Here is a 56329-nt window from a genome sequence, read left to right as displayed (position 1 = left end):
TTGCCGGAGCCGGTCGGCTGGATGCGGGGCCAGGAGACCGAGAAGCGGTAGGCCGACAGGCCCAGGTCCGCCATGATCCCGACGTCTTCCCGGTACCGGTGGTAGTGGTCGATGGCCACGTCCGCGTTGTGGCCGTTGAGAATCCGGCCCGGCGTCCTGGTGAACGTGTCCCAGATGGAGACGCCGCGCCCGTCCTCGTCGACCGCGCCCTCGATCTGGTACGCCGAGGTCGCCGCGCCCCACGCGAAGCCCGCAGGGAAGCGCAGCCCGGCACGCGTCTGTTCCTCTTGTGTCGTCACGCCTTGACCGCACCTTCCATGAGACCGCCGACGATCTGGCGGCCGAATGCGACGAATACTGCGATGAGCGGAATGATGGACAACGCCGTTCCCGCGAAGATCAACGTGTAGTTCGTGGAGAACCTGGCGTTGAGCGAGGTGATCGCGATCTGCACGGTCGGGTTGTCCGGGGTCAGCACGATCAGCGGCCACATGAAGTCGTTCCACATGAGCATGAACGTGTTGATGCCGAGCACCGCCATGCCCGGACGCACGGCGGGCAGGACGACGTTCCACCAGATCCGCAGCGTGGCGGCGCCGTCGACCCGGGCGGCCTCGACCAGCTCCATCGGCACGGCCTGGCGAGTGTACTGCGTCATCAGGAACACGCCGAACCCGTTGAGCAGGTACGGGAGGATGACGGCCTTGAGCGTGCCGGTCCACTCCAGGCTCACCATGAGCCGGTAGAGGGGCACCACGCCCATCTGCTGCAACGGCACCGCCATCGTCAGCAGCACGAGCACCAGCAGCAGGTTCCTGCCCTTGAAGCTCAGGTTCGCGAACGCGAAGCCGGCCAGCGTGGAGATGATCACCACGGAGATGGTGACGATGCTCGACACGATGAACGAGTTCGTCAGGCCCAGCAGGAACTTGGCGTCCTCGTTGTTGAGCACCGCGACGATGTTGTCGCCCAGGTTCCCGCCCGGCAGGAACGGCGGCGGCACCGCCACCGCGTCGGCGTTCGTACGGGAGGCGATGACGAGCATCCAGTACAGCGGGAACGCCGACAGCAGGACGGCCAGGGCCAGCATGAGCCGGGTGGCGAGGGTCGGGGAGAAGTTGTTCATCTGGTGCCCCCGATCCTGCGCACGAACAGGAAGTTGATCGCCGCACCGATGAGAATGAGGAGGAACAGCAGCCAGGCGGCCGCCGCGGCGTAGCCGTAGTCGAACTCGCGGAATCCCTGCTTGACGATGAACATGGCCACCGTCTGGAACTGTCCCTGCGAGCCGCCGTCGACGTTGCCGTTGTAGAACGTGGTCGGCTCGGAGAACAGCGTCAGGCCGCCGATCGTGGAGTTGAGCACCACGAAGATCATCGTCGGGCGCAGCATCGGCAGCGTGATCTGCCAGAACTGCCTGCGCCGCGACGCGCCGTCGATCGCGGCGGCCTCGTACAGGTCGCGGGGGATCGTCTGCATGCCGGCCAGGAAGATGATCGCGTTGTAGCCGGTCCAGCGCCAGTCGACCATCGTGGCGATGGCGATCCACGACGGGATGCGCTCGGCCCGCCAGTTCGTGTTGTCCACGCCGAGCCCGCTCAGGACCCAGTTGACCAGGCCCCAGTCGCGGGCGTACAGCTGTGTGAACACCACCGCGACCGCGACCACCGACGTGACCAGCGGCAGCAGCACGCTCATGCGGATGGCCAGGCGGAGCCTCAGGCGCTTGTTCAGCGCGTTGGCCAGGAGCAGCGCGAGGATCATCTGGGGGACGGTGGCGAGGATGAACATGCCCACCGTGTTGACCACGGCGTTCCAGAAGTCCTCGTCGCCGAGCAGGGCGGTGTAGTTGCCCAGCCCGGTCCACTCCACGGTCCCGGCCAGGTCGTAGTCGTAGAGCGAGTAGTACAGGGTGAAGGCCAACGGGAACAGCCCGAAGGCGGCGAACAGCAGGAAATAAGGGGACACCAGGGCGTACGGCATCGCCTTGACGTCGAATTTCGAACGCCAGCGGCGGCCGGGCGGACGGGCGCGGCGATGGTTGTTCCGCGCCGCCCGCGGGAGGGTGTCGATGCTCATAGCAGACCTTTCGGCGGCAACAAGCCCGGCCCGCTGTTCGCGGGCCGGGCGGGGGGACTAGCCCGCGGCCTTCACCGCGTCGTCGACCAGCTGCTGCCAGGCCTTGTCGTACGGGACGGAGCCGTCGTCCATGCCCTGGATGACGGACTCGATGGCGTTCTTGACCTGGGCGTGCTTCACGCCGAGGAAGACCGGCTGCAGGCTCGACGCGGACTTGGCGAAGATCTCACCGATGGGGGCGTCGTTGAAGAACTCGTTCTTCGCGCCCTGCACGGCCGGGTCCTGCTGGGCCTTCGTGTTGCTCGGCATGTTGCCGAAGTCCGAGAAGATGCTCGCCTCGGTCTGCGCGTTGGTCAGGTAGTCGGCGACCATCGCGGCTTCCTTCGGGTGCTTCGACTGCTTGGGCACGGCCAGCCAGGAGCCGCCCCAGTTGCCGCCGCCGCCGGGCACGCTGGCCACGTCCCACTTGCCCTTGCCGCCGTCGCCGGCGTTGCCGCTGACCACGCCGAGCATCCAGGACGGGCAGCCGACCGTGGCGAACGCGCCCTTCTGGGTGCCCGCCGCCCACTCGTCGGTGAAGTTGCGCAGCTTGGCGGTCAGGCCCTGCTGGCTCATTTTCGTGGCGAAGTCGAAGCCCGCCTTCACCGCCGGATTCTTGTCGACGATGAGGTTGTTGTCCTTGTCGAAGTACGTCACGTTGCCGTTCTTGGCGGCCTCCTGGTAGAGGACGACCTGGTAGAGCGTGTTCGTGCCGTCGGCGAACTTGGTGCCCTTGACCTTCGACTGGAACGTCTTGGCGACGTTCATGAACTCGTCCCAGGTCGGCCAGAGCGCGCTGACCTTGTCACGCTCGGTCGGCAGCCCGGCCTTCTTGAACAGGTCCGTGCGGTAGCAGAGGCTCATGCCGCCGATGTCGGTGCCCAGGCCGAACAGCTTGCCGTCGGCCGTGACGCCGTTCTCCCACTTCCACGCCGGGAAGTCCGCCTTGCGGGACTCCAAGCCGTACTCCTTGAGGTCGGCCCACCATTCGGGGTGCGCCTTGGCCAGGCCCATGCCGCCCTCGTCGATGCCGACCACGTCGCCCGCGCCGTTGCCGGCCTGCAGCCACTGGATCATCTGCGGCCAGTACTGCTGCTCGAACTGGTCGGTCAGGTGCTCTTCCTTGATCTGGATGTCCTTGTGCTCGGCGTTCCACTTCGTGATGGCGTTCTTGTAGCCGAAGTTGGTGCCGCCGCCGAAGGTCTGAACGCGGATGGTGACCGGCTCGGCCGCCGCCGAGGAGGCGGGAGCGCTGCTGGACCCCGTACCGGTGCCGCCGCCGGAACTGCAGGACGCGACGGTCAGCGCCGCCACGGCCAGGGCAGAGGCCGCGGCGAGACCGCCGCGACGCTTGCTGATCATCATGGGTGGACCCCTTCTCGGGTGAATGTTGGGGGAGTGCACCGCGGCTCGCGCTCCGCCGCGGTGGGAGTCTTTGGGAGCGCTCCCACAAAGGGTGCACTTACGTGGTCTGCACGTCAATCCACCGAAACGCAACCGTTACCAATGAGGCGGTTTGTCACTATAGAACAGGATTTTTCGCCTTATACCTCGCAAAGGGCGGCTTGGGAGCGCTCCCACCACAAGAGGACTCTTTTGTGTCGCATCAGGGCATGTCACCCGCGCCCACCACGCTTTCTCCGGGTCACACCACGAGTGAAAACCCCAGTCGGAAGCCCGGTCGCCCGCACGTGGTTCGGGGCGCACGGCACGGCCTTCCGCAAGGGGGACACTGCGCGCGACGGAGCATCAGCAGGACCACCTGCCTGCCTCCTCGGCCTTGCCCTCGGCTTCGCCTCAGAACCGTCTGCCGCGTTCTGCCTCCAACGGTGCTCGACCATCGTCTGCGGGAGGAACGACTTCGGCTCCGGCATGAAGAACCCCACCCGGATCGCGAGCGATGACTGCCATGGATGTTGACTTTCTGTCACCGTATTATCGCGCAGTGGTACGGGCTCGGCCTCGGGCCCGAGGAACTCGTCTGAGCTGGCGCAAAAGGAGGAATACGTGAACGTGGAGACACAGATCCTCGAGTTGCTGCTGCATCTTCGCACGCTCAAAGCGGGTCAGTGCCGTAGCCGTAGCGATGACAGCACCGCGACCGGCAAGGACCAGGCAATGGCCGATGTTCCCGAGATCCCGACATCCGGACAGGGGTAAGGCGCGATCTTGCCGCTCCGGGCGACCGGGTGGCAGCCCTTCGACGGCATGTGACGAACGCTTCACCGCCGACCGACCACGGTGATCGGTCGACGGCCCATGATCGAGCGTTCGCCTGACCCCGTACGAGACTCGGCCTGAGTCCTCCGGTCCGCGGCCGGAAGCTCAGGCCAAGCCGTCGCCCTAGGGGCGGCAGGCTGTGGCTCGTTCCCGGAGGAGGGTGCGTTCGCGGGCGTTTCGGGTCATTTCCGCCGCCCTCTCGAACTCGGTGCGGGCCTCTTCCCGCCGGCCCAGCTTGAAGAGCAGGTCTCCGCGTACGCTCGGCAGCAGGTGGTAGTCCTTGAGGGACGGCTCGTCGGCGATCTGGTCGAGGAGTTGGAGGCCGACCGCGGCGCCGTAGGCCATGGAGAGGGCGACGGCCCGGTTGAGCTCGACGATGGGAGAGCGGGACAGCTTGGCCAGCGCCTCGTACAGGCTCGCGATGCGTACCCAGTCGGTGTCCTCCGGGTTGAGGGCTCGCGCGTGGCAGGCGGCGATGGCGGCCTGGAGGGTGTACGGGCCGGGCGCGCCATCTCCCAGCTTCTCGGCCTGGTCCAGGGCGGTGAGGCCGCGGCGGATGAGGAGCCGGTCCCAGCGGGCGCGGTTCTGGTCGAGCAGGAGGATTGGCTCGCCGGACGGGCTCACGCGGGCCGCCGATCTGGAGGCCTGGATCTCCATGAGGGCGACCAGGCCGTGCACCTCCGGCTCCTTGGGCATCAGGCCGGCCAGGACCCGGCCCAGCCGCAGCGCGTCCTCGCACAGGGCGGGACGCATCCAGTCGTCGCCGGCCGTCGCCGAATAACCCTCGTTGAAGATCAGGTAGATGACCTCCAGGACCGATTCCAGCCGGGCCGCCAGCTCGGTGGCTTGGGGGACCTCGAAGGGGATCTGCTTGTCGGCCAGGGTTCGCTTGGCCCGGACGATCCGCTGCGCCACCGTGGACTCCGAGACCAGGAACGCGCGGGCGATCTCGTCGGTGGTCAGGCCGCCGAGCACGCGGAGCGTGAGGGCCACCCGGGCCTCCACGGACAGCGCCGGGTGGCAGGCCGTGAACACCAGGCGCAGGAGATCGTCCTCGATCTCGTCCACCTCGGGCAGGTCCTCCCGGGCGTCGAGCCGGTGGCCGAGCTCGATCAGGTTCCGTTCGAGGCGTTCGTTTCGGCGGATCAGGTCGATGGCGCGGCGTTTCGACACCGTCATCAGCCAGGCGCCGGGGTTGCGGGGCACGCCGGAGTCCGGCCACTGCTCCATGGCGGCTACCAGCGCGTCCTGGGCCAGTTCCTCGGCCAGGTCGACGTCGCGCACCAGCCGGGCGAGCCCGGCGATGAGCCGGGCCGCCTCGATCCGCCACACCGCCTCGATGGCCCGATGGGTATCCGTCCTCCGATGGACGGGGGCCTGGGGGTCGGCTTGAGTCCCGATGGGGGGCTGGGGGCGGGGTTGGGCCTGGTCGTCGGCGTCGGAAGCCATCACCGGGCCATGAGAGCAGCACGAAGCCGCCGATGGCAACCTGCCGGGGTGGGCGCGTGATGGCGGGGTCAGGGGCCGGGGCGGGCGGGTGAGGGCGGGGTCAGGTGCCGGGGGTGTCGACGCCGAGGCGGTCGCGTAGGGCTTGCTCGCGTTCCCGCTCGTCCGCGGCCAGCGAGTCGTCCGGTACGTCGGAAGCGTCGAACACCCGCCACACGTCCAGCCCGATCCCGTCGTAGCCCGGCGGCACCGGCACGCGCATCGCCCATTCGATCGCCTCTTCGCGGGACTTCACCTGGATCAGCCAGAAGCCGGCGATGAGCTCCTTGGCCTCGGCGAAGGGACCGTCGATCACGGTCGCCTTGCCGCCGCTGTAGGCGATCTGGGCCCCCTGAGAGCTCGGGTAGAGCCCTTCGGCGGCCAGCAGCACGCCCGCCTTGGCCAGCGCCTCGTTGTAGGCGTGCATGTTGTCCACGAGCTCCTGGCTGGGCAGCGCCCCGGCCTCGGTCTCCGCGTTGGCCTTGCCGACGATCATGAATTTCATGGGCGGTGTCCCTCTTTCGTCCGGTTCGGGCTGTTGTTGAGCGCGTCGAACGGCGACAGGCGGGATCGACACGTCCCCGAAGATTCATTGCGCGGACAGCCGGGCCGCGATGCCGTCCAGAACGTAGTCGAGCCCGGTCTCGAACTGCCAGCCCGGCCGGTCCTTGTGCCTGCCCTCGTGGATGTACCGCCTGAAGCCGGGGTAGCGGCCGGTGCCGAGCAGGTACGTGAGCTGCGGGGCCATGCTGCTGTAGACCTGCTGCTCGCTGGACCAGCCCTGACCCGCCATGAGCCGGCGCATCGCGATCTCGGCGCCGGTGACTCCGTGCGTGTAGGAGCTGACGGTGTTGACGACGGCCATCCTGGTGTCGGCGTCCAGGCCCAGGCCGTCGACGGCGCGCAGCGAGCGTTCGGCCACCGCCAGGCGGTTGGGGGTGATGGCGAGCATCGCGCTCGGCGGGAGCTGGGCGAGCCAGAGGTGCTTCAGCATCAGCTCGCGCGTCCTGAGGGCGATCTCCCGCAGCGTCTCGCGCCATCCCGTCGTGTCGCCGGGAAGCTCCAGCTCGCCGTAGGCGTGGTCGGCCATCAGCTCCAGCAGCTCGTCCTTGCCCGACACATAGCGGTACGCGGCCATCGGGGCGACGCCCAGCTCGGTGGCCAGCCGCCGCATGGTGATGGCGTCGAGGCCCTCCGCGTCCGCGACGCTCACGGCGGTGGTGGCGATGCGGTGCGGGGACAGGGTCTGGCGAGGGGCCGGTGCCGGGCGATCGAGGCGGGCCCACAACGGGGGCCTGTCATGAGCCCCGTCCTTGGCAGCGCCGGGCTTGCGCGGGACGGCCACGGGTCACCCTCCTCTCGATGGTGTACAACGTATCAGAAGTAGACGGTGTACACGTTAATCTACAACGTAAAGGCGCCGAGCTGGTCCAGGAAAGCGCGGGCGGTCGGGGCGCAGTCATCCGCCGACGGGACGGCCAGGGCCAGCGAGCGGGTCATCTTCGGCTCCAGGGGCCGGGTGGCCGCGGTGCCCAGGTCGGCGGGGAGACCGAGGGTGGGGACGATGCTGACGCCCAGCCCCGCGGCCACCATCTCGAGGATGGCGGTCGGCCCGCTGGCCTCGAAGGCGACGTCGAGCCGTACCTGGGCCGTCAGCGCCGCGCCCATGATGAGGGGACGGCAGCCGGCGGTGGTCAGGATGAACGGCCTGCCCTCCAGGTCGGCGAGAGTGACGGCCGGGCGGCGGTCAGGGGGTGGTCGGCGGGCAGGACGGCGACCATGTCGTGGGTGCTCAGGTGGACGGTGTGCAGGCCGGGCGCGGGGAGGGTGACGACGCCGACCTCGGCGGCGCCGCGGTGCAGCCATTCGCGGATGTCGTCGTCCAAGCCCTCGAAGAGGCGTACGCGGACCTGCGGGTAGCGGTCGGTGAACGCGCGCAGCAGCTTGGCGACGAGCGTGCCGGTGGCGCTGGGGAGGCTGGCCAGGCGGAGTTCGCCGGTGATCTGGCCGCTGGCGGCGGCCACGTCGGCGCGGATGAGGTCGAAGTGGCGCAGGGTCTCGCGGGCGCGGGCGTGGGCTCGCCGGCCGGCCTCGGTGAGGGCGATGCCGTCGCGGTGGCGGACGAACAGGGCGGCGCCGAGCTCGCGTTCGAGGGCGGCGATGGCGCGGCTGACGGCGGGCTGGGACATGCCGGTGTGCTCGGCGGCGGCGGTGAAGCCGCCGTGTTCGGCGACCGCGATCAGGGCTCTGAGCTGCGCCAATGTCATACCGGCATACCTTAATTGGTATTTGACCGGGACACTCCCAGAACCCGATGGTTATGTCCATGTTCGAGCGAATGACGGTCGAAGTCGACGGCCGCATGGCCAGCTATCTGACGGCGGGCGAGCGGGGCCCGGTGGTGTTGCTGCTGCACGGCACGTACTGGAGCCGGGTCTGGGCGCCGGTGATCGACGGGCTGGCGGCGGCGGGGCTGCGTCCTGTGGCGGTGGATCTGCCGGGGCTCGGCCGTTCCGGCGGGGAGCTGGCGGCGGAGTCGGCGGCGGTTCCGGCGCTGGCGGCGTGGGTGGCCCGGTTCGCGGCCGTGGTCGGCGCGGGGGAGCGGCTCTCGGTGGCGGGGCACGACATCGGCGGTGCGGTCGCCCAGCACCTCCTGGTGGAGGGGGAGCCAGAGGTGCGGCGGCTGGCGCTGGTCAACTCGGTCACGTACGACTCCTGGCCGGTGCCCGGCGTGGCCCGTTACCGGGATCCGGCCGTGGTGGCGGCCACGACCGTGGAGGAGCTGCTGGCCGCCCGCCGCAAGGCGGTCACCACCGCGCTCGCCCGGCCGGCCGCCGAGGCGGAACTGGCCGAGTACCTGGATCCGTGGAACGACCCTCGGGTGGGCCGGTCGTGGATGGCGCTGGCGGGCGCGGCCGACAGCCGTTACACGCTGGACCTGGTGCCCGCGCTCAAGGCCGATGAGACGCCGAAGCTGCTGGTGTGGGGGGAGGAGGACACGTTCCAGGAGGTCCGGTACGCCGAGCGCTTCGCCGCCGAGGTGCCGAACACGACGCTGGTGCGCGTTCCCGGGGCGGGGCACATCCCGATGGAGAACGATCCGGCCGGGGTCACCCGGGCGCTGGCGGAGTTCTTTCTCGGCTCAGACCGCTGCGGGCGATGAGCGCGACGGCGGTGAGCAGGGTCAGGGCGGCTGTCAGGGCGGGGGCGGGGCCGGTGGTGAGGTGGAGGGCGGCGCCGGCCAGGGCGCCGAGGAACATCGCGGCCACGGAGGCGGACCGGCGCAGGGCGGCGCGGCCGGGGGTGTCGGCGGCCAGGCCCGTGAGGGTCGTGGTGAGGACGTTGGTGACCAGGTCGGGTACGCCGAGCGCGCGTACGGAGGCGTTCTGCAATCCCATGCCGCAGGCGAGCAGCACGATGAGGGTCGCGTGGGGCCAGGTCGCGCGATGTCCGGCCGTGAGGGCGACGGCGAGGGCGGCGGCGACGAGGAGCGCGTGTACGGCGGTGGCGGCGGCGAACGCCCGTCGCGGGTTCGGAACCCGCCTGATCGCCCGGCCGGCGCTCCAGGCGCCGGCTGCGAAGGCGGCGAGGGCCGCCGGTGAGGCCCATTTGGACATTTGCGCGTCCCCGGCCAGGGCGAAGCCGAGGAAGACGATGTTGCCGGTCATGTTGGCGACGAAGACGCGGCCCAGGCCGAGGAAGCTGACGGCGTCCACGAGGCCGGTGACGAGGGCCAGGAGGATCAGCAGGGCGGGCAGGACGCCGTGCGGGTTGGCGCCGCCCGGGAAGAGCCCGTCGGCGACCCACCGCAGCCCGCTGCGCACCAGCCTTCCGGGGCGTCTGCGCGCGGCTGGCATGGCGGGCGGCTCCTTGGCGAGGTGGCGGGCGGCTCGTCTGGGGTCTTCCCCGGTGGCGGGCTGCTCGTCTGGGGTCTTCCCCGGTGGCGGGCGGCTCGTCTGGGGTCTTCCCCGGTGGCGGGCGGCTCGTCTGGGGTCTTCCCCGGTGGCGGGCGGCTCGCCTCGGGTCCTCCCCGGTGGCGGGCCGCCGCACTCGCGCGGGTGAACGCGACGAGCGCGCGTCCCGTTGCGGGACGCGCGCTCGTTGGGCGGCGCGGGGGATGGAGCGCCTGGGGGAAGTCAGGTCAGGAACGGTACTGGGGGTAGCCGTAGCCGACGACCTGGGACTTGGGACGAATGCGCTCCTCGACCTTGCCGTTGCCGGTGTTGCCCTCGATGGTCGAGATGGTGCCGTCGCCGTTGTCCTTCTCGACGAACCCGACGTGGTTGATGTCGTTGAGGTTCTTGCTGCCGCTCCACGAGAAGTACACGACGGCGCCGGGCTTGGCCTCGGTGCCGAAGCGGTGGTTGGCCGCGAACCACTTGGCGTGGGCGACGGTCCAGGCGTCCCAGCCGATCTGCGAGCGGGCGCCGGTCTGCTCGCCCACCCAGGAGACGAACATCGCGCACCAGGCGGCGTTCAGGTAGTGGGCGCGGCTGCCGCCGTCACGGGCGATGGTCTCCGCGGCGCGCTGCGAGTTGGCGTACCACCGCTGGAACTTGGTGCCGCCGCCGGCCGCGTTCTCGGAGATGCCGACCTGGGCCTTGGCGAGCGCCAGGACCTGGTCGGCGGTGACGCTGACCTTGGTCTCGCGCGAGCGATCGGCGTGGTCGGCGATGGTGGCCGTGTCGATCGGCTGCTTCTCCGCTGCGGTGGCGCTGGTCATGTGGGCGCCGAACGCGGATCCGAGGACGGTGGCGCCGAGAAGGGCGCGGGCGATGTTGGTCTTCGCAGCAGAGGTAAAGCGGAAGTTGGCCATCGAGGGGGTTTGCTCCTTGCTTCCATACCGCTTACCGGGTTAGCTGACGGGTTCGGGCGTGGAAGCTGCCCTACGGCACCGAAGTGCCGATTCACCCCAAAGGACGTGGGTCCCCGGTTCCGCCCGAGGGCGGATTCAGCGGTCACAGGACGGTCCTGTGATGTGTCGTGCGATGGTCAGACAAGTCCGGACAAACCGGACGTATGTCTCAAGAATGCCTCAAACGTAATGCATAAGGCAAGAGGGTTACAAATCGATAAAGGCCCAGCTAGGCGACCTGCCTGCGAGCCTCGGCCAGAAGCCCCATCATGGCAAGGGATTCGTCAAGCGGCATGATCGAACTTTCGGTCCTGCCTTCGGCCGTCGCGGCACGGACCTCGCGGAGCTCTCCGGCGTACCCGTTGTCAGCCGGATCGAGCACATGCTCCTCCGGCTCCATGGAGGGCCCGGAGAGCAGAATCCGCGGCGTCGCCCAGAACGGCGCCTGGAGGTCCGCCCGCATCTGAGTCCCTACAACGCAGGCATGGTTCGGGTAATTCCCGAGCAACGAAGTCTCCACGAGAGCCTTCCTCCCGCCGGCGTAGAGCAGGACGCCGCCGGCCTCCGCGTCGACGCCGTTGGGCGCCAGAGTGCCGGTGATCCGCAGCTCGGAGGGCATGCCGAAGAACAGCTGTGCCAGGCCGAACGGGTAGATCCCGAGGTCCAGGAGCGCCCCGCCGCCGAGCTCCGGCGCCCACAGCCGGTGCTGCGGGTCGTAGGCCTTGGCGAAGCCGAAGGAGGCGTGCACCGAGCGGAGGTCGCCGAAGCGCTCCTCGGCCGCGATCTTCTGGATGAGCGGGTTGAACCGCATCCACATCGCTTCCATCAGGAACACGCCCGCCTCGCGGGCCAGGCGTACCATCTTCTCCGCGTCGTCCACGGTGGCGGCCAGCGGCTTCTCGCACAGCACGGCCTTGCCCGCGGCGATGGCGACCTCGGCCACCTCCAGGTGCTGGGCGTGCGGCGTCGCCACGTAGATCGCGTCCACGGCCGGGTCGGCGCAGAGCCGCTCATAGGAGTCGTACGCGGACTCCGCCCCCAGCGTCGCGGCCAGCGCCTGCGCCCGCCCCAAGTTCCTCGACCCGACGGCGGCCACCCGCATGCCCGGTTCGGCCGCGATGGCCGCCCCGACCGTCCGCGCGATATTCCCTGTCGCTGCTATACCCCACGCAAAATCCCGCACGCGGGAGATCGTAGACGAGTCAGGTCATGTTGAACGTGTCGGGGTCGGGTCCGATCCGCTGGCCCCTGTTCATCGCGCCGATGGCGGCCATGTCCTCGGCGTCGAGGATGAAGTCGAAGACGCCGATGTTCTCGGCGATGCGCGCCGGGGTGACCGACTTGGGGATCGCGACGTGGCCGAGCTGCAGGTGCCAGCGCAGCACGATCTGCGCGGGCGTCTTGCCGCACTTGTCCGACAGCTTGGCCAGCGCCGGGTCGTTCAGCAGGCCCTGGCCCTGGCCGAGCGGGCTCCACGCCTCGGTGAGGATGCCGTTGGCCTCATGGAAGGCGCGCATCTCGCGCTGCTGGAGGTACGGGTGCAGCTCGATCTGGTTGATCGAGGGCACGATGTCGGTCTCGTTCATGAGGCGGGTGAGGTGGGCGATGCCGAAGTTGGAGGTGCCGATGGCCTTGACGCGCCCGTCACGGTAGATCTTCTCGAGCGCCTTCCACGCCTGCACGTACTTGTCCTGCTGCGGCACCGGCCAGTGGATGAGGAAGAGATCGATGTAGTCGAGGCCGAGCCGGGCCAGGGACTCGTCGAAGGCCGCCTCCGCGCGGCCGTGGTCGGCATTCCACAGCTTGGTGGTCACGAACAGCTTCCGGCGCGGCAGCTCAGCTTCGCGCACGGCCTGCCCCACGCCCTCTTCGTTGCCGTACGCGGAGGCGGTGTCCACGTGCCGGTAACCGGCTTTGAGCGCGGTGGCGACGGCCTGTGCGGCCTCGTCGGCGGGGACCTGCCAGACGCCGTAGCCGAGCTGCGGGATCTGCACGCCGTCGGTGTTGAGCATGAGCGAGTTCATACCCTCCATTGTTCACGTCGCGTTTCTGGTGGCTTAAGGCGGCGGGGCTAGCTTGAAGCGGTCGTGAACGGGCCATCACCCGGCTGGGAGGACAGGAGTGGTCGAACAGGCGTCGGCCTGGGTGGAGTCACCGCTCCAGATGCTGTGCGCCGTCGAGGCCCATTACGCGGGCGTGCTCGGCCCCGAGACGGTGGTCGTGCCGCGCGCAGGCCTGCGACCGTTGAAGGCCACGCGCCGGGAGCTGAGGTCTCTCGGGCTGCCCGACGGCCTTGAGCTGGCAGAGCCGCGTGAGCGCATGCCCAGGCGCGTGCAGGCCGTCGGCGACGCCTTCTCCGGCAGGGTGCAGCTGCGCTGGCTCACCTCGCGTCCCGGCCGCATCGTGATCGTGGACGACGGGCTGGCCACGCTCCGGCTGCTGGAACTGCTGGCCGCGGGGCCGTACCGGCCGCTGCTGCGGGCCAGGGCCCGGTCGACCCGGCTCCGCTCGGCGCTGGGCCTGGCGGCCGCGCTGCGGCTGCGCCTGAGCGACGTGTCGGTCTTCACCGCCCTGCCCGTGGACGAGGCCCTGGAGGACGGGGTACGGCGGGCCGGGATCGACGTGGTACGCCACCAGTTCGCCTGGCTGCGCGCCCAGCCGCCCAGCGCGGAGGGGCCCGCCGAGCGCACGGTCGTCCTCGGCACCTCGCTCGTCCGGAACGGGCTCGTGCACCGCGACCACTACCTGCGCTGGCTGACGGACCTGGCGGCCCAGGAGCCGCTCGCGTACTACCCGCACCGCCGAGAGGACCCCGTGGACGTGGCCCTGATCCGGGAGCGCCCCGGCATCACCGTGCACGACGTGGGCGCGCCGGCCGAGCTGACGCTGCGCGGCCTGGACCCGGGCCAGCGGGTGCTCAGCCTGCCCTCGACCGCGATCACCTCGCTGCGGGTGCTGCTCAGCCCGCGCGGTGTCGCCGTGGAGCCCGTGGACGTTCCTGACGACTGGTGGACCAGCAGGGCGGCCCCCGCCCTTCGCTCGCATCTGACAGGAGTGTCCGGTTGAAAGTGTTGGCGGTCGCCGACTCCGACTCGTATCTGAAGTGGGCGGCCTGCCTACTCGGCGACCTTCCCCCCGGCGGAACGGCGGAGCTGGTGGTGGTGCGCACGCCGATCGCGCCCTCGCCGGAGCAGATCGCCGCCGCCGTGGGCGGCCTGGAGCCGCCGCCGGTGGTGTCGGCGCGGTCCGTGCGGCGGCTGGCCGAGCGCACGCGCCCGGACGTGGTGCTCGTGGCCTGCACGGGCCCGGTGGTGGACGTGCTGGTGGCCGACGTGCTCGGCGACCTGCGGCCGCGACCGGTGTTCGTGAGCGGGCTGCCGGGCATCTCGGTGCCGGCGACGGAGAAGGCGTGGCTGTTCCGCAGCGGGTGCGACCTGTTCGTGGTGCACAGCGAGCGTGAGGTGGCCGAGTTCTCCGAGATCGCCGGCCGGCTCGGCGGGGGCGGGGCGGTGGGGCTGGCCAGGCTGCCGTTCCTGCGCTCCGGCGTGGTCGCCGGGGGCGGGAACCGGGTCGTGTTCGCCACCCAGGCCAAGGTGCCGCGGGAGCGCCCGGACCGCGAGCGGATCCTGCTGGCCCTGGCGGAGCTGGCCCGGCTGCGGCCCGAGCTGGACGTGGTGGTCAAGCTGCGGGCTCTCGAGGACGAGCGGCAGACGCACAACGAGCGTCACCACTACCAGCGGCTGTGGCGGGAGATGGGGGAACCGGGGCGGCTGGAGTTCGCGGCGGGGTCGATGCACGACCAGCTCGAGCGGTCGGCCGGGTTCGTCACGGTGAGCTCGACGGCGGCGCTGGAGGCGATCGCGCTGGGCGTGCCGTCGCTGGTGCTGGAGGACTTCGGCGTCAGCGCCGAGATGATCAACCTGGTGTTCGAGGGCAGCGGGCTGCTGGGCACGCTCGACGACCTGGCGAAGGGCGGCTTCCGGACGGCCTCTCCCGAGTGGTGCGAGGCCAACTACTTCCACCCGCCGGCCCGCAACGACTGGGCCGGGCGGCTGGCCGGGCTGGTGGCGGCCGGGTCGCGCGTACCGGCCCGATCGCTGCTTGACGGGCCGGAGCACGCGGCGGCGCGGCGGCGGGCCCGGCTGCGGGTGGAGGTGCATCCCTCGATGCTGCGGGCCGGCTACCGGGCCAAGCGCCGCATGCGCCGCTACCTCAAGGCCCTCGGCTGACCGCCGCCCCACCTGAGCCGCTGAGGGCACGCTCGCCCTCGCCCACGTTCCTGGAGCCCCCTTTCCCTTGGTAAGGGCGCGGGGGCGCGGCGCGATGGCGGGGGTGCCGTGGCGGGCGTTGGGTGGGGTGGCACCGCCGGCACCCCGCGCCGAATGGCCGCAACCCCGGATTCGGGGTTGCGGCCGTCAGGGGGAGCGGGTGTCAGATCGCCGAGCGGATCTTCCGGCGCAGCCGGGTGAGCGCCGTGGGGCGGGCGACCAGGCCGAGGGTCTCCAGGCGCTTGCGCTTGAAGTAGCGGGCGTCGAACTCGATGCTCGCCGGCCGCAGCTCCGGATACGTCTCGGCCTGCATGCAGTAGCCCACGGCCCGGACGAGCCCGCGCAGGTCCACCGCCACCGGGTGCTCGATGCCGCCGTCCGGCGACAGCCGGGGCAGCAGCGCGTCCACGATCGTGACCGGGATCCGGTTGCTGTTCTCGTACGGCGCCAGCCGGTCGAGCACCAGCTCCGTGCCGTACGAGGCCACCTGGAGCCCGAAGTAGCGCTGCGCGGTCAGCAGCCCGGTCGAGAAGCAGCTGACGACCAGCTCGGGCCGCAGCGCCGCGAAGCACACCTCGGCGGGCACGCTCTCCGAGGCCACCGACAGCCGCACGCCCAGGGGCTCGGCCGCGGCCCGCAGGAGCTGGGCGTGGCGCCGCCCGGCGGCCGGGTGCGGCTTGAAGACGATGTCGGTGTGGCCGCGGGCGGCCAGGGCCTTGAGCATCGTCTCGTGCAGCGCCGCCTCCTCCTCCGGGGTGACGATCTCCAGGGCCGACAGGTACTGGCCGAGGATCATCGCCTGCCCGGGCATCATGTCGGGAGCGGTGGCGGTGACCTCGTGCACGATCGACATGAACCGCTCGTCCGGCAGGATCGAGGGCGCGACGTCGTACTCGCTGAGCAGCAGCGGGGTCAGGCCCGGCACGAGGTCCAGGTGGAACAGGCGCCCGATGCGGCGGAAGATCTCGGCCGGCAACGGGTCGCGGGTGGGGCCGTAGCTCATCAGGCCGTCGGAGTAGACGGTGATCGGGCAGTCGCGCACCAGCCCGGCGATGGTCCGCGCCGGGGGCACGGCGATGGACTCCAGCACCAGCTCCTCGACCCCGTCCAGCCCCCAGACGGAGCGGATGAGACGCTCCGTCATCGGCACCTCGATGACGCGGGCGCGCCAGTCGGAGGGGTGCAGCGGCGCGATGAGGTCGTTCCAGGAGTGCACCGCGTCGAAGCGCGAGCGCAGGACGGCGAAGCCGGGCGACCTGTCGAGCGGCGCCGTCACCTCGGGGATGGCCGCGTTGTTCGACACGATCAGGACGCGGCGCCCGTCGCCGAAGCGGCCGTCGTCGATGGCGGCGGCCAGCGACATCGCGCCGAACAGCGTCGAGGCGTAGAAGACCTTCACGACGTCTCCTCCCGGTCGCGGCGGACCCGGACGTGCGGGCTGGGCGGCAGGTCGGGCACGAGGGCCCGCAGCGTGGTCTCGCGTTCGACGGACATGCGCGCCACCGACTCCGACACCAGCTCGGCGGGCAGGGCGCGCACCATGTGGGCGCCGCGCTCCTCGAAGCGGGAGCGCAGCGCCGGGGTGAACCGGTCGGCGATCTCCAGGTGGTGGGCGAGCAGCGCGCAGAAGTTCCGCACCGCCTTGGGCAGGAACTCCGGCTCGAGATCCTTGAACACCAGGTCGAACGCGTCGAAGAAGTGCAGCTGGCGCTCGTCGCCGACCTGGGTCAGCGACCCGGACACCAGGCGGCGGTAGAACACCCCGGCCAGCGACACCACCGCGAACGTGGCGGCCTCCCGGTGCAGGCGCCAGATCCACGGCCGGTCCTCGGCGGTGTGCAGGGAGCCGGGGAAGTGCAGCAGGTCGCGCAGGGAGCGCCGGTAGATCCCGGCCCACGCGTACGGGTAGTCGACCATGGTCCGCGTGCCGGCTGGCAGGATCGCCTCCCGTGGGTCGAGCACCACGCCCCGTCGTGCCATGGGGGCGCGGTGCACGACCCGTTTGCGGCCCTCGACCTGCACGTGGTCGGCGCGTACGAAGTCGCAGCCGAGCCCGTCGATGGCCTCGACGAGCCGTGCCAGGTAGCCGGGGGCGAGCCAGTCGTCGGCGTCCATGAACGTGACGTACCGGCCGGAGGCGGCCGACAGGCCCGTGTTGCGGGCGTCGGCCAGCCCGGCGGGGGCCGGGTTGCGCAGCATGGTCAGCCCGGGCAGGTCGCGGGTGAAGTCCTCGACGATGTCCCCGGTGGCGTCCACGGACCCGTCGTTCACGACGATGAACTCGAAGTCGTGCCGTGCGTTGCGGCAGAGCGAGGACAGCGCGTCGGCGATGTACCGCTCGCCGTTCAGCACCGGCACGACGACCGAGAGAGTGATCAAGAGTGGTTTCTCCAGAGTGCGGACGAGGTCAGACGGTCACCCGGCGCAGGCGGGCCTTGGGGGCCTCCTCGCCGGGGAAGACGCGCTTGACGCCGTCGCCCATGGCCTGCTCGATGATGCGGATGTCACGGACGAGGTGCTCGAGGCCGGCCGGCTCCAGCGAGGCGGCGTGGTCGGAGCCCCACATGGTCCGGTCGAGCGTGATGTGCCGCTCCACGGTGACCGCGCCGAGCGTGACCGCGGCCAGGGAGATCTGCAGGCCGCGCTCGTGGCCGGAGTAGCCGACGGGCACGCCGTAGCGCTCCTTGAGCGTGGTGATCGTGCGCAGGTTCGCCTCTTCCGGCGGCAGCGGGTACGTGGACGTCGCGTGCATCATGATCAGCTTGTCGGTGCCGAGGATCTCGACGGCCGCGTCGATCTCTGACAGCGTGGACATGCCGGTGGACAGGATGATCGGCTTGCCGGTGGCGGCCAGGACCCGCAGCAGCTCGTGGTCGGCGACGCTGGCCGAGGCCACCTTGTGGACCAGGACGTCCATCTCCTCCAGGAACTCCACGGAGGGCACGTCCCACGGCGAGGCGAACCAGTGCAGGCCGCGCTCGTCGCAGTATTTCGCGATCTGCCGGTACTCGTCGTAGCCGAACTCGGTCCGCTCCTTGTACTCCAGGTACGTCATCTCGCCCCACGGCGTCTGCCTGATCTGGCCCTTCTGCTCCTCGGGCACGCAGATCGCGGGGGTGCGCTTCTGGAACTTGACCGCCTGGCAGCCGGCGTCGGCCGCCACGTCGATGAGGCGGCGGGCGATGTCGAGGTCGCCGTTGTGGTTGATGCCGATCTCGCCGATCACGTACACGGGCTCGCCGTCGCCGACCAGGACGTCGCCGATGGCGACGGGGCCGAGCTTGGGGCGCTCCTTCACCTCGATCACCGGAGCCTCGGGCCGGGCGGCCACGACGCGGTCGCACAGCTCGCGCACGGCGCCGGACCCGCCGGCCCTGGTCAGCACGACCCTGGCGGCGGCGCGCACGCGCGGGTGGGCGTCGGGGGTGGCGATGGGCCAGCCGACCTCGGCCATCGGGCCCAGGTCGTTGACGTCGTTGCCGACGTAGGCGACGCGGGCGGGGTCGAGGCCCTCGATGGTCAGCCAGTCGCGCAGCACGATCCGCTTCTCGGCCAGGCCCTGCAGCACGGGGACGCCGAGCTTGCGGGCGCGGGCGGCCACCACCGGGTTGTGCTCGGTGGACATGACCAGCACCTTCACCCCGGACCGCTTCAGCAGCGAGATGCCCATCCCGTCGGAGCGGCTGACGAGCACCATCTCGCGGCCGTCGGAGTCGACGTAGGCGCGGTCGTCGGTGTGGACTCCGTCGAAGTCGGTGATGACGGCGTCCACGTCGATCGGCTCGGGCTCGTCGATGAACGGGGCGAGCGCGCGCACCAGCTCCAGGTCCTCCGGGTTGTCGATCTCGACGGCGTGCCGCGGCGGCACCGGCTGGACGGCGACCTGGCCGAAGAAGCGGTGGCCGTGCTCGCGCAGGCCGGAGGCGCGCATGACGTAGAAGGCGCCGTTCTCGCGGAACTGGGCCTCGCGGTCCTGCCGGCGGGGCCGGACGGCCGGGTCGTGGTTGATGCCGGCTCCGGCGGCGGTCCACAGGAACTCGTGCGTCGGCAGCCCCGACACCACCGAGTCGGCCTCGCCGTCCAGCACCTTGCGCACCGCCTCCGACAGGTCCTTCGGGTCGATGAACGCGCTGGTGCACTGCACCAGCACGACGACCTCGGGGTCCGCGCCGAGCGTGTCGAGCGCGTGCAGGACCGCGGACTCGCTGGAGGCGGTCGCGCCGCTCAGCTCCTCGGGCCGGTCCACGACGGTCGCCCCCGCCTCGCGGGCGGTCTCGGCGATGCCCGCGTGGTCGGTGCTGACCACGACCTGGTCCACGAGCTCGGCCCGCAGGCAGGCCCGTACCGCTCGGGTGACCAGCGGGACGCCGCCGACCAGGGCGAGGTTCTTCAGGGGTACGCCCGCCGAACCTCCGCGGGCGGGAACTACGGCCAGGACTCGCAAGATCTGTCTCCTCAGTGCATCGGACTGCACCCAGAAGCTAGAGGTCCGGATTGAACGGCCAGCGTCACCGTCATTAACTTTCCATGGGGATCCGGTAGAGGAGTTCTGGCCGGCCGACTCCGCCGTATTGCGGGATGCGGGCCGCCACTCCCAGCTCGACCAGGTATTCCAGGTAGCGGCGGGCCGTCACGCGGGACACTCCGATCGCGTCGGCGACGGCTTGGGCCGCCATGCCCTCGGGGCTGTCGCGCAGCTTGGCGGCGACCGTGTCGAGGGTGTCGCGCGCCATGCCCTTCGGCAGCTCCGAGCTGCCTCTGAGGGTGCCGAGGACCCGGTCCACGTCGCCCTGCCCGACGGCCAGGCCCGCCTCGTCCTTGAACCGGGCGTAACGCGTCAGCTTTTCGGAGAGTGTCGCGTAGGTGAACGGTTTGAGCAGGTACTGGGAGATGCCGAGGGAGACCGCCGTGCGCACCATGGCCAGGTCGCGGGCCGAGGTGACGGCGATCACGTCGCACATGAGCCCGCCCGCGCGGATCGCCCGGCACACCTCCAGCCCGTGCATGTCCGGCAGGTACAGGTCGAGCAGGACGAGGTCCACGGGCTTGCCGCGCAGGAACCGCAGGGCCTCGCCGCCGGACCTGACCACCCCGGCCACCTCGAAGCCCGGCGTCCGCTCGATGTAGATGCGGTTGGCCTCGGCCGTGATCTCCTCGTCCTCCACGACGAGCACGGAAATGGTCATCGCACCCGCTCCGGCACCGGCAGCCGCACGGTGAACACCGAGCCCTCCACGTCGATGGTGCCGCCCAGCCGCCGCACCGCCTGCCCCACGAGCGCCAGGCCCAGCCCGCGCCCGTCGCCCTTGGTGGTCCAGCCTTTCGCGAACGCCTGCGGGTCGGCGAGCCCGGGGCCGTTGTCGGCGACCCTGATGAGGACCTCGCCGCCGCCGGCGCTGAGGTGGACCTCCACCCGGGAGGCCGCGTCGATGGCGTTGTCGATCAGGTTGCCCACGATCGTGACGAGCTCGCGCGGGTCGAGGCCCAGGTCGTCGAGCTCGCTGTCCTGGCTGATCACGAGTTCGGCGCCGCGTTCGGCCGCCTCGGCGCTCTTGCCGAGCAGCAGCGCGGCGAGCACCGGCTCGCGCACCGCGCCGACCACCCGGTCGGTCAGCTCCTGCGCGGCGCGCAGCTCCGCCGTGCCGAGTGCCACGGCCTGTTCGGTACGGCCCAGCTCCACCAGCGTGATGACGGTGTGCAGCCGGTTGGCGGCCTCGTGGGCGGCCGAGCGCAGCGAGTCGGCGAAGTCGCGCTCGGCGTCGAGCTGCCCGGTCAGCGCCTGGAGCTCGGTGTGGTCGCGCACGGTCACGACGGTGCCGAGCCGGCTGGCGGCGCTGTTGACCGCGAGGACGCGGTCGCCGACCAGGTGGACGCGCTCGTCGTCGCCGGCCAGCATCGCCGAGAGGCCGAGTTCGTCCACGTGCCGCCCTTCGGCGTCGGGGGGCAGGCCGAGCAGCATTCTGGCGGCGTCGTTGCACAGGGTCAGCGTGCCGTCCTTGCCCACCAGCAGCAGGCCCTCCCGGACGGCGTGCAGGACGGCGTCGTGGTGCTCGTGGATGCGGCCGAGCTCCACCGGGCCGAGGCCGTGCGTCTGGCGGCGCAGCCGCGCGGTGACCAGCCACGTGCCGGCGGCGCCCAGCGAGAGCGCGAGCGCGACGATGAGGCCGCCCCAGGCGAACTGGTCGCGCACCCTGGCGCTGATCTTCTCGATCTTGATGCCGGCACTGACCAGCGCCCGAACCCGGCCGCCCGACATGACGGGGGTGACCACCCGCCTGGACTCGCCGAGCGTGCCGGTGTAGGTCTCGGTGAACGTCTCGCCCGCCAGCGCCCGCTCGGTGTGGCCGAGGTAGTGCTTGCCGATCTCGGCGGGGTTCGGGTGGGTGTAGCGGGTGCCGTCCGGTTTCATGATGGTGATGAAGTCGACGCCCGTCTGGTGGCGTACCTGCTCGGCGTACGGCTGCAGCCGCGCGGACGGGTCGGGGCCGTCGAGGGCCTCCAGCACGCTGGGCGAGGCCGCCACGCTCACCGCGACGGCCCTGGCCTTGCTGCTCGCCTCGTCGGTGAGCAGCTCATGCGCCTGCACGAGCGCGAGCACCGCCAGGCCCGCCACCGTGACGGCGACCACGAGCAGCTGCAGGACCAGCATCTGGCCCGCCAGGCTCCAGCGCCGCATCTGACATCACCCCTGTGAACGAAACTTACTCAATGGTGACCTATGTCACTGTGAGGGGCATACTCGGGCGTCTAGAAGGTCATTCCATCCTCGCTGGAGAGCCTCCCATGCGTGATCGCACTCGCTACCTCTACCTGGCCGTCATCGGGGCGGTCCTACTCGGCATCCTGGTCGGATTCGTCTGGCCGGACGTGGGCAAGGAGCTCAAACCGCTCGGCACCGGCTTCGTGGCGCTCATCCAGATGGTGATCGGGCCGATCATTTTCTGCACGATCGTGCTGGGTATCGGCTCGGTGCGCCAGGCGGCCAAGGTCGGCAAGGTCGGCGGCCTCGCGCTCGGCTACTTCATCGTCATGTCCACGGTAGCCCTGCTCATCGGCCTGCTGGTCGGCAACGTCATCGATCCGGGCTCGGGGCTGCACCTCAGCGACGCGGCCAAGCAGGCCGCGGAGGCGCAGGCGGCCAAGGGCGGCGAGTCCACCACGGTCGACTTCCTGCTCGGCATCATCCCGAAGACGCTGGTGTCCTCGCTCACCAGCGGCTCGGTGCTGCAGGCGCTGCTCGTGGCGCTGCTGGCCGGGTTCGCGATCCAGGCCATGGGCGCCAAGGGCGAGCCGATCCTGCGCACCATCGAGCACTTCCAGCGGCTGACGTTCCGCATCCTCGCCATGATCATGTGGGCCGCGCCCGTCGGCGCGTTCGGCGCGATCGCCGCGGTCGTGGGGGAGACCGGGCTGGAGGCGCTCAAGAGCCTGGCGATCATCATGATCGCCTTCTACATCACCTGCCTGCTGTTCGTCGGCGTCGTGCTCGGCTCGATCCTGTGGCTGGTCGCCCGGATCAACCTGTGGTCGCTGCTGAAGTACCTGGGCCGCGAGTTCCTACTCATCCTGTCCACCTCCTCCTCGGAGACGGCGCTGCCCCGGCTCATCGCCAAGATGGAGCACCTGGGCGTGAGCAAGACCGTCGCGGGCATCACGGTGCCGACCGGCTACTCCTTCAACCTCGACGGCACCGCGATCTACCTGACCATGGCCACGCTGTTCATCGCCGAGGCCACCGGGGCGCCGCTGCAGTTCGGCGAGCAGATCGCGCTGCTGCTGTTCATGATGATCGCCTCCAAGGGCGCCGCGGGCGTGACCGGGGCCGGTCTGGCCACGCTGGCCGGCGGGCTGCAGGCGCACCGGCCCGCGCTCGTCGACGGCGTCGGCCTCATCGTGGGCATCGACCGCTTCATGTCCGAGGCCAGGGCGCTGACGAACTTCGCCGGCAACTCCGTCGCCACCGTGCTCGTCGCCGTCTGGACCGGTGACTTCGACCGGGAGCGCGCCAACCAGGTGCTCGCCGGGAACGCGCCGTTCGACGAGGCAACGCTGCTGGACGAGGAGGAGGGCGACGACCGCCCCGGACCCGACGAGTCGGGCGACCGGGAGCTGTCGAAGGTCTAGAGCTTGCGGGCGATGCCCGCGTAGCCCATCCGCGACATGTCCGCGTCGAGGAAGATCGGGATGTCGCGATCGATGTACGGCCACCCGAGCTCCGGCCCGATGCCGTTGGCGAGGTAGCCGGGCGGGATGAACTCGAAATCACCGAAGAAGGCCGCGATCTCCTTGCCGGGTCGCGGCCTGAACGGCATGTTGGCCCGCTGGTAGAACTCGACCACCCGGTCCGTCAGCTCCGAGTGGGCGTCGCTGCCCACGTGGGAGATGGCCAGATAGCTGCCCGGCGCCATCGCCTCGCGGTAGGCGGCCACGAAGGTGCTCGGGTCGTCCTCGTCGGGGACCAGATGCAGGATGAACATCATCAACACGGCCACCGGCCGCTCGAAGTCAAGGAGCGCGCGCACTTCGGGGTTGGCCAGGATCTCCTCCGGCCGGCGCACGTCGCCCAGCACCATGGCCACCCGTTCCGGATCGGCCAGCAGGGCCCTGCCGTGCGCGGCCACCACCGGGTCGTTGTCCACGTAGACCACGCGGGCGTCGGGGGTGTGGCGGAGCGCGACCTCGTGCACGTTCTCCTGCGCCGGCAGCCCGGATCCGAGGTCGAGGAACTGCGTGATGCCCTGTTCGCACAGGTAACGCACGAACCGGCCGATGAGCGCCCGGTTCTCCCTGGTGCCGTCGCGGGTCTCGGGGACCGCCCTCAGGACCAGTTCGGCAAGATCCCTGTCGGCTTGGAAATTGTCCTTGCCACCCAGGAAGTAGTCGTACATGCGCGCCGCGTTAGGGATATGCGGGTCGACGCCCTGCGGCGCTTGTTCCGTCATGACACCATGATCTATGACTTGAGCACCGGAAATCTACGAAAAGTGGTCAAACGGCCGGAAGTCTCAACACAAATCGCGCGCCGCCCACGCGGTCCTCGACGGTGATCTGCCCCCCGTGGGCCACCGCGACGTCGCGCGCGATGGCCAGGCCCAGACCCGTTCCGCCGGCGTCGCGGCTGCGGGCGGCGTCCAGGCGGGTGAAGCGCTGGAAGATGCGCTCGCGGTCCTCCTCGGCGATCTCCACGCCGTCGTTCTCGACCGCCAGCAGCGCCGTGTGCTCGCCCTCCCTGCGGACCTCGACCAGGACCGTGTGCTCGGCGTGGCGCTGGGCGTTGTCCAGCAGGTTCGTCAGCACCCTGGCCAGCTGGAGCCGTACGCCCTCGACCGCCACCCCCTCGGCCAGGTCCACGTGGACGGGCACCTTGTCGCAGCGCACGGACAGCTCCTGGCGTACCAGCTCGGCGAGGTCCACCCGCTCCTTGACCACGTCCACCCGGGAGCCGATCCTGGCCAGCAGCAGCAGGTCGGTGATGATGGCCTCCAGGCGGTCGGTGTCGCGCAGCGCGCTGTCCACCAGCGCCTCGACGTCGGTGTCGTCGGGATAGAGCTGGGCGCTCTCCAGCTGGGCGCGCAGGCCCGCGATGGGGGTGCGCAGCTCGTGCGAGGCGTCGGAGGCGAACTGGCGCTGCTGCTGGGCCGAGCGCTCCAGCCGGGCCAGCGTCCCGTTGACGGATTTGGCCAGCTGGGCCACCTCGTCCGCGCCCGGCGGCTGCGTGACGCGCCGGCTGAGGTCGCCCGCGTGGACGGCGTCCAGTTCGGCCCGCATGGTCGCCACCGGCCGCAGCGCGCGCCCCGTGACCAGCCACGTGGCCCACGACGCCAGCCCGATCAGGATCCCGACCTCGATGAACACCACCACCTCCAGGCCGCGGTTGGCCAGCAGGTCGGGCGTGCTGCGACCGGCGTAGACCACGGGGGAGTCGGCGAACAGGCTCACCCGGACGGCCGTGACGTGGATGCACTCGGTCGGCAGGCAGTTCATCACGCTGACCACCCGGTTCTCGGGCGTGGGGCGGATGTCAGTGAGCGGCGGCAGGTTCCTGGCCGCGTCGCTGCTGGCCAGGATCTGGCCGTTGGGGCCGACGACCTGGATCAGGTCCACCGGCGGGTTGGGCACCGGGATGGCGGCGCCCATGGGCAGCGCGCCGCCGCGCATCTCGTACGCGATCCGCTCGGCCGTGTCCCTGGTGTCGCGGAACACGCTGGCCGTCATCAGCGACCTGGCGGTGATCACCCCGGCGACGGCCACGGGGATGAGCACGAGGGCGGCTACAGCCGTCGCGATGAGGGTGACGCGTCCGCGAAGGGATCTGGCCCACCAGGGTGGCACCCTGTGAGGTTACCGAGCGTGATTACCGACATTTGCCGCGTTAAGGGAAAGATTCCCCCAACCCGGGGTCGGACCCGGTCAGCGCTGGATCCAGACCGCGGTGTCCGGCGGGAGGGTCCCGTCCTCGGCCAGCGGGCCGCTGGACAGCAGCACCTCGCCGCCCAGGTCGAGCCGCACCGGCTCCTCGCCCGTGTTGAGCACCACGACCAGCCCCGGGTCGCGCTCGATGGCCAGCACGTCCTTGGGGGAGTCGAGCCACGTCACGGTGCCGCCGCCGAGCGCCGGGTGCTCCTTGCGGAGCTTCAGCGCGGCGCGGTAGAGGTTCAGGGTGGAGGCGGGGTCGTGCTCCTGGGCCTCGGCCGACAGCGGCCCCCATGAGGCGGGGATCGGCAGCCAGGGGTCGCGCCAGCCGAAGTCGCCGGAGGCCGTCCACGGGATCGGCACCCGGCAGCCGTCGCGGCTCTCGCCGGTGCGCCGGAAGGCCGGGTCCTGGCGCAGCTCGTCCGGCAGGTCGAGCACCTCGGGCAGGCCCAGCTCCTCGCCGTTGTAGAGGTAGGCCGAGCCGGGCAGGGCCAGCATGAGCAGCGTGGCCGCCCGGGCGCGGGCCAGCCCGCCGTGGCGGGTGACGTGGCGGGGCTTGTCGTGGTTCGACAGCACCCACGTGGTGGGCGCGCCGACCAGCTCCGACTCTTTCAGCGCCTTCTCGATGACGGTACGGAACGACTTGGCGTGGAAGTCGGCCATCATGAACTCGAACGAGAACGCCTGGTGCAGCTCGTCGGGCCCGACGTAGCGGGCCAGCCGCTCGGGGGAGGACACCCACGCCTCGGCCACCGCCATCCGGCCGCCGGGGTAGGAGTCGAGGATCGGCCGCCACTCGCGGTAGATCTCGTGCACGCCGTCCTGGTCGAAGTACGGCAGCTGCTCGTCGCCGAGCATCTCGGCCTGGCGGCCCTCCTTCGGCCCCACATCGGGCAGCCCGGCGGCCTTGATCATGCCGTGCGCCACGTCGATCCTGAAGCCGTCCACGCCCCGGTCGAGCCAGAAGCGCAGGATGTCGCGGAACTCGGCGCGCACGTCCGGGTTCTCCCAGTTGAGGTCCGGCTGCTCGGGGGCGAACAGGTGCAGGTACCACTGCCCGTCCGCCACCTGCGTCCAGGCGGAGCCGCCGAAGATGGACTCCCAGTCGTTGGGCTCGTCGCGGAAGATGTAGCGCTCGCGCAGCCCGGCCTGGAACCACGGGTGCCGGTCGGAGGAGTGGTTCGGCACCAGGTCCACGATAACCCTGATGTCCTTGTCGTGGGCGTCGGCGACGAGGGCGTCGAAGTCGGCGAGCTTGCCGAACATGGGGTCCACGTCCCGGTAGTCGGCCACGTCGTAGCCGCCGTCGGCCATGGGGGAGGTGTAGAAGGGGCTCAGCCAGATGGCGTCCACGCCCAGATCGGCCAGATAGCCGAGGCGGTCGCGCACGCCGGCGAGGTCGCCCATGCCGTCGCCGTCGGAGTCGGCGAAGCTGCGCGGGTAGACCTGGTACACGACGGCGTCACGCCACCAGTCGTCGTTGCCCAGCATGGCTGTCCTTCCCTGGATGCCCGAGATGTCCACTGATGTTGTGGTGAAGGATGTCGCGATCGTTCGGCGAGGGTCAAGCGCAACTTGCGGAAAGTTGCATACGTCACCCTGACCCGCCCGTACTTCACCTGGCCTCCCTCGACGGGACCCCGTCCCCCGGGCTTCAGTGAGGATCACGTAACGCTCTTTCGCAAGTTCTTCCAATTCTTGCAAAGAGCCGCTAACGTCCCGGAAACGTTGGAGCTTTCTTCCGGCGGCGCTCGCGTGGCGTCGCCGTTCCTGCGTGACCTCAGGAGGTCCCATGCGCATGCGGGCTCTGGGTGTGGCCGCTCTTGCGACCCTCGCGTTCGCCGCCACGGCGTGCGGCGAATCCCAGCCGGCTTCCCAGTCGGCTTCTCCGGCGGCACCCGGTGCGTCCGCCTCTGCCCCGGCGGCCAAGAGCGGCGGCACGCTCGTGATCTGGGCCGACCCCAGCCGCGTCAAGCCGCTCAAGCCGTTCGCCGACCAGTTCGGCACCGAGAACGGCGTGACCGTCGAGGTGAAGGAGATCAGCAAGGACAACCAGACGACCTTCCTCACCGCCTCCCAGCAGGGCAGCGGTCCCGACATCATGATCGGCGCGCACGACTGGATCGGCAACCTCGTGCAGAACGGCGCCATCGACCCCGTCACGCTGACCGACGAGCAGAAGGCCGCCTTCTCGGCCAAGGCGATGCAGGCCGTGACGTTCAACGGTCAGGTCTACGGCGCCCCGTACGCGGTGGAGAACATCGCCCTGATCCGCAACACCAAGCTCGCCCCCGACGCGCCCGCCTCGATCGAGGACATGATCGCCAAGGGCAAGGAGCTCAAGGCGGCCGGCAAGGTCAAGGAGGTGCTCTGCATCCCCGTCGGCCAGAAGGGCGACGCCTTCCACGTCTACCCGATCTTCGCCTCCGCGGGCGGCGCGCTGTTCGGCGCCACCTCCACCGGCGACCCCGACCCCAAGCAGGTGCTGGTCGGCTCGCCCGACTCGGTCAAGGCGTTCGGCAAGCTCAAGGACCTGGGCGAGAAGGGCGACGGCGCGCTGCGCACGTCGATCACCAACGAGAACTACATCGTGAACTTCGCCGGCGGCAAGTGCGCCTACCTGATCTCCGGCCCGTGGGCGATGAGCGAGGTCAAGAAGGGCGGCATCACCTACGACATCACGGCCGTCCCGCCGTTCAAGGGCGGCAAGCCCGCCACCCCGTTCGTCGGCGTGCAGACGTTCTTCGTGGCCTCCAAGGGCAAGAACAAGGCCCTGGCCCAGGAGTTCGTCGCCAACTACGTGACCAACAAGGACGTCGCGAAGGCGCTGTACGAGGCCGACCCGCGGCCCCCGGCGCTGACCGCCGCCCTCCAGGAGGTCCAGGCGAGCGACCCGGACGCGGCCAAGTTCATGGAGGCGGGCAAGGACGGCCTGCCGATGCCGGCCATCCCCGAGATGGCGGCCATCTGGGAGCCGTTCGGCATCGCCGAGACCGCCGTCGTCAAGGGCGGCGACGCGGCCAAGGCCGCCGCGGCGGCGCAGAAGGCCATCGACGGCTCGCTCAAGCACTGATCATGGCGCTCGACGTGCGCGAAGCCGTGGAGCCCAAGGCTGCTCCACGGCCCCGCCGGGAGATCACCACGGCGTTCGTGGTGAGCAGGATCGCGGTGCTGGCCGTGGCCGCCGCGATCCTGGTCTACGCCGTGCCGCCGCTGGTCGCCGCCGAATCGTGGGTCTCGCTGGCGCTGCTGTGCGCCGTCAGCGCGGCCATCGCCTACCTGTACCTGACCCGCCGCTTCATCCCGGCCAAGTACCTGGTCCCAGGCACCGTATTCCTGATCGCGTTCCAGGTGTTCCCCGTCGTCTACACGGTCACCACCGCGTTCACGAACTTCGGTGACGGGCACCGCGGCGACAAGGCCGCCGCCGTCACCGCCATCGAGACCGGCTCGGTGCGGCAGACGCCCGGCTCCCCCGAGTACGCCATGACGGCCGCGCTGCGCGGTGACGAGCTGGTGTTCCTGCTGGTCGACCCGAAGACCAAGCAGGTGCGGCTGGGCGACTCCAAGGGGCTCTCGCCGCTGGCGGGCGCCCAGGTCGGGGTCACCGGCAAGGTGCTGGCGGCCCCCGGGCTGACCGTGCTCAAGGCGCCCGAGGCCGCCGCCCGCGGGCAGCAGATCTCGGCGCTGGCCGTGCCGACCGGCGGCGGCGTGATCAAGGCGAACGGGCTCAGCCGGGCCGTCGAGGGCAAGGCGGCGCTCGTGTACGACGCCGGCTGCGACTGCGTACGCGGCAACGGTGACACCTGGACGGCCGACGAGAGCGAGGGCTTCTTCGTCAACGCCAAGGGCGAGCACCTGGCGCAGGGCTGGCAGGTCGGCGTCGGGCTCGACAACTTCGCCCGAGTGCTGACAAATCCGACTATCTCGGGATATTTCGCGGGGGTGTTCGGCTGGAACCTGGTCTTCGCGCTGGCCTCCGTGCTCGGCACGTTCGCGCTCGGCATGTCGGTCGCGCTGGCGCTGCACCACCCGCGGATGCGCGGCACCCGGTTCTACCGGATCGCGCTGATCCTGCCGTACGCGATGCCCGCCTTCGCCATGCTGCTGGTCTGGCGTGACATGTTCAACCGCGACTTCGGCCTGATCAACCAGCTCCTCGGCGCCAACGTCGACTGGCTGGGCGAGACCGGGACCGCCCGGTTCGGGGTGATCCTGGTCAACCTCTGGCTCGGCTTCCCGTACATGTTCCTCGTCACCACCGGCGCGCTGCAGGCCATCCCGCGCGAGCTGACGGAGGCGGCGGCCATCGACGGGGCCACGCCGTGGAAGGCGTTCCGGCGGGTGACGCTGCCGCTGCTGCTGGTCGCGCTCACGCCGCTGCTGATCTCGTCGTTCGCCTACAACTTCAACAACTTCAACGCGATCGCGCTCACCACCGAGGGCGGGCCGTTCCCGGCCGACAACCCGCAGGTGGGCGGCACCGACCTGCTGATCACCTACACCTTCAGGCTGGCGTTCGGCGCGGGCGGCGCGCAGTTCGGCTTCGCGGCGGCGGTCTCGGTGTTCATCTTCGCGATCGTGGCCGTCATCTCGGCCGTGGCGTTCCGCCGTACCCGCAAGCAGGAGGAGGTCTACGCGTGAAGCTCGCCCTGCGGCACGTGTTCGTGCTGATCGTGTGCGCGTTCGCGCTCTTCCCGATCCTGTTCGTGGTCTCGGCCGCGATCAACCCCATGGGCACGCTGGCCTCCACCGACCTGCTGCCGACCGGGGCCAGCCTGACCAACTTCGCCAACCTGCTGACCTCCGACAGCTACCCCTTCGGCCGGTGGTTCTTCAACTCGGTGTTCATCGCGCTGGTGTCGTCGTTCGCGAGCCTGCTGCTGTCGATGCTGGCCGCGTACGCCTTTAGCCGCATGCGCTTCGCGGGCCGCCGGGTCGGGCTGCTGGCGCTGCTGCTGATCCAGATGTTCCCGCAGTTCCTGGCCATCGTGACGATCTTCATGATCTTCACCAGGGTGACCGAGCTGTATCCGCCCTTCGGGTTCAACACCGCGTGGGGGCTGCTGCTGCTCTACCTCGGCGGCGCGCTCGGCGTGAACACCTGGCTGATGAAGGGCTTCCTCGACACCGTGCCGAAGGAGCTGGACGAGGCCGCCACCGTGGACGGGGCCACGCACGCGCAGATCTTCTGGCGGGTCATCATGCCGCTGGTCACGCCGATCCTGGCGGTCACGGCGCTGCTGGCGTTCATCGGCACCATGAGCGAGTTCCTCATGGCGAACGTGTTCCTGCGCGACCCCGAGAGCAAGACCCTCGCCGTCGGCATGTACGGGATGATCGCCGGCGACCACCGCAACGCGAACTTCGGCATGTTCGCCGCGGCGACGCTGCTTACCGCGATTCCGACGGTGAGTGTGTTCCTCTGGTTGCAGAAGTACATCGTCTCCGGGCTCACCGCCGGGGCTGTCAAGGGATAGGTGCATTTGCGCTTCATGGGGGAGCCGCATCACGACGGCTCAGCTCTGTACGTCTCCGACCAGGAGCCCGCCCTCGGCTCGCGGGTGACGCTGTGGCTGCGGGCGCCGCTGGCCGCCGGGATCACGGGCGTGCACGTGCGTACCGTGCACGACGGCGAGCCGCGTTACGCCGAGGCGGCGCCGGACCCGTCGCGGCGGGAGGCCGGCGGGTACGGCGGCACGGACGTGTGGTGGCGGGCCGAGATCACCGCGGTCAACCCGGTCACCCCGTACCGGTTCCTGCTCGCCACGCGGGGCGGCCAGGCGTGGCTGACCGCGGCCGGGCTCGTCACCCACGACGTGACCGACGCGGGCGACTTCCGCCTCGTGTGCCACCGGCCGCCGCCCTCCTGGATGTCGGACGCGATCGTCTACCAGATCTTCCCCGACCGCTTCGACCGCTCCCGGCCCATGCGCGACCTGCCCGACTGGGCGCTGCCGCGCGACTGGGACCTCGACCCGGTCATCCCCGCCGGCCCCGGCACCTCGGGGCAGTTCTACGGCGGCGACCTCGACGGCGTCGCCCAGCGGCTCGACCACATCCAGAGCCTCGGCGCCGACACCGTCTACCTGACGCCGATCTTCCCCGCCCGCTCCAACCACCGCTACAACGCCTCCACCTTCGAGCACGTCGACCCGCTGCTCGGCGGCGACGAGGCGCTGCACCGCCTGTCCGGCGCCCTGCACGCGCGCGGCATGCGGCTGCTCGGCGACATCACCACCAACCACTGCGGCGACACGCACGAATGGTTCACCGCGGCCGTCTCCGACGTGAACGCGGTCGAGCGCGAGATGTTCTACTTCGACCGCGACACCGGCGACTACGAGTCCTGGTGGGGCGTCAAGACGCTGCCCAAGCTCAACTGGGGCAGCGAGCTGGTCCGCGCCCGCATGCGGGCCGTGCTGAAGAAGTGGCTCGGGCCGCTGGACGGCTGGCGCGTGGACGTGGCCAACATGACCGGCAGGCGCGCCGCCGACGACCACAACCACGAGGTCGCCGCCCTGCTGCGGGCCGAGCTGGGCCACGAGGCCGCGTTCATCGCCGAGCACAACCACGACGCCTCGGCCGACCTCGACCGCGAAGGCTGGCACGGCACCATGAACTACGGCGGCTTCACCCGCCCCGTCTGGGCCTGGCTGCGCGGGCCCGAGCTGGACCTCGACCACTTCCTCGGCGTGCCGGGCGGTGGGGGGGAGGGGGGGGGGGCGACGGGACGGCCGCGCTGGCCACCTTCCGGTCGTTCGCGTCCCACATGTCGTGGCGCTCGCTCGTCCACTCCTGGCAGCTGCTCGACTCGCACGACTCGCCCCGCATCCGCACCGTCACCGGCTCGCGCGAGCGCCACCTGCTCGCGCTCGCCCTGCAGGCCACGCTGCCGGGCACGCCGATGGTGTTCGCGGGCAGTGAGTTCGGCCTGACCGGGGTGAACGGCGAGCACTCCCGCACCCCGATGCCCTGGAACCGGCCCGCCGACCAGGACCTCCCGACGCTGGCGGCCTACCGGGAGCTGTTCGGGCTGCGCCGCGCCGAGCCCGCGCTGCGCCACGGCGGCCTGCGCTGGCTGCACGCCGACGCCGACTGCCTGGTCTTCGCGCGGGAGACGTACGCGGAGTCGGTCCTGGTGTGCGTGCGGCGGGCGGCCGGAGCGCCGCTCCGCCTCGGCGTCCACGCCCGCGGCCTCTACAACGCCGAGGACGGGGACGTGCTGCCCGGTGACGGGCCTTCGGTGCGCCTCTGGCGTCTCGCGCGCTGATCACGCTACGTTAGGCTTCCCCCCTCCGCTCCAACTCGATAGTGGTGTGCTCGTATGAGGTTGCTGCCCGTAGCCGTCATGGCGGCTCTCCTGCCTGCTTTCTCGCCTGCGGCCCCGGCGTACGCGCTGGCGGGCACCACGTACTACGTGGACTCCAAGTCGGGTGACGACGGCGCGGCGGGCACCAGCGCCACCGCGCCGTGGAAGTCCCTCGACAAGGTCAACTCCGCCGACCTCAAGCCGGGCGACGCCGTCAGCTTCAAGCGCGGCAGCTCCTTCACCGGCCCGCTCAAGCTGGAGGCCAATGGCACCGCGGCCAAGCCCATCGTCATCCAGGCGTACGGCACCGGCCCGCTGGCCAGGATCAGCGGCACGGACGACGACTGCGTCGTGCTCAGCGGCAACCACTGGCGGGTCGGCGGCCTGCGGGCCTCCGGCTGCCGCTGGGCCGGCTTCCAGGTCGCCGGCGACGGCAACGAGCTGTCCGGCGTGCAGGCCGACCGCAACATCGCGGGCGTCTACGTCACCCCGTCCGGCTCGCGCAACGTCATCCGCGACAGCGTGCTGACCGACAACAACCGGATGAGCGTCAACGACGAGGGCGGCGACAACGACTCCGGCGCCTTCGGCGTGCTGCTCAACGGCGACGACAACCTCGTGACCGGCAACACCATCACCGGCAGCTTCGCCAAGAGCGCCGACTACGGCACCGACGGGGCCGCCGTCGAGATCTTCGACGGCGACCGCAACCGCGTCACCCACAACATCGCCAGGAACAACGAGACGTTCACCGAGCTCGGCGCCAAGAAGGGCAAGACCGCGACCGGCAACGTGTTCGCCTTCAACGTCGTGACCTCCTCCCGCAGCCGCGGCTCGTTCCTCATCACCCGCGGCCCGCGCCACATCGTCGGGCCTGTCATGGGCACGATCGCCGTCCAGAACTCCGTCTACCTGCCGGCCAAGGACACCATCGGCTGGTCCTGCCACGACGGCTGCGCCCCGTCGATCCTGAAGCTGCGCAACAACGTGATCGTGGTGGGCGGCGAGGCCGGCTGGGAGGACGGCAAGGGGGCCGACGAGGGCGGCAGCGTCTACCGGGGCCGCGTGAAGTTCAAGCTGGGGCCGAAGTCGATCGTGGCCGACCCGAAGTTCGTCTCCCGTACCGACCTGCGGCTGCGGCCCGGCTCGCCGGCGCTCGGCCGCGGCCTGCCCCTCGGCCCCACGTGGTACGGCGGCAGGGCGCTCGGCAAGGACATGGCCGGCAAGCCGCTGGCAGGCGCCCCCGACGCGGGCGCCTACCAGCACTGACGACGGCCCTTCCCACACCGGCACGTGGCCTCCCGGGGCCTCCTGGGGCCCCCACGTCCCGGGATCGCCATCGGCGGGCCGGGCTCGCTCTAGAGTGGACGGGTGCTTCCAGATCTTCGCCAGCCGCTGGTGCGGCAGCTCGCCGAGTCCGACGCCCCCCGGCACTACTGGCACCTGGGCGACGAGGACGGGCGGGCCTGGCTGTTCGAGAGCGTCGAGGGCGACGGCCTCGAACACTGGGCGATCAGGCAGGTGCTGGTGGGCGCCGACCGGAACGCCCATCGCTACTGGTGGCGCCACCTGCAGGACGAGCACGGTTTCCTCACCGACCAGCCGCTGGAGGTCTGGGAGCTGACCGAGATCACGGAGCAGGCGTTCGAGGCCGTCTGGGAGGCGAGCGAGTGAGGCGTCAGCTGGCGCCGGCCAGCGCCGGGTAGAGGCGCTCCAGCTCGCCCGAGAGCCCGGCCTTCGACTGCCGGCTGATGGCGTCGGCCAGCACCTCGTAGGCCCCGCTCTCCAGGGCGTCGAGGGTCTGCGCGACGACCTCCGCGGGAGTGATCTTGGGTCCGGTGACGTGGGCGGCCATGTCGGTGTCGATGTAGCCCGCGTGCACCCCCAGGACGTGGGTGCCCTGCTCCTTCAGCTCCAGCCGCAGGGCGTTGGTCAGGGACCACGCCGCCGCCTTCGACGCGGCGTAGCCGCTCGCCTGGGGCAGCGTGATGAACGACAGCACCGACAGGACGTTCACCAGCGCCCCGCCGCCGTTGCGGGCCAGGACGGGGGCGAAGGCGCGGCTCATGGACAGCGTGCCGAAGTAGTTGGTCTCCATCTCGGCGCGCGCCGAGTCCAGGTCCGAACCGCCGGAACGCGAGATGCCGGCGTTGTTGACGAGCACGTTCACATCGCCGCAGAGCTCGGCAGCGGCCGCGACGGCGGCCGCGTCGGTGACGTCGAGCTCGATCGGGGTGAGGTTGGTGTCGATGATCGTGGCGGGGTTCCTGACGGCCGCGTAGACCGTGCGGGCTCCCCGGTCCAGGAGGGCCTGGGCGAAGGCGGCGCCCAGGCCGCGGTTGGCGCCGGTGACGAGTGCGACGCTGCCGGAGATCTTCATGAGGACTGCTCCAAAGGTGTGGTCAGGGACGTTCGAGGATGAGGGCGTTGGCGAGGCCGCCTGCCTCGCACATGGTCTGCAGCGCGTAGCGGGCGCCGCGCTCGGCCATGGCGTGGACCAGGGTCGTGGCGATGCGGGCGCCGCTGGCGCCCAGCGGGTGGCCGAGGGCGATGGCGCCGCCCTTGACGTTGACCCTGGCCGGGTCGGCGCCGGTCTCCTGCAGCCAGGCCAGCACGACGCTCGCGAACGCCTCGTTGACCTCGAACAGGTCGATGTCGGCGAGACTCAGGCCCGCGCGGCGCAGGACCTTCTCCGTGGCCGGGATGACGCCGGTGAGCATGAGGATCGGGTCCGAGCCGACGACGGCGAAGCTGTGCAGACGGGCCAGAGGCCGCAGGCCCAGGCGGGCCGCCGTCTCCGAGGTGGTGACCAGTACGGCCGCCGCCCCGTCGTTGATCGGGCTGCTGTTGCCCGCGGTCACCGACCAGTCGATCTGCGGGAACCGCTCGGCGTAGCCGGGGTCGGCGAAGGCGGGCTTGAGCCCGGCCAGGATCTCCGGCGTCGTGCTCGGGCGTACCGACTCGTCCCGGTCGAGCCCGCCGACGGGCGCGAGCTCGCCGGCGAAGGAGGAGACGGCGGCCTTGCGGTGCGAGCCGGCGGAGAACTCGTCGAGCTGCTCGCGGCTGAGCGACCACTTGGCCGCGATGAGCTCCGCGCTGATGCCCTGCGGCACCAGCCCGCCGGGAAAGCGCGCGGCCAGCTCCGGGCCGAACGGGTCGGCGCCCGCGGGCACGTTGGCCCACATCGGCACCCGGCTCATCGACTCCACGCCGCACGCCACCACCAGGTCGTACGCGCCCGACATCACCCCTTGCGCGGCGAAGTGCACGGCCTGCTGTGACGAACCGCACTGCCGGTCCACCGTGACCGCGGGCACCGACTCCGGGAGGCCGGCGGCCAGCCAGGCGTTGCGGGTGGTGTTCATGGCCTGCTCGCCCACCTGGTCGACGCAGCCGCCGATCACGTCGTCCACCAGGGTCGGGTCCACCCCGCTGCGCTCGATCAGGGCGCGCAGCGTGTGCGCGAGCAGGTCCACCGGGTGGATCGCGGACAGGCCGCCGCCCGGTTTGCCCTTGCCGATCGGAGTACGTACGGCTCGCACGATGACGGCATCACGCACAGCGCCCTCCTCATCAGTTGGAAAACTGAACCCACTGTAGACCCAGTGGGTTGGATTTTCCAACGGACAGCTGATCAGGAGGTGGAGCGCGCCAGGCCGTCGATGATCAGCTGGATGGCCGCGTCGAAGGTGCGGTTGACCTCCTCGGGGTCGTCCGACATGTGCCCCTGGGTCTCGGCCAGGATGAAACCCGAGACGAACGCGTGCAGGATGTCGCTCGTCCGCCGCAGCTCCGACTCCGGCACCCCCGCCAGCCGCAGGATGCGGTAGAGCGTCTGCCAGATGGGCAGCCGCCGGTCGGCGACAAGCGACGGATGGATGTGGACATATCCCCATATGGCGGGGTGTTCTTTCGCGTGCCGGTGATAGTCCAGCGCCAGCGCCATGAGCTGCTCCTCCCATGGGGCGCCGTCGTCCGGCGGGACGTGCATGCGTTCGGCCGTCGTGGCGCAGATCAGCGCCAGCAGCGCGTCCTTGCTCTCCACGTGGTGATAGAGCGACATCGGGTTGACGTTCAGCTCGGCTGCCAGCTTGCGCATGGACAGTCCGTCCACTCCGCTCGCGTCCATCAGGCGGATCGCCGTGGAGCTGATCTCGTCGAGGGTCAAAGGGGCACCCCTGCGTGCGCTCACTGCCATACACCGTATGGTAGCGTCAGCCATACGGTGTATGGCTACTCGAAGGGAGCAATCATGGCGGAGATCCCGGCCCCGCAGGGCCTGCCCATCCTCGGCAACACGCTGCAGATTCCCTCTCACTCGCCGGTGGAGCACTTCATCCAGGTCGCCTCCCAGTACGACGAGGGCATCTTCCGGCTGGAGGTCGCCGGCCGCACGATCGTGCTGGTGTACGACCCCGACCTGGTCGCGGAGGTGTGCGACGAGAGCAGGTTCGTCAAGCGGATCAAGCCGCCGCTGTCGATCGTGCGCGACTTCGCCGGTGACGGGCTGTTCACGGCCGACCCCGACGAGCCGGTGTGGGGGCACGCGCACCGCATCCTGATGCCCGCCTTCAGCCAGCGGGCCATGAAGGCGTACTACGGGCAGATGCTCGAGGTCGCCGAGCAGCTCGTCGAGTCATGGGCAGCCCGCCAGGGGGAGGACCTGCCCGTCGCCGACGACATGACCAGGCTGACACTGGACACGATCTCGCTCACCGGGTTCGGCTACCGCTTCCACTCCTTCGACTCGCCCGAGTTGCACCCGTTCCTGCAGGCCATGGGCGGCGCGCTCACCGAGGCCATGCTGCGCAACCAGCAGCTGCCGTTCGTCACCAAGCTCAAGCGCGGGCACGAGGAGACGTACCGGCGCGACATCGCCACCATGCAGTCGCTGGTCGACGACGTGATCAGGCAGCGCCGCGCCGAGGGCGCCACCGGCTCCAAGGACCTGCTCGGCCTCATGCTGGAGGCGTCCGACCCGCAGAGCGGCGCCCGCCTGTCCGACGAGAACATCCGCAACCAGGTCCTCACCTTCCTCATCGCGGGCCACGAGACCACCAGCGGCCTGCTCTCCTTCGCCCTGTACAACCTGCTGCGCGAGCCGCACACCCTGGCGCGCGCCTACGAGGAGGTGGATCGGCTGCTGCCGGGCGACGAGCCGCCCACGTACGAGACGATCATGAAGCTCGACGTCATCGCGCGCGTCCTGGAGGAGACGCTGCGGCACTGGTCGCCGATCCCGGCCTTCAGCGTCAGCGCGCTCGAGGACACCACGATCGGCGGTTACCCCATCGCCAGGGACCAGGGCGTCGCCGTGCTGCTGCCGGTGCTGCACCGCAGCCCCAAGGCGTGGGAGCGGCCGGAGGAGTTCGACATCGACCGCTGGCTGCCGGAGAACAAGAAGAGCCACCACCCCGGGGCGTACAAGCCGTTCGGCAACGGCGAGCGGGCCTGCATCGGCCGCCAGTTCGCGCTGACCGAGGCCAGGCTGGCGCTGGCGATGATCCTGCGGCGGTTCGCGATCTCCGACCCGAACGTCTACCGCATGAAGATCAAGCAGACCCTCACCCTCAAACCCGACGGGTTCACGCTCAGGGTCCGCGAGCGGCGGGCGCACGAGCGGACCGTGGTCGTGGCCCAGGAGGCCGAGGAGAGCGCGCAGCAGGAGATCGCCGTCACCGGCGTGCCGCTCACCGTCGCCTACGGCTCCAACCTCGGCACCAGCTCCGACCTCGCCGAACGCCTGGCCGAGCGGGCCGGGCGCGCGGGCTTCGCCACGACGCTGACCACGCTCGACGACATGACGCCGCCGAGCGAGGGCCTGCTGATCGTGATCGCCTCCTCCTACAACGGCAAGGCCCCCGACAACGCCCAGCGCTTCGACGCCCTGGAGGCGCTGCCCGACCTGTCCGGGGTCCGGCTGGCCGTGCTGGGCTGCGGGAACACGCAGTGGCCCACCTACCAGGAGTTCCCGAAGCGGGCGTACGAGAAGCTGGCGGCCGCCGGAGCGGTGCCGCTGGTCGAGCGCGGGGAGGCCGACGCGGACGGCGACTTCGACGGCGACGTGACCGCCTGGACGGCCGGGCTGTGGGCGGCGCTGGCCGAGGAGTACTCGGCTTCGGCCGAGAGCGCCGGGCCACGCTACGAGATGGAGGTGCTCAGCGAGGCCGAGGTCAGGCCCTCGGTCGTCTCCTCGCGCTCGTTCCCGCTGACCGTCGTCTCCAACGAGGAGCTGACCTCCGACCCGACCGGCCTCTGGGACTTCTCGACGGAGGCGCCGCGCCCCGGCGTGCGCTCCATCGTGGCCCGGCTGCCCGAAGGCGTCACCTACTCGGCAGGTGACCACGTGGCCGTCTTCGCCAAGAACGACCCCGAGCTGGTGGAGTGGGCGCTGCGCTGCCTGCGCGTCCCCCGCGAGCAGGTGGTACGGCTGCGCGCCGCCGGCTCCACCCACCTGCCCGTGGACACGGCGGTCACGGCGGGCCTGCTGCTGAGCGAGTTCGCCGAGCTGCAGGAGGTCGCCACCAGGTCCGACCTGGAGGCGCTGGCCGCGCACACCGCCTGCCCCTGGACCAGGGGCCAGCTCGCCGAGCTGACCGCGAACTACGCCGACGAGATCCTCGCCAAGCGCGTCTCCCCGGTGGCCCTGCTCGACCGCTTCCCGGCGATCGAGCTGCCGCTGCCGGTGTTCCTGGAGCTGGCCGGGCCGATCAAGCCGCGCTACTACTCGGTCTCCTCCTCGCCGCTGGCCGACCCCTCGCTCGTGCGCCTCACCGTCGGCCTCGTCGAGGGGCCCGCCTGGTCCGGCACGGGCACCTACCAGGGCATGTGCTCGGCCTACCTCGCCGCCCTGAAGGAGGGCGAGGTGTTCTACGGCTACATCCGCGTGCCCGCGCCGCCGTTCCGGCTGCCGGACGACCCGGCCACGCCGGTGATCCTCGTCGGCCCCGGCACCGGCTTCGCGCCGCTGCGCGGCTTCATAGAGGAGCGCCTGCTGGCCGGGGCCCCCGGGCGCGCCGCCGTCTTCACCGGCTGCCGCCACCCCCGGCACGACGAGCTGTACGCCGACGACCTGGCCCGCTGGGGCGTGCCCGCGCACGCCGCGTACTCCGCCGTGCCGGGGTATCCGCACCGGTTCGTCCAGGACGCCATCGCGGCGCACGCCGACGAGGTGTGGGAGCTGCTCTCCCAGGGGGCGTACGTGTACGTCTGCGGGGACGGGCTGCGGATGGCTCCGGCGGTGCGGCAGACGCTGCTGGACATCTACCGGTCGCGGACGGGGGAGGACGGGGCCAGGTGGCTGGCCGAGCTGGAGTCCTCCGGCCGCTACCAGCAGGACGTCTTCGCCTGATCCCCGCCCCTTCCGGCCCTCCCCCGCCCCTTCCGGCCCTCCCCCGCCGCAGCCGCCCGCCCGTCGCCCCCGCCGCGGCCACCCGACCCTCGCCCTCGCCGCGGCCACGCGACCGTCGCCCCCGCCGCGGCCGGCCGGCACCGCCCCCGCCCGCCCGCTCCCCCTTCGGAGATCACAGCGGTGGCCTCCGGGCGCCGCGCCGGCGGGGGGTCGTGCGGCGGGGTCCGGAGCTGTTGCAGGGCGGTCGTCATGGCGAGTGCCCGGCGCGGGCGGCGTGCCGGCGAGAGGCCCGCAGGAGCTCGGCTGGGCGGGGGTTTGGAGCCCTCGGGGGGTGGCGGGGAGCGCGGGGGAGGGGCGTACCATGACCTGCGGAAACCCGCGCCAGCCCTTTATCGACATTCCGGACTTAACACTGCATGCTGGGATATAACCGCAGCATGCGCGACATGTCCGTGGAACATGCTCGAAACTTTTCCACGGCACTGTGAGAGCCTCTGAAAGGGGGCGGCAATGCTGCTGCGACTGAGGGTGTCGCTGCCGGACCGGCCGGGCGGCCTTGGCCAGGTCGCCAAGTCTCTTGGAGCGCTGGGCGCGGACATCCTGCAGGTCACCGTGCTCGAACGTGAGGCCGGACGGGCCGTGGACGATTTCACTGTTTCCTGGCCGGGGCCGGTGACCGCCTCAGAGGCTCGCGATCGATTGTCGGCCATGCCGGGTGTGCGGGTGGAGGGCGCCTGGGCGACCAAGGAGGTGCCGGGCTCGGCGCTGGACTACGACCTTCTCATGCACGTCGTGTCCCAGCCCGCCCGGGGGTTCGCCGCGCTGGTGGACGCGCTGCCGGGATTGTGCGGGGCGGAGTGGTCGGTGGCGCTGGCCGACGGCGCCGTACGGCACGCCTCGCTGGCCGCTCCCGAGAAGTTCGAGCTGAACCTGCCGGAACCCCCGCCGCGGGCCGCCGCCATGGACGCCGACGAGCTGCGCCTGATGTTGCTGCCGGTGGTGGCGCAGGGGCTGCACCTGGTGGTCGCCAGGGCGGACGGGCCGGTGTTCCACCGCGCCGAGCTGGAACGCGCCGCCCGCATCGTGGACGTGGTCGCCAAGCTGGCCGCCCGCGCCTGACCCCGGGGCAGGGATCCGGCTAGTCGTGGCGGGGCAGGCCGGACACCTCGTGGTCGGCGTGGAACAGGGCCTCCGCTATGAGAGCACGTACGTGGGAGTCGCGTGCCCGGTAGAGCACGCGACGCCCGTCCCTGCGGGTGTCCACCAGCCCCGCCAGCCGGAGCTTGGCGAGGTGCTGCGACACGGACGGGCGTGGCACGCCGATGGCCTCGGCAAGGGAGTTCACATCCTTCTCGCCGGATGACAACAACCACATCAGCCTCAGCCGGGTGCCGTCGCTGAGCATGCGGAAGGCGTCCACGGCCGCGTTCACCTGGGCGGGAGTGGGTTGCTCTTGCGACTGGTTGGCACCTGAGGTGTTGTCGCGTGCGTACATGACTACATATCCTGGTCAAAAGGGTCGAATTGCGCAAGCGAGGAATGCCATGACTGACCAGCGGGAGCATGCGCCACACGGGCACGGACACGGGCATGGGCACGGGCACGGGGATCTCGGGAAGGGGCGCGGGTGGTTGCCCCGTGCGCTCCACGCTGTTGCGGCTCACAATCCCCTCAGCGGTCACACCCACGACAGCGCCGACAAGACCGATGCCGCCCTGGAGACCAGCAGTCGCGGCATGCGCGTGCTGGCGATCTCGTTCGCCGTCCTGATGGTCACCGCCGCCGTTCAGGCGGTGATCGTCATGGCCTCCGGGTCGGTCGCGCTGCTCGGCGACACCCTGCACAACCTCGCCGACGCGCTCACCGCCGTCCCGCTGGCGATCGCGTTCTCGCTCGGCCGCCGCGCCGCCACCCGGCGCTTCACCTACGGGTACGGCAGGGCCGAGGACCTCGCGGGCATCGTCATCGTCCTGCTGATCGCCGCCTCGGCGGGCCTGGCCGGATACGAGGCCGTCACCCGGCTGCTGCACCCCCAGGACCTGCGGGCCGTCGGATGGGTGGCGGCGGCTGCCGTGGTGGGGTTCGCGGGGAACGAGTGGGTGGCCCGCTACCGGATCAAGGTGGGCAGGGAGATCGGCTCGGCCGCCCTGGTGGCCGACGGGCTGCACGCCAGGACCGACGGCTTCACCTCGCTGGCCGTCCTCCTGGGCGCGGGCGGCGCCGCGCTCGGCTTCCCCCTGGCGGACCCGATCGTGGGCCTGCTGATCACGTTCGCCATCTGCTTCGTGCTGCGGGACGCCGCCCGCGAGATCTACCACCGGCTCATGGACGCCGTGGACCCCGCCCTCGTGGACCACGCCGAGCGCATCCTGGACGCGGTGGACGGGGTTCACCGCGTCGGCTCCGTACGCCTGCGCTGGATCGGCCACGCCCTGCACGCCGAGGTGGAGATCCTGGTGGATCATGACATGTCGGTGGTCGACGCCCACGCGGTGGCGGTGGAGGCCGAGCACCGGCTCATCCACGAGCTGCCGCGGCTGAGAGCGGCCACCGTACACACCGACCCGCACGGCCCCGCGGGCGCCGACCACCACGCCAGCCTGTCCACCCACCGGTCGAGCTGAGCCCGCCGCCGCGCCTCGGGCAACCGGCCCCGGCCGCGAAACCCGTGGCGGTGCCGTCCGGAACCCTCCCTTGACCGCACGCCGACCGTGAGGAACGCTGAAGCGGGAGACGATGCCGGGGGCATTACGCGTGAGGCGTCCATTCATCACCTTGCTGTCCGCCAACGCTTTGTCCGTCACCGGAAACGTGCTCTCCATGCTCGCCGTCCCCTGGTTCGTCCTGGAGACCACGGGAAGCGCCGGGCTCACGGGGCTGGCCGCCTTCGCCACCACGTTCCCCATCGTCATCTCCGCCGCGTTCGGCGCCACGCTGGTGGACTGGCTGGGGTTCCGGGGGGCGAGCGTGGTGTCCGACCTGGTGAGCGGGGTCGTCGTCCTCGCCGTCCCCGCGCTGATCCTGACGACGGGGCTGTCGTATCCGCTCCTGCTGCTCCTGCTGTTCGTACGGTGGCTGGCCGCCACGCCGGGGGAGACGGCGCGCAAGGCCATGCTGCCCGACCTGTCGGCCCTCGGCCGCGTCCGCATCGAACACGCGACGGCGGGATACGACGGTGCCAGCCGCGGCGCGACCATGGTGGGCGCCCCGCTGGCCGGAATCCTGATCCTCTGGGCGGGACCGAGCACGCTGCTCATCGTCGACGGCGTCACCTTCCTGCTGTCGGCGCTGCTCATCGCCGGCGGAGTCCCGCGCATCGAGAACGCCGGCCGCGAATCCGGCGGCTACCTGGGCGACCTGCGCGACGGCCTGACCTTCCTCTGGCACGACCGCCTGCAGCTGAGCGCCACCAGCATGATCGTGGTCGTCAACATGCTCGACACGGGCGTGACCCAGGTGCTGCTGGCCCTGTACGCCCGCGACGTGGCAGGCGACCCTCGCGCGTTCGGCCTGCTCACCGGGGCGCTCGGGGCGGGCGCCGTGGCGGGGACGATCGTGTACGGGGCCGCCGGCGAGCGATTACCCATGAGGCTGACCTACGGGGTGTGCTTCCTCATCGCCGGCGTCCCGCGCGTACTGGTCCTGGCGCTCGGCGTGCCGTTCCCCGTGGCGCTCGCCACGGCCGCGCTGTCCGGGTTCGCGGCCGGCGCGATCAACCCGATCCTCGGCATCCTGCAGTTCGGCCGCATCCCCGCGCCCATGAGAGCGCGGGCGCTCGGCACCATGACGGCCGCCGCGTACGCGGCCATGCCGGCCGGCGGGCTGCTGGCCGGCTCGCTCACCGAGCTGACCGGCCTGCGGACCACGCTTTACGCGTTCACCTGCCTCTACCTGATCACGTCCATCCCGCCGTTCGTCTGCCGGGCCTGGCGGGAGCTGGATCAGCCGTCCACCGCGAAAACGTAGCCAGCAGCGCGGCCTCCGTGATCGGGGACTCGTGGGTGCCGGCGACCGTGCACGCGTGCGCCCCGGCCGTCGCGCCCAGCCGTACGCACTCCTCCAGCGGCCGGCCACGCAGGGTGCCGTACAGGAAGCCGGAGACGAACGCGTCGCCCGCGCCGTTGCTGTCGGCCACCGGCCCGGGCAGCGGCGCGGCCGGGAAGGCGCGCACGCCGGAGCCGCGCGTCAGGACGAGGCAGCCGTCGGCCCCGCGCGTGCAGACGACGGTGTGGGCGCGGCCGCGCTCCAGGATGTCGCGCATCGTGGCGGCCGGGTCGGCCAGCGCGGTGGCCGACAGGAACACCAGGTCGGAGCGGTAGGCGAAGTCCTTGTGATAGTCGTTGGCGCCGTCCCAGTCGTGCAGGTCGGTGGAGATCGGCGTGCCGTCGAGGTCGGGGTAGACGTGGCGGCAGAAGTCCATGATCGACAGGTGGACGTGCCTGGGGCGCACGTTCGCGTACAGCTCGCGCGGCAGGCGCTCGTCCGGCGTGACCTTCGGGTCGTGCAGCGAGGTGCGGCGGCCGTCCGGCCCCACGAGCAGGACGCTGCGCCGGGTGCCCGCCGCGGCGGGCCCGAATGAGCAGTCGACCTCGCGCAGCGCTTGGCGGACCAGGGCGCCCTGCGGGTCGTCGCCGATCAGGTCGGCGAAGGCGACGGCAAGCCCGAGCGCGTGGCAGCCCAGCGCCACGCCCGCGCCCGTGTTGCCGATCCGGTCGACGACCGGCGGCACGTGGTAGGTGTCCCGGTACGGCAGCGGCAGCTCCGGCACGTACACCGTCGTATCCACGCCGGCCCCGCCGAGGACCAGAATGTCGATATTCACGGCCTCCACTCCGTGGAGGCGGGCCCGGTCGCCTTGGAGCCGTCGCGGGTGGTGTTCATGGCCTCCACTCCGTTGCGGCGGGTTCGGTCGCCTGGGAGCCGTCGCCTTCCCTCGTCGCTCTGGTCGCTGCGCTCCCGCCGCTCCTCAGTCCAGGCAACGGCGCTCCCTCACCGGTTGACCAGCGGGCCGGAGCCGGTGGAGCCGCGGACGACGAGCTCCGGCTGGAAGATCAGCTCTACGTGCTTGGCGGGGGCGCCGTTCACCTCTTCGAGCAGCGTCTGCACGGCCGCCGAGGCCATCGCGCCGATCGGCTTGCGTACGGTGGTCAGCGGCGGGTCGGTGAACGCGATCAGCGGCGAGTCGTCGAACCCCACCACGGACACCTCTCCCGGGACCGACAGCCCCTTCTCCCGGCAGGCGCGGATCGCGCCCAGCGCCATCAGGTCGCTCGCGCACACGATGCCGGTGCAGCCGCGGGCCAGCAGCTGTGCGGCGGCCGCCTGCCCGCCCTCGACGGAGAACAGCGAGTGGGCGATCAGCTCGTCGACGTCGGTCGCGCCGAGCAACTGCGCCATGGCCTGCTTGTAGCCCTCGATCTTCCTGATCACCGGCACGAACCTGCGCGGCCCCAGCGCGATCCCGATCCGCTCGTGGCCGAGGTCGACCAGGTGCTGGACGGACAGCCGGGCCGCGAGGCGGTCGTCGGGCGAGATGAAGGGCGCGTCGATGTGCTCGCTGTAGCCGTCGACCAGCACGATCGGCAGCCCGCGGTCGGTCAGGCGGGTGTAGCGGTCCATCCGGGCGGTGGTGTCGGCGTGCAGCCCGGAGACGAACACGATGCCGCTCACCCCGCGGTCGACCAGCAGCTCGGTGAACTCGTCCTCCGGCGCGCCGCCGGGCAGCTGGGTGCACAGCACCGGCGTGTAGCCGTGCTGGGTCAGCGCCTTCTCGATGGCCTGCGCGAAGGCGGGGAAGATCGGGTTGTCCAGCTCCGGCGTCACCAGACCGACCAGCCCGTTGCTGCGCTGGCGCAGCCGGGGCGGGCGCTCGTAGCCCATGAGGTCGAGCGCGGCCATCACCGCCTGGCGGGTGGCGGCCGAGACGCCGGGTTTGCCGTTGAGCACCCTGCTGACCGTGGCCTCACTCACCCCGGCCTGGGCGGCGATGTCGGCTAGGCGAGCGTGACCGTTCATGCCACTCACTTTACTTTCCACCAGGCCGCCGAATCCCCTGCTCCAGGGACATCCGACGCGATCAGGAGCTCGCCGTCGATCCCGAAGTCCACCGGCGTCGCGGTGAGGTTGACGGCACAGACGAACCGCCCCCTGGAGAAGACGAGCGTGCCCTCGGGCGACTCGTGCCAGACGAGGTCCCCGCCGAGCTCGCGCCGCAGCTCCAGCGCCTTCCGGTACAGCTCCAGCGTCGAGCCGGGCACCCCTTCCTGCGCCTCCACGCTCAGCTCGGCCCACTCGGACGGGATCGGCAGCCACGGGTCCTGCCAGCCGGACTCTCGCGTCCACGGCAGCGGGACGCGGCAGCCGTCCCGGCCGCTGTCGGGGTCGCGCAGCCGCTGCGGGTCCTGGCACACCTCGGCCGGCAGGTCGAGCACCTCGGGCAGGCCCAGCTCCTCGCCCTGGTAGACGTAGACCGAGCCGGGCAGCGCGAGCGTCAGCAGCGCCGCCGCGCGGGCCCTGGACAGGCCGCCGTAGCGGGTGACGTGCCGCTTGACGTCGTGGTTCGACAGCACCCAGGTGGTCGGGGCGCCCACGGAGCCGGCCGTGGCGAGCGAGGAGTCGATCACCGCCCTGAGCTCGGCGGCGTCCCACGGGGTGAACAGGTAGTGGAAGTTGAACGCCTGGTGCAGCTCGTCCGGGCGGACGTACATCGCCAGCCGCTCGGCCGTCGGCGCCCACGCCTCGGCCACGCCGATGCGCTCGCCGGGATAGGAGTCCAGCACGCGCCGCCACGCGCGGTGGATGTCGTGCACGGCGTCGTTGTCGAAGTACGGCACCGGCTCCCTGCCGATCAGCCCGGTCTGGTTGGGGTGGCCGATGTCGGGCAGGTCGCGCGGCTTGACCATGCCGTGCGCCACGTCCACGCGGAAGCCGTCGACGCCCAGGTCGAGCCAGAACCGCAGGATCGACTCGAACTCGCCGCGCACCTCGTCGTTGTCCCAGTTGAGGTCCGGCTGCGCGGAGTCGAACAGATGGAGGTACCACTGCCCGTCCTCGACCTGCGTCCACGCCGGGCCGCCGAAGATCGACTCCCAGTCGTTCGGCTGGTCGCGGAAGATGTAGCGATCACGGTGCTCGCCGCGCAACGCCTCCTGGAACCAGGGGTGGGCCGAGGAGGTGTGGTTGGGGACGATGTCCACGATCACACGCAGGTCGAGGGCGTGCGCCTCGTCGATGAGTGCCTTGGCGTCGGCGAGCGACCCGAAGAGCGGGTCCACGTCCCGGTAGTCCGCGACGTCGTACCCGAAGTCGGCCATGGGGGAGGTGTAGAAGGGCGTCAGCCAGATGGCGTCGACGCCGAGCCCGGCCAGGTAGGCCAGGCGATCGCGAACGCCGATCAGGTCGCCCACGCCGTCGCCGTCGCCGTCGGCGAAGCTACGCACGTACACCTGGTAAATCGCGGCGTCTCGCCACCACTCGGTCATAGTCTCCCCCTGACGGTCTCGACTATGAAATCCCTTGCCGCAAGTTTACGCAAGCCCTTACATACCCCTCCAATACGGAAATTTCGGCGTAAGAACTACCAAAGCCCTCGACCTAACCGCCTGCGCAGGAGATTCTTTATGTCAAGGGTGGACATCTAGCGTTAAGGCGCGATGTACTACCTCTTCTATCAGCCTCGTCACAGGTGACACGCGCGCAAGGTGTAGGCCCATGAGCTCGGTCGTTCTCGACAAAGTGACCAAGGTGTATCCGGGCGACTACCTCGCAGTCGACCGGTTGAGCCTTCGGGCCGAGGACGGCGAGTTCCTCGTCCTCCTCGGCCCCTCCGGCTGCGGCAAGTCCACGCTGCTTCGCATGATCGCGGGTCTGGAGGAGATCACCGACGGTGACCTGTGGCTGGATGGCGAGATCGCCAACCATCTTGCCCCGCGCGACCGTGATGTCGCCATGGTGTTCCAGAACGGCGCGCTGTATCCGCACCGGACGGTGCGCGGGAACATCGCCTTCCCCTTGGAGATCGCCAAGTCGGACCCGGCGATGGTGCGCGAGCGGGTCACCGAGCTGTCGAAGGCCCTGCACATCGACGAGACGCTGGACCGCCGCCCCGGCACGCTCTCCGGCGGCCAGCGGCAGCGCGTGGCCATGGGGCGGGCCATCGTCCGGCAGCCCAAGCTGTTCCTCATGGACGAGCCGCTGTCGAACCTGGACGCGGGCATGCGTACCGAGCTGCGCATGGAGATCTCGGCGCTGGTCAGGTCGCTCGGCGTCACCACGATCTACGTGACGCACGACCAGGTGGAGGCGCTGACGCTGGCCGACCGGATCGCCATTCTGAACCGAGGGGTGCTCCAGGACGTCGGCACGCCCGCGCAGATTTACAACGATCCAGCCACCGCGTTCGTGGCGGCGTTCCTCAACTCCCAGCAGTTGAACCTGTTGGCGGCCAATGTCAGGACGCCGCAGAACCAGTACGTCATGCTCGACTTCGGCCCGCACCGGCTCACGATGCCGTGGAGCGATCCGAGGGCGTACGCGATCTCGCAGCACACGGGCGGTCAGGTGCTGGTGGGCATGCGCCCGGACGGGCTGGCCCCGGTGCAGGAGTCGTACGACGGGCCGTCGTTCTTCGGGCGGGTGCGGGCGCTGGAGTATCACGGACACGAGTGGCTGGCGTACCTGGAGTGCGGGGCGCCCGCCGTACCGGTGCCGGAGCCGCCGGACCCGCGCCAGCGGATCAACGGGAACAAGAACGGCTCGGGGAAGCTGTCCGGGCTCGTACGGCGGATCTTCTCCTCGCAGCAGGAGGAGGAGCACCAGCAGCAGGAGCAGGTCGGCCAGCACCTCAACAGCGGCATCCACCGCCGCTCCGACCTGATCGTCCGCCTGGGCAACCGCCCCGTCTGGCGCACGGGCGACGCCGCCAAGGTCGCGGTCGACCTTTCCCGCATCATGATCTTCACCCTCGACGGCGCCCGCATCGACCCCCCGCGCCGATAGCCGCCCGCTCGACCAGGACCGCCTGCACGTCGTGGACGCGGTCATGCTCCCCGAGCGGCGGTTTCATTGCTGGAGGGTCTGGCTGCGTCCGATGACGTCCAGCATCGCCTCCTGGATCTGGCGCAGGAAGACCAGGACCTCCTCGGCGGCCGCGGCGACGGCCGCGTCGCTGGGGGCGAGCGGCCGTTCGAGCAGCCGGGCCACGGTGTCGGCGAGGACCTGGTCGGGGTCGACGCCGAGAGAGGCGGTGGCCGGGTCGGACAGGGCGGCGCCGAACCCCGTGAGCACGGCGTGCACGGCGTAGGTCAGCTCGGGCAAGGGGCGGTCGTGGCGGATCAGCCCGTGGCGGTGATGGATCGGCATGCCCGTCTCGCACAGGGCGCCGGGCGTGGTGCGGGCGAACAGCTCGCGGTCGCCGGCCTGCTGGGTGAGCAGCCGCAGCAGGTCGGCGTCGCCGCTCTGCACCCGGCGTGCCAGGGGGTTCAGCCCGGTGCGGATCAGCAGCGGGGCCAGGCGGTGCGGCAGCACGGTGGCGGGGTCGGCGCTGACGCGGGTGATGATCTCGTCCATGAAGGCCAGCAGCCTGGCCGAGGCCCTCGACCGGCCTGTCCAGCACGGTGGCGCCGATCATGTAGTTCAGCGGATGCAGGTGCTCCTCGGGGCCGAAGGCCGGCCCGCGTACGGTCGAGCGCATCCCGTCGGCGCCCACCACCAGGTCGAAGCGCTCGGTGAAGGTGGAGTCCGAGACGGTGTCGCGCAGCGCAGCACCACCCGCGGCTTGCCGGGCAGGTTGGCCAGGCTCATGCCGACGGTGTGGCGTCCGGCCCGGTTCACCTCGTACGGGGGAAGTCGCGGGGTACGGTCGCCGATCGCCTCCGGCGCGCCCAGCCGCCGCGCGGAGGCGAGACCGGTGCCGAACAAGCCGCCGATGACGGTGGCGTCGCTGCCAAGGATCAACGTGGAGGCGAACATGCCGCCCGCTTGACTAAACGGACTATGGTCCGTATCTTTGAGCATATTAATCGGACCGCAGTCCGGAAAGGACGTGCAAATCATGAGCAGACTGCTGCACATCTCCGCCTCTCCCCGCGGCGAGGAGTCGATCTCCCTGGGCATCGCGCGGACGTTCGCCGACGAATACCGCGCCGCCCGGCCCGGTGCGACAGTCGATCACTTCGACCTGTGGGACGGCACGCTCCCCGAGTTCGGCCCCGCCGCCGCGGGCGCGAAGATGACCGTGTTCGGTGGCGGCGTGCCCGAGGGTGAGCAGGCGGAGGCGTGGGCGGCGGCCGTGCGGACGTTCGAGCGCTTCGACTCCTACGACCGTTACCTCTTCAGCGTGCCGATGTGGAACGGGGGCGTGCCCTACAAGCTGAAGCAGTTCATCGACGTGGTCAGCCAGCCGGCGATGATCTTCGACGTGCACCCGGAGACCGGATACCGCGCCCTGCTGACCGGCAAGCGCGCCGCCGTCGTCTACACCAGCGCCGTCTGGGGTCCCGGCCTGGGGCCGGAGTTCGGCGCCGACTTCCAGTCGACGTACTTCGACGACTGGCTCCGCTGGGCGGGCGTCACCGACATCCAGGAGATCCGCCACCACCCCACGCTGACGGGCTCGTACGAGGCCGAACGCAAGCAGGCCGACGAACGCGCCCGCCAGATCGCCAGAACCTTCTAGCGCCGGATCATCGATCGAGGCCCGCCGGCACGGCCGGGTCGAAGGACACGGGGAAGGGCTGGTCAAATGAGAGGACGTTCCCCGCCTTCCCCTCCGCCACGAGCTCGTAGCCCCGGCCGCTCAGGTTGACCGTATCTGCGGCGGAGAGCATGGTGATACCGGCTATCATCGCCTCGGCATGTCCGACCACAATGTCGGGAATGAGGCCATCCTCACCGACTTTGAGATTGCCTGTCTCGACCACCTCGTAGTCCCGAGGGCGCGCGTCATCCAGGATGCGGACGAGACGTTTTGCCGCAAGCGCGTGGGCATAGGCAGGTATGGGGCTCACTACGAAACTCCCGTCGATCAACTCGATGCGTTCCCCGGTTTCGGGCAGCTTGAGCCAGTCCTCGACGGTGTAGTCGCTGCTGGTCGGCGGCAAGGCGAAAAGCCGGACACGCCGTGGTGGCGGATGGGCAACCAGCCAGCCTTCATCCGGCGCAGCACTCATCGCCTCATCGCCTTCCATGGATTCGAGTCTTGCACGCACGACGACATAGGGCCAAGCGTATTCGTGTGAGCACGCCGAGTGACGGGATCCCGTTACCGCCTCTTTGCCGATCCCGTCGGGCGTCCCCGGAGGTCTCAGGAGGCGCGGGTCCAGCGGGGGCCGTCCGGGGTGTCCTCCACGAGGATGCCGCCCTCCTGCATCGCCGCCCGTACCGCGTCCGCCACGTCGTAGCGGCCCTGCTCGCGCAGCCGTGAGCGGAGCACCAGCAGGGGCTCCACCAGGGAAGGCAGGCTCTGGGAGCGGAGGCGGGCGGTGGAGGCGAGCTCGCCGAGGCGGGCGATGAGCAGCCGCATCAGCTCCCTGGCCTGGTCGACCCCGCCGGCGTCCTCCTCCGTGTCGGCCGCCCACTTGACGATCTCGGCCTCGAGGTCGAGCACCGCCTGGGCCGCCGCCACCATGTCCGGCCGGTCCACCGCCGCCTTGAACAGCTCCTCGCACGTGTGGATCGTCTCCTCCAGCGTCACCTCGGCGGGAGCGGGGTCCGCCGGGGGCGGCGGGGCGACGGTGCCCGTGCCGGGCCCGCCCTCGGCCAGGCGCCGGAGTTCGGCCAGGTCGGTGTGGGTGCCCGTGGGCAGGACCGTCGCGGAGCCGGACCGGCGGACGGTCAGGCCGCCCCGGCCCGCCACCCGCACCGACTCGGTCTCGAGGTCGATCACCAGGGCGGTGTGCTCGTCGAGGCCCAGGACGGCGGTGCCGGGCGGCAGTTCGCACTCCATGCGGGACAGCCGGCGCTCGCCCAGATAGCAGTAGCGGGTGTCGTGGGTGCCGCCCTCGGCGTTGTCGAAATGGGGGATCAGCACGGCCCGCAGCCCGAGCGGCTCCAGCAGGTCGACGCCCTCGCGCCAATGGGGATCCGCGCCCACCTTGTAGATCTCGTAGACCGGCACGGTGGCCAGGCCCGCCGTGCAGGCGGCGGCCGAGGCCAGCACCGTCACCCCCTCACGCGCGCGGATCCGGGCACGCAGGTCGCCGGCCACGCCCGAGTCGGCCCATCGGTCGAGCGCGTAGGTGGGGCTGCCGGGACCCGAAAAGACCCAGTCGGCGCCCGTGATCCCGGTCGCCACCTCGACCTCCAGGCCGACGCTGCGCGCGAAGTAGCGGCGGGCGCGGGTGGAGATGTCGGCGGAGTTTTCCTGGAAGGCGTAGGGAGTGTCGAGCAGCACGGCCCGCGCCCCGGCGCGCAGCGAACGCGCCGCCGCGCGGTGGATCTCGACCATGGTCGGGCTCGTCTCGCCCGACCCCATCAACACCAGCAAACCCGGCATGGCTGTCGGCCCCTCTCTCGCATGCCATCGACTACATCCGGGCCCGCCACAGCTTTCAAGAGCGTTCAGACAATGCGTATAGGACGTACTTGCATATGATTGGCAGTAAGTTGTCGGCGGTGACGGGAAGACACGTGATCCTGGTTGAGACGTTCATGCTACGGGTGGGCACCGGCAATGGCTGGTCCTACCGGCATGCCCTTACCCAGCCGCGCCGAGGGGAAAGCCCCGACGAGGCGGCCCGCCGGCTCGGCGGGGTCGCCGCCCAGGACCCCGGGACCGTCGTGCACTCCACGAGCTGGCGATACGAGCCGGACAGCGGGGTCATCCTGACATATGCGATTTGTCCGGACCCGGCGCCGTGGCTGCCCGCGGTCGAGGTGCCCGAGCTGGAGATCGCCAGGGGTGAGGCGCCCGCGACCCCGTCACCTGAGCGCGTCGCCCCGGCCAACGTGGTCGCGCACGCGGTCAGGCACCTCGGGTTCCTCATGGCCGAGGACCCCGTCGTGTCGCGCGTCCTGTCCGGCCACCCGGCGATCGCCCTCGCCCTGGAGCCGGCGGTCGCGCCGGCCTGAGAAGCGGCGGCCCAGCGCCTGCATGGGCCGTTCGACGTATCTGTAGGTGAGCGCGCTGACGGCCAGCACCACGGCCAGGGCCAGCGCCGCCATCATGAGCTGGTACGGCGGCTCCGCCCGCCGCAGGTCACCCGTAATCGCCACGAAATACTTCAGCAGCGGGTGATGCACCAGGTAGAGCGAGTAGCTGATCAGCCCGAGCCAGGCCAGCACCCTGGGCAGCCGCCGCCCCCGCAGCGCCATCCCCGCCGCGAACGTGGCCCCGGCCAGCGCCAGCGTCGTCAGCCACACGTCGGGCTGAACCCACCACCAGCCGCCCTCGACGGCCCACAGGGGCGCGATCCCCACCAGCGCCGCCGCCACCGCCACCGGCCACAGCCGGCCCCGGCCCCGTTCCCACCGGTGGATGGCCGTCCCCGCGAACATCACCGCCAGCACCGCCACCCCGAGCCACGGCACCCGGCTGCTCAGCGGCAGCAGCGCCAGCGCCATCAGCCCCAGCACGCAGGCCGCGGCCGTACGGAAGCGCCCCCACACGACGCAGGTCAGCCCGGCCGCGAACACCGCGGCGGAGACGTAGGCGGGCCACCCGCCCACCAGCACCGCCCCCGACGACACCAGCCCCACCACCACGGCCCCCGCCGCGAACGACACCGACAGCAGCCCGCTCCGGCCGTGCCCCCCGATCAGGAACAGCGCGGTGACCAGGAGATAGAAGACCATCTCGTACGACAGCGTCCACATCGTGTCGGCCACGCCGCCCACGCTCACGACGTCGAGCAGCATGGTCGCGTGCGCCGCCACCGCGCTGCCGTCCCTGGGCACCTCCGGCCGGACCGGCACCCACCAGGCCAGGCCCAGCACCACAACGATCACGCCGAGGTAGAGGGGATAGAGCCGGAAGAACCGGCTGATCCAGAACTTGCGCACGTCGCCGTGGCGTTCCAGGGAGGTGGGGATGATGTAGCCGCTGACCAGGAAGAACACGAGGATGCCATAGACGCCGAGGCTGAACCAGTACGGCCTGAGCTGGGGCAGGAACCACGGCAGCAGATGCTCGGCCACCACGGCCAGCGCGCCGATCCCCCGCAGCGCGTCCAGCCATGCGAGCCTGGCGGCGGCGCCGGGGACGGGGGCGGTCACGGGCTGGGCGGCGACGGCGGACACCCGGCCCAACCTACCCACGAAGGCTGAAGAGATGCTGGCACCGGAGAACGTCGTGCTGAGGCACCGATACGCTGGTGATCTCGTGGCGAGAAGGAGGCCCCAGCATGACCGTCGCCGTCCATGTCGGACCAGAGCCGGTGCCCGTGCTCATCGAGGCGGTGCACCGGGCGGGCGGCCGGGTCGTGCCCCTGGAGGAGGCCGAGGCGATCGTCTTCTACGGCGGCGGCCCCGAGGAGCTGCGGCCGATGCTCCACGAGGGCATCCGCTGGGTGCAACTGCCGAGCGCGGGCATCGAACGGTTCGCCGACGCCGGGATCATCTCCGAGCACCCGGTCTTCACCGCCGCCACCGGCTCCTACGGCCTGCCGGTGGCCGAGCACTCGCTGGCCATGATGCTGGCGGCCGCACGCCGGCTGTACCGGTCGGCCAGGGTCAGGACGTGGGAGCCGAAGACGTCCAGGGAGTTCGCGGGCTCGACGGTCGCGATCGTCGGCTACGGCGGCATCGGGCGGGTGCTCATGCGGATGCTGGAGCCGTTCGGCTGCCGGGTCCTGGCGGTCACCGACAGCGGCGAGGCGCCCGGCGCGGACCTCGTGCTGCCGCGCGCCCGCTACCGCGAGGTGCTGCCCGAGGCCGACTACGTGGTCGTCCTGGCGCCGGCCACGCCGGAGACGAGAGGGATGTTCGGCAAGCGGGAGTTCGAGCTCATGCGCGAGGACGCCTGGCTGGTCAACGTCGCCCGGGGCAGCCTCGTCGTGACCGACGAGCTGGTGGACGCGCTGCGCGGGGGCCGCATCGGCGGCGCGGCGCTCGACGTCACGGACCCGGAGCCGCTGCCCGACGGGCATCCGCTGTGGAGCCTGGACAACGTGCTCATCACGCCGCACTCCGCCAACCCGCCCTCCTCCTACTGGCGCGGCCTGACCGAACGCGTCACCTCCAACGTGCGGCGCTACGGCGAGGGCGCTCCGCTGGAGGGCGTGGTCTCCCCGTCCGAAGGTTTCTGAAGGCGCCTCAGCCGAGATTGAGGCGGGCCCCGCCGCTCAGCCCCGAGTCGTGCACCTCGAGCGCGGCCGGGGCGAGCTCCTTCGGAAACTCGAACACGAGCGCGCCGACGAACGACTGGCCCGCCTCGATGCGGATCGGCGTGATCTCCTTGCCGTCCTTGTCGAGCAGCTTGGTGCCGCCGTGTAACTCGTGGTCCTCGTCGACCAGCTTCTGCTGGCCCGGGTAGAGCACCCTGGCCTCCTGGCCGACGTTGCTGACGCGTACCCCGATCTGGCACGTGCGGGTTTGCGCCGCCTTCGCCGGCTTGGGGCACTTCGTGCTGGTGACGGCGAAGCGCAGCTTGCCGTCCTGCACGGGCCCGTCCTCGCCGGCCGCCGGGGAGCGCAGCACCCACATCAGTGCCACGATCAGCCCCACCACCAGCACGAACGCGATGATCAGGGCGGTCATGCAGCCCGCGAACACGCCTCGCTTGGGCTTGGCGGGCGGGTAGCCCGGCAGCGGCCCCTGGCCGGTGGCGGAGTGGTGGGGCATCGGCCCCTGCCCGGTCTGGTGGTGAGGGACCGGCCCGGTGAGATCCGGGTGCGGCCCCCGCGGCCCCTGAGGCCCCAGCCCGGTCTGCGGCACGGGGCCGGTGCGCTCGACGGGTGGCGGCATCTGCCCGGGTTTGGGACCGGTGCGCTCGGCAGGCGGCGGCATCTGACCCGGCTTGGGCCCCGTACGCTCGGCGGGCGGTGGCTGCATCATGCCGGGTGTGGGGCCGGTCCGCTCGGCGGGTGGCACGTGGCTCGCCGCCCCCCGCGTGGGGCCGGTGCGCTCGGCGGGCGGCGGAGGCTGCGGGCCACGGGGCTCGGCATGGCGGGCAGGACTCTCGGGGCGGCGGGGCGGGCGGCCCGCGCCCGGCACCTGGCCCGTCCGGTCGGGCGGCATCGGGCGCGGCGGCCGCGGCATCATCGGGAAGTCCGACGGGTTCCACGAGTTGGTCAGGTGCTTGGTGGCGGCGAGCTGCGCCGCGGGCTCGTCGGCCGCCCCCACCAGCTCCAGCAGCAGCTGCTTGGCCGCGG

51 protein-coding genes, 1 pseudogene and 1 riboswitch (2 of these 53 running past the window's edge) are annotated in these 56329 nt (G+C 70.9%); of the genes and pseudogenes, 20 read left to right on the top strand and 32 right to left on the bottom strand.

The features are described from left to right. The 4 genes in view from ACFKCF_RS11155 to ACFKCF_RS11140 are tightly spaced (at most 57 nt apart) and all read right to left on the bottom strand, a layout consistent with a single transcriptional unit that may run on beyond the window. Nucleotides 1-299: the 5' portion of a GH1 family beta-glucosidase gene (locus tag ACFKCF_RS11155; RefSeq protein WP_394492906.1), read on the bottom strand. It extends 1111 nt beyond the left edge of the window; the window shows 299 of its 1410 coding nt (coding positions 1-299); the start codon lies at nt 297-299; the stop codon falls past the left edge of the window. Continuing rightward, nucleotides 296-1126, bottom strand: a complete 831-nt coding sequence (locus tag ACFKCF_RS11150) for a carbohydrate ABC transporter permease (RefSeq protein ID WP_394492905.1) — start codon at nt 1124-1126, stop codon at nt 296-298. The genes ACFKCF_RS11155 and ACFKCF_RS11150 overlap by 4 nt, the downstream gene beginning before the upstream one ends. Continuing rightward, nucleotides 1123-2079, bottom strand: a complete 957-nt coding sequence (locus ACFKCF_RS11145) for a carbohydrate ABC transporter permease (protein ID WP_394492904.1) — start codon at nt 2077-2079, stop codon at nt 1123-1125. Before ACFKCF_RS11145 ends, ACFKCF_RS11150 begins: the two co-directional genes overlap by 4 nt. Before the next feature lie 57 nt (nt 2080-2136). Further along, entirely contained in the window at nt 2137-3483 is a 1347-nt protein-coding gene (locus ACFKCF_RS11140) for an extracellular solute-binding protein (protein WP_394492903.1), read from the bottom strand. A gap of 642 nt (nt 3484-4125) precedes the next feature. Between ACFKCF_RS11140 and ACFKCF_RS11135 the strand changes: the two genes are divergently transcribed. Beyond that, nucleotides 4126-4278, top strand: coding sequence for a hypothetical protein (locus ACFKCF_RS11135; protein ID WP_394492902.1), 153 nt, complete (start codon nt 4126-4128; stop codon nt 4276-4278). Nucleotides 4279-4461: 183 nt separating this feature from the next. On the opposite strand, the gene ACFKCF_RS11130 is transcribed toward ACFKCF_RS11135, so the two are convergent. From ACFKCF_RS11130 to ACFKCF_RS11115, 4 genes and pseudogenes are all read right to left on the bottom strand, one after another. After that, nucleotides 4462-5790 (bottom strand): RNA polymerase sigma factor, encoded by a 1329-nt coding sequence (locus tag ACFKCF_RS11130; protein ID WP_394492901.1) that lies wholly within the window; start codon nt 5788-5790, stop codon nt 4462-4464. A 97-nt stretch (nt 5791-5887) separates the two neighbouring features. After that, a complete protein-coding gene (locus ACFKCF_RS11125) occupies nt 5888-6328 on the bottom strand; it encodes a YciI family protein (RefSeq protein WP_394492900.1) in 441 nt (146 codons plus the stop codon). A gap of 84 nt (nt 6329-6412) precedes the next feature. After that, complete coding sequence (locus ACFKCF_RS11120) at nt 6413-7168, bottom strand: TetR/AcrR family transcriptional regulator (RefSeq protein ID WP_394492899.1); 756 nt, start codon at nt 7166-7168, stop codon at nt 6413-6415. Between the two features lie 59 nt (nt 7169-7227). Beyond that, a pseudogene (locus tag ACFKCF_RS11115) lies at nt 7228-8090 on the bottom strand (LysR family transcriptional regulator). A 71-nt stretch (nt 8091-8161) separates the two neighbouring features. Between ACFKCF_RS11115 and ACFKCF_RS11110 the strand changes: the two are divergent. Then, nucleotides 8162-8986 (top strand): alpha/beta fold hydrolase, encoded by an 825-nt coding sequence (locus ACFKCF_RS11110; protein WP_394492898.1) that lies wholly within the window; start codon nt 8162-8164, stop codon nt 8984-8986. On the opposite strand, the gene ACFKCF_RS11105 is transcribed toward ACFKCF_RS11110, so the two are convergent. From ACFKCF_RS11105 to ACFKCF_RS11090, 4 genes are all read right to left on the bottom strand, one after another. Further along, nucleotides 8934-9680, bottom strand: a complete 747-nt coding sequence (locus ACFKCF_RS11105; RefSeq protein ID WP_394492897.1) for a YoaK family protein — start codon at nt 9678-9680, stop codon at nt 8934-8936. The two genes, ACFKCF_RS11110 and ACFKCF_RS11105, sit on opposite strands and share 53 nt — an antisense overlap. A gap of 284 nt (nt 9681-9964) precedes the next feature. After that, a complete protein-coding gene (locus ACFKCF_RS11100; RefSeq protein WP_394492896.1) occupies nt 9965-10639 on the bottom strand; it encodes a CHAP domain-containing protein in 675 nt (224 codons plus the stop codon). A gap of 13 nt (nt 10640-10652) precedes the next feature. Next, nucleotides 10653-10790, bottom strand: a riboswitch (cyclic di-AMP (ydaO/yuaA leader). A 117-nt stretch (nt 10791-10907) separates the two neighbouring features. Beyond that, nucleotides 10908-11861, bottom strand: coding sequence for a Gfo/Idh/MocA family protein (locus ACFKCF_RS11095; RefSeq protein WP_394492895.1), 954 nt, complete (start codon nt 11859-11861; stop codon nt 10908-10910). A 19-nt stretch (nt 11862-11880) separates the two neighbouring features. Beyond that, nucleotides 11881-12702: an aldo/keto reductase gene (locus ACFKCF_RS11090; RefSeq protein ID WP_394492894.1), complete on the bottom strand. Its 822-nt coding sequence runs from the start codon at nt 12700-12702 to the stop codon at nt 11881-11883. A 97-nt stretch (nt 12703-12799) separates the two neighbouring features. On the opposite strand from ACFKCF_RS11090, the gene ACFKCF_RS11085 reads away from it, so the two are divergent. Continuing rightward, entirely contained in the window at nt 12800-13744 is a 945-nt protein-coding gene (locus tag ACFKCF_RS11085) for a hypothetical protein (RefSeq protein WP_394492893.1), read from the top strand. Nucleotides 13745-13746: 2 nt separating this feature from the next. Next, entirely contained in the window at nt 13747-14907 is a 1161-nt protein-coding gene (locus ACFKCF_RS11080; protein WP_394492978.1) for a DUF6716 putative glycosyltransferase, read from the top strand. A gap of 202 nt (nt 14908-15109) precedes the next feature. On the opposite strand, the gene ACFKCF_RS11075 is transcribed toward ACFKCF_RS11080, so the two are convergent. The 5 genes from ACFKCF_RS11075 to ACFKCF_RS11055 all read right to left on the bottom strand — a co-directional run bounded on the left by ACFKCF_RS11075 (nt 15110) and on the right by ACFKCF_RS11055 (nt 21622). Further along, a complete protein-coding gene (locus tag ACFKCF_RS11075) occupies nt 15110-16345 on the bottom strand; it encodes a polysialyltransferase family glycosyltransferase (RefSeq protein ID WP_394492892.1) in 1236 nt (411 codons plus the stop codon). Continuing rightward, nucleotides 16342-17325, bottom strand: coding sequence for a glycosyltransferase family 2 protein (locus ACFKCF_RS11070; RefSeq protein ID WP_394492891.1), 984 nt, complete (start codon nt 17323-17325; stop codon nt 16342-16344). The genes ACFKCF_RS11075 and ACFKCF_RS11070 overlap by 4 nt, the downstream gene beginning before the upstream one ends. 28 nt (nt 17326-17353) lie before the next feature. Continuing rightward, a complete protein-coding gene (locus tag ACFKCF_RS11065) occupies nt 17354-19390 on the bottom strand; it encodes an N-acetylneuraminate synthase family protein (RefSeq protein WP_394492890.1) in 2037 nt (678 codons plus the stop codon). A 73-nt stretch (nt 19391-19463) separates the two neighbouring features. Next, nucleotides 19464-20132 (bottom strand): response regulator, encoded by a 669-nt coding sequence (locus tag ACFKCF_RS11060; RefSeq protein WP_394492889.1) that lies wholly within the window; start codon nt 20130-20132, stop codon nt 19464-19466. Then, entirely contained in the window at nt 20129-21622 is a 1494-nt protein-coding gene (locus ACFKCF_RS11055; protein ID WP_394492888.1) for an ATP-binding protein, read from the bottom strand. The genes ACFKCF_RS11060 and ACFKCF_RS11055 overlap by 4 nt, the downstream gene beginning before the upstream one ends. A 107-nt stretch (nt 21623-21729) precedes the next feature. Here ACFKCF_RS11055 and ACFKCF_RS11050 point away from each other — a divergent pair, with 107 nt between their 5' ends. After that, nucleotides 21730-23070, top strand: a complete 1341-nt coding sequence (locus ACFKCF_RS11050) for a cation:dicarboxylate symporter family transporter (protein ID WP_394492887.1) — start codon at nt 21730-21732, stop codon at nt 23068-23070. On the opposite strand, the gene ACFKCF_RS11045 is transcribed toward ACFKCF_RS11050, so the two are convergent. From ACFKCF_RS11045 to ACFKCF_RS11035, 3 genes are all read right to left on the bottom strand, one after another. Then, the gene (locus tag ACFKCF_RS11045) at nt 23067-23888 is read right to left on the bottom strand and encodes an SAM-dependent methyltransferase (protein WP_394492886.1); all 822 of its coding nucleotides are present in this window, start codon (nt 23886-23888) and stop codon (nt 23067-23069) included. The two genes, ACFKCF_RS11050 and ACFKCF_RS11045, sit on opposite strands and share 4 nt — an antisense overlap. Before the next feature lie 46 nt (nt 23889-23934). Then, the gene (locus ACFKCF_RS11040) at nt 23935-25278 is read right to left on the bottom strand and encodes a sensor histidine kinase (protein WP_394492885.1); all 1344 of its coding nucleotides are present in this window, start codon (nt 25276-25278) and stop codon (nt 23935-23937) included. Between the two features lie 78 nt (nt 25279-25356). Next, on the bottom strand, nt 25357-26850 hold the full coding sequence (locus ACFKCF_RS11035; RefSeq protein WP_394492884.1) for a glycoside hydrolase family 13 protein: 1494 nt from the start codon (nt 26848-26850) through the stop codon (nt 25357-25359). A 301-nt stretch (nt 26851-27151) separates the two neighbouring features. Here ACFKCF_RS11035 and ACFKCF_RS11030 point away from each other — a divergent pair, with 301 nt between their 5' ends. The 7 genes from ACFKCF_RS11030 (at nt 27152) to ACFKCF_RS11000 (ending at nt 34345) form a co-directional block, all read left to right on the top strand. After that, on the top strand, nt 27152-28432 hold the full coding sequence (locus ACFKCF_RS11030) for an extracellular solute-binding protein (RefSeq protein ID WP_394492883.1): 1281 nt from the start codon (nt 27152-27154) through the stop codon (nt 28430-28432). A gap of 2 nt (nt 28433-28434) precedes the next feature. Then, on the top strand, nt 28435-30003 hold the full coding sequence (locus ACFKCF_RS11025; protein ID WP_394492882.1) for an ABC transporter permease subunit: 1569 nt from the start codon (nt 28435-28437) through the stop codon (nt 30001-30003). Continuing rightward, on the top strand, nt 30000-30839 hold the full coding sequence (locus tag ACFKCF_RS11020) for a sugar ABC transporter permease (protein ID WP_394492881.1): 840 nt from the start codon (nt 30000-30002) through the stop codon (nt 30837-30839). The genes ACFKCF_RS11025 and ACFKCF_RS11020 overlap by 4 nt, the downstream gene beginning before the upstream one ends. Nucleotides 30840-30854: 15 nt before the next feature. Beyond that, a complete protein-coding gene (locus tag ACFKCF_RS11015) occupies nt 30855-32297 on the top strand; it encodes an alpha-amylase family glycosyl hydrolase (RefSeq protein ID WP_394492880.1) in 1443 nt (480 codons plus the stop codon). Beyond that, entirely contained in the window at nt 32192-32632 is a 441-nt protein-coding gene (locus ACFKCF_RS11010; RefSeq protein WP_394492977.1) for a hypothetical protein, read from the top strand. Before ACFKCF_RS11015 ends, ACFKCF_RS11010 begins: the two co-directional genes overlap by 106 nt. A gap of 54 nt (nt 32633-32686) precedes the next feature. Then, nucleotides 32687-33940: a right-handed parallel beta-helix repeat-containing protein gene (locus ACFKCF_RS11005; RefSeq protein ID WP_394492879.1), complete on the top strand. Its 1254-nt coding sequence runs from the start codon at nt 32687-32689 to the stop codon at nt 33938-33940. A 102-nt stretch (nt 33941-34042) separates the two neighbouring features. Continuing rightward, on the top strand, nt 34043-34345 hold the full coding sequence (locus ACFKCF_RS11000; RefSeq protein ID WP_394492878.1) for a hypothetical protein: 303 nt from the start codon (nt 34043-34045) through the stop codon (nt 34343-34345). Between the two features lie 4 nt (nt 34346-34349). On the opposite strand, the gene ACFKCF_RS10995 is transcribed toward ACFKCF_RS11000, so the two are convergent. The 3 genes from ACFKCF_RS10995 to ACFKCF_RS10985 form a co-directional block, all read right to left on the bottom strand. Then, nucleotides 34350-35051 carry an SDR family oxidoreductase gene (locus ACFKCF_RS10995; protein ID WP_394492877.1) on the bottom strand — a complete coding sequence of 234 codons (702 nt, stop codon included), beginning with the start codon at nt 35049-35051 and terminating at the stop codon, nt 34350-34352. A 22-nt stretch (nt 35052-35073) separates the two neighbouring features. Beyond that, nucleotides 35074-36231, bottom strand: coding sequence for a thiolase family protein (locus ACFKCF_RS10990; RefSeq protein WP_394492876.1), 1158 nt, complete (start codon nt 36229-36231; stop codon nt 35074-35076). A 74-nt stretch (nt 36232-36305) separates the two neighbouring features. Next, the gene (locus ACFKCF_RS10985; protein WP_394492875.1) at nt 36306-36869 is read right to left on the bottom strand and encodes a TetR/AcrR family transcriptional regulator; all 564 of its coding nucleotides are present in this window, start codon (nt 36867-36869) and stop codon (nt 36306-36308) included. Nucleotides 36870-36923: 54 nt separating this feature from the next. On the opposite strand from ACFKCF_RS10985, the gene ACFKCF_RS10980 reads away from it, so the two are divergent. Together ACFKCF_RS10980 and ACFKCF_RS10975 are read left to right on the top strand one after the other, a co-directional pair. Further along, nucleotides 36924-40022 (top strand): bifunctional cytochrome P450/NADPH--P450 reductase, encoded by a 3099-nt coding sequence (locus tag ACFKCF_RS10980; protein ID WP_394492874.1) that lies wholly within the window; start codon nt 36924-36926, stop codon nt 40020-40022. Between the two features lie 510 nt (nt 40023-40532). Beyond that, nucleotides 40533-41141 (top strand): amino acid-binding protein, encoded by a 609-nt coding sequence (locus ACFKCF_RS10975; protein ID WP_394492873.1) that lies wholly within the window; start codon nt 40533-40535, stop codon nt 41139-41141. 19 nt (nt 41142-41160) lie between these two features. Here the strand turns inward: ACFKCF_RS10975 and ACFKCF_RS10970 are convergent, their stop codons facing one another. Next, nucleotides 41161-41517, bottom strand: a complete 357-nt coding sequence (locus tag ACFKCF_RS10970; RefSeq protein ID WP_364855813.1) for a metalloregulator ArsR/SmtB family transcription factor — start codon at nt 41515-41517, stop codon at nt 41161-41163. A 136-nt stretch (nt 41518-41653) separates the two neighbouring features. Between ACFKCF_RS10970 and ACFKCF_RS10965 the strand changes: the two genes are divergently transcribed. Beyond that, a complete protein-coding gene (locus tag ACFKCF_RS10965; protein WP_394492872.1) occupies nt 41654-42646 on the top strand; it encodes a cation diffusion facilitator family transporter in 993 nt (330 codons plus the stop codon). Nucleotides 42647-42776: 130 nt separating this feature from the next. Further along, nucleotides 42777-43988, top strand: a complete 1212-nt coding sequence (locus tag ACFKCF_RS10960; RefSeq protein WP_394492871.1) for an MFS transporter — start codon at nt 42777-42779, stop codon at nt 43986-43988. On the opposite strand, the gene ACFKCF_RS10955 is transcribed toward ACFKCF_RS10960, so the two are convergent. The 3 genes from ACFKCF_RS10955 to ACFKCF_RS10945 form a co-directional block, all read right to left on the bottom strand. Beyond that, nucleotides 43918-44844 carry a carbohydrate kinase family protein gene (locus ACFKCF_RS10955; RefSeq protein ID WP_394492870.1) on the bottom strand — a complete coding sequence of 309 codons (927 nt, stop codon included), beginning with the start codon at nt 44842-44844 and terminating at the stop codon, nt 43918-43920. The genes ACFKCF_RS10960 and ACFKCF_RS10955 overlap by 71 nt on opposite strands. Before the next feature lie 167 nt (nt 44845-45011). Then, entirely contained in the window at nt 45012-46037 is a 1026-nt protein-coding gene (locus ACFKCF_RS10950) for a LacI family DNA-binding transcriptional regulator (protein WP_394492869.1), read from the bottom strand. A gap of 5 nt (nt 46038-46042) precedes the next feature. Beyond that, nucleotides 46043-47503 carry an alpha-amylase family glycosyl hydrolase gene (locus ACFKCF_RS10945; RefSeq protein WP_394492868.1) on the bottom strand — a complete coding sequence of 487 codons (1461 nt, stop codon included), beginning with the start codon at nt 47501-47503 and terminating at the stop codon, nt 46043-46045. A 229-nt stretch (nt 47504-47732) separates the two neighbouring features. Between ACFKCF_RS10945 and ACFKCF_RS10940 the strand changes: the two genes are divergently transcribed. Continuing rightward, on the top strand, nt 47733-49019 hold the full coding sequence (locus ACFKCF_RS10940) for an ABC transporter ATP-binding protein (RefSeq protein WP_394492867.1): 1287 nt from the start codon (nt 47733-47735) through the stop codon (nt 49017-49019). Between the two features lie 63 nt (nt 49020-49082). On the opposite strand, the gene ACFKCF_RS10935 is transcribed toward ACFKCF_RS10940, so the two are convergent. After that, entirely contained in the window at nt 49083-49589 is a 507-nt protein-coding gene (locus ACFKCF_RS10935; protein ID WP_394492866.1) for a hypothetical protein, read from the bottom strand. Between ACFKCF_RS10935 and ACFKCF_RS10930 the strand changes: the two genes are divergently transcribed. Both ACFKCF_RS10930 and ACFKCF_RS10925 read left to right on the top strand, forming a co-directional pair. Beyond that, nucleotides 49588-50004, top strand: a complete 417-nt coding sequence (locus ACFKCF_RS10930) for a hypothetical protein (RefSeq protein ID WP_394492865.1) — start codon at nt 49588-49590, stop codon at nt 50002-50004. The genes ACFKCF_RS10935 and ACFKCF_RS10930 overlap by 2 nt on opposite strands. Before the next feature lie 69 nt (nt 50005-50073). Further along, complete coding sequence (locus tag ACFKCF_RS10925) at nt 50074-50697, top strand: FMN-dependent NADH-azoreductase (RefSeq protein WP_394492864.1); 624 nt, start codon at nt 50074-50076, stop codon at nt 50695-50697. A 7-nt stretch (nt 50698-50704) separates the two neighbouring features. Here the strand turns inward: ACFKCF_RS10925 and ACFKCF_RS10920 are convergent, their stop codons facing one another. The 3 genes from ACFKCF_RS10920 to ACFKCF_RS10910 all read right to left on the bottom strand — a co-directional run bounded on the left by ACFKCF_RS10920 (nt 50705) and on the right by ACFKCF_RS10910 (nt 54257). Further along, nucleotides 50705-51208 carry a hypothetical protein gene (locus tag ACFKCF_RS10920; RefSeq protein ID WP_394492863.1) on the bottom strand — a complete coding sequence of 168 codons (504 nt, stop codon included), beginning with the start codon at nt 51206-51208 and terminating at the stop codon, nt 50705-50707. Between the two features lie 116 nt (nt 51209-51324). After that, on the bottom strand, nt 51325-52515 hold the full coding sequence (locus tag ACFKCF_RS10915; RefSeq protein WP_394492862.1) for a hypothetical protein: 1191 nt from the start codon (nt 52513-52515) through the stop codon (nt 51325-51327). Nucleotides 52516-52940: 425 nt separating this feature from the next. Next, nucleotides 52941-54257, bottom strand: coding sequence for an acyltransferase family protein (locus tag ACFKCF_RS10910; protein ID WP_394492861.1), 1317 nt, complete (start codon nt 54255-54257; stop codon nt 52941-52943). Between the two features lie 104 nt (nt 54258-54361). Here ACFKCF_RS10910 and ACFKCF_RS10905 point away from each other — a divergent pair, with 104 nt between their 5' ends. After that, nucleotides 54362-55264, top strand: a complete 903-nt coding sequence (locus ACFKCF_RS10905) for a D-isomer specific 2-hydroxyacid dehydrogenase family protein (protein WP_394492860.1) — start codon at nt 54362-54364, stop codon at nt 55262-55264. A 7-nt stretch (nt 55265-55271) separates the two neighbouring features. Here the strand turns inward: ACFKCF_RS10905 and ACFKCF_RS10900 are convergent, their stop codons facing one another. Beyond that, nucleotides 55272-56329, bottom strand: the 3' portion of a protein-coding gene (locus ACFKCF_RS10900) for a protein kinase (RefSeq protein ID WP_394492859.1). The gene runs 778 nt beyond the window's last position; only the last 1058 of its 1836 coding nucleotides appear in the window; its start codon lies beyond the right edge, outside the window; the stop codon is at nt 55272-55274.

This window comes from Nonomuraea sp. JJY05 (assembly GCF_043496855.1).
Lineage (GTDB): Bacteria > Actinomycetota > Actinomycetes > Streptosporangiales > Streptosporangiaceae > Nonomuraea.
This window is presented reverse-complemented; position numbering and strand designations above follow the sequence as displayed.

Excerpts from the sequence above, each read along its gene's own strand:
- ACFKCF_RS10995 (WP_394492877.1), bottom strand. The coding sequence starts at position 35,051 with ATGAAGATCTCCGGCAGCGTCGCACTCGTCACCGGCGCCAACCGCGGC.
- ACFKCF_RS10915 (WP_394492862.1), bottom strand. The coding sequence starts at position 52,515 with ATGCCGGGTTTGCTGGTGTTGATGGGGTCGGGCGAGACGAGCCCGACC.
- ACFKCF_RS10945 (WP_394492868.1), bottom strand. The coding sequence starts at position 47,503 with ATGACCGAGTGGTGGCGAGACGCCGCGATTTACCAGGTGTACGTGCGT.
- ACFKCF_RS10940 (WP_394492867.1), top strand. The coding sequence starts at position 47,733 with ATGAGCTCGGTCGTTCTCGACAAAGTGACCAAGGTGTATCCGGGCGAC.
- ACFKCF_RS10935 (WP_394492866.1), bottom strand. The coding sequence starts at position 49,589 with ATGGACGAGATCATCACCCGCGTCAGCGCCGACCCCGCCACCGTGCTG.
- ACFKCF_RS10980 (WP_394492874.1), top strand. The coding sequence starts at position 36,924 with ATGGCGGAGATCCCGGCCCCGCAGGGCCTGCCCATCCTCGGCAACACG.
- ACFKCF_RS10985 (WP_394492875.1), bottom strand. The coding sequence starts at position 36,869 with ATGGCAGTGAGCGCACGCAGGGGTGCCCCTTTGACCCTCGACGAGATC.
- ACFKCF_RS11100 (WP_394492896.1), bottom strand. The coding sequence starts at position 10,639 with ATGGCCAACTTCCGCTTTACCTCTGCTGCGAAGACCAACATCGCCCGC.
- ACFKCF_RS10930 (WP_394492865.1), top strand. The coding sequence starts at position 49,588 with ATGAAGGCCAGCAGCCTGGCCGAGGCCCTCGACCGGCCTGTCCAGCAC.
- ACFKCF_RS11005 (WP_394492879.1), top strand. The coding sequence starts at position 32,687 with ATGAGGTTGCTGCCCGTAGCCGTCATGGCGGCTCTCCTGCCTGCTTTC.
- ACFKCF_RS11060 (WP_394492889.1), bottom strand. The coding sequence starts at position 20,132 with ATGACCATTTCCGTGCTCGTCGTGGAGGACGAGGAGATCACGGCCGAG.
- ACFKCF_RS11150 (WP_394492905.1), bottom strand. The coding sequence starts at position 1,126 with ATGAACAACTTCTCCCCGACCCTCGCCACCCGGCTCATGCTGGCCCTG.
- ACFKCF_RS11105 (WP_394492897.1), bottom strand. The coding sequence starts at position 9,680 with ATGCCAGCCGCGCGCAGACGCCCCGGAAGGCTGGTGCGCAGCGGGCTG.
- ACFKCF_RS10975 (WP_394492873.1), top strand. The coding sequence starts at position 40,533 with ATGCTGCTGCGACTGAGGGTGTCGCTGCCGGACCGGCCGGGCGGCCTT.
- ACFKCF_RS11045 (WP_394492886.1), bottom strand. The coding sequence starts at position 23,888 with ATGACGGAACAAGCGCCGCAGGGCGTCGACCCGCATATCCCTAACGCG.
- ACFKCF_RS11015 (WP_394492880.1), top strand. The coding sequence starts at position 30,855 with ATGGGGGAGCCGCATCACGACGGCTCAGCTCTGTACGTCTCCGACCAG.
- ACFKCF_RS11090 (WP_394492894.1), bottom strand. The coding sequence starts at position 12,702 with ATGAACTCGCTCATGCTCAACACCGACGGCGTGCAGATCCCGCAGCTC.
- ACFKCF_RS10925 (WP_394492864.1), top strand. The coding sequence starts at position 50,074 with ATGAGCAGACTGCTGCACATCTCCGCCTCTCCCCGCGGCGAGGAGTCG.
- ACFKCF_RS11125 (WP_394492900.1), bottom strand. The coding sequence starts at position 6,328 with ATGAAATTCATGATCGTCGGCAAGGCCAACGCGGAGACCGAGGCCGGG.
- ACFKCF_RS10905 (WP_394492860.1), top strand. The coding sequence starts at position 54,362 with ATGACCGTCGCCGTCCATGTCGGACCAGAGCCGGTGCCCGTGCTCATC.
- ACFKCF_RS11050 (WP_394492887.1), top strand. The coding sequence starts at position 21,730 with ATGCGTGATCGCACTCGCTACCTCTACCTGGCCGTCATCGGGGCGGTC.
- ACFKCF_RS10970 (WP_364855813.1), bottom strand. The coding sequence starts at position 41,517 with ATGTACGCACGCGACAACACCTCAGGTGCCAACCAGTCGCAAGAGCAA.
- ACFKCF_RS11140 (WP_394492903.1), bottom strand. The coding sequence starts at position 3,483 with ATGATGATCAGCAAGCGTCGCGGCGGTCTCGCCGCGGCCTCTGCCCTG.
- ACFKCF_RS11055 (WP_394492888.1), bottom strand. The coding sequence starts at position 21,622 with ATGCGGCGCTGGAGCCTGGCGGGCCAGATGCTGGTCCTGCAGCTGCTC.
- ACFKCF_RS11035 (WP_394492884.1), bottom strand. The coding sequence starts at position 26,850 with ATGCTGGGCAACGACGACTGGTGGCGTGACGCCGTCGTGTACCAGGTC.
- ACFKCF_RS10950 (WP_394492869.1), bottom strand. The coding sequence starts at position 46,037 with ATGAACGGTCACGCTCGCCTAGCCGACATCGCCGCCCAGGCCGGGGTG.
- ACFKCF_RS11145 (WP_394492904.1), bottom strand. The coding sequence starts at position 2,079 with ATGAGCATCGACACCCTCCCGCGGGCGGCGCGGAACAACCATCGCCGC.
- ACFKCF_RS11030 (WP_394492883.1), top strand. The coding sequence starts at position 27,152 with ATGCGCATGCGGGCTCTGGGTGTGGCCGCTCTTGCGACCCTCGCGTTC.
- ACFKCF_RS11025 (WP_394492882.1), top strand. The coding sequence starts at position 28,435 with ATGGCGCTCGACGTGCGCGAAGCCGTGGAGCCCAAGGCTGCTCCACGG.
- ACFKCF_RS11110 (WP_394492898.1), top strand. The coding sequence starts at position 8,162 with ATGACGGTCGAAGTCGACGGCCGCATGGCCAGCTATCTGACGGCGGGC.
- ACFKCF_RS10920 (WP_394492863.1), bottom strand. The coding sequence starts at position 51,208 with ATGGAAGGCGATGAGGCGATGAGTGCTGCGCCGGATGAAGGCTGGCTG.